Origin of the sequence: Paraburkholderia sp. J7 (genome assembly GCF_905220155.1) — a bacterium.
Taxonomy (GTDB): domain Bacteria; phylum Pseudomonadota; class Gammaproteobacteria; order Burkholderiales; family Burkholderiaceae; genus Paraburkholderia.
Genome location: NZ_CAJMYZ010000024.1, coordinates 55769 through 113439, shown reverse-complemented (window position 1 = coordinate 113439; position 57671 = coordinate 55769). Strand labels below are relative to the sequence as shown.

General features: G+C 64.0%; 51 protein-coding genes (2 of these 51 running past the window's edge). 19 read left to right on the top strand and 32 right to left on the bottom strand.

Annotation, left to right across the window (positions count from 1 at the left end; translation table 11 throughout):
• Positions 1-160: the 5' portion of a hypothetical protein gene (locus tag U5A58_RS32310; RefSeq protein WP_321964453.1), read on the bottom strand. 116 nt of this gene lie to the left of the window's left edge; only the first 160 of its 276 coding nucleotides appear in the window; its start codon is at positions 158-160; its stop codon lies beyond the left edge, outside the window.
• Between U5A58_RS32310 and U5A58_RS32305 the strand changes: the two genes are divergently transcribed.
• Entirely contained in the window at positions 141-1856 is a 1716-nt protein-coding gene (locus U5A58_RS32305; protein WP_321964452.1) for a glycoside hydrolase family 44 protein, read from the top strand. The two genes, U5A58_RS32310 and U5A58_RS32305, sit on opposite strands and share 20 nt — an antisense overlap.
• 101 nt (positions 1857-1957) lie before the next feature.
• Entirely contained in the window at positions 1958-3745 is a 1788-nt protein-coding gene (locus tag U5A58_RS32300; RefSeq protein WP_321964451.1) for an FAD-binding oxidoreductase, read from the top strand.
• 23 nt (positions 3746-3768) lie between these two features.
• On the opposite strand, the gene U5A58_RS32295 is transcribed toward U5A58_RS32300, so the two are convergent.
• The 3 genes from U5A58_RS32295 to U5A58_RS32285 all read right to left on the bottom strand — a co-directional run bounded on the left by U5A58_RS32295 (position 3769) and on the right by U5A58_RS32285 (position 4975).
• Entirely contained in the window at positions 3769-4023 is a 255-nt protein-coding gene (locus U5A58_RS32295; RefSeq protein WP_321964450.1) for a hypothetical protein, read from the bottom strand.
• A gap of 60 nt (positions 4024-4083) precedes the next feature.
• The gene (locus U5A58_RS32290) at positions 4084-4416 is read right to left on the bottom strand and encodes a PilZ domain-containing protein (RefSeq protein ID WP_321938571.1); all 333 of its coding nucleotides are present in this window, start codon (positions 4414-4416) and stop codon (positions 4084-4086) included.
• 208 nt (positions 4417-4624) lie between these two features.
• The gene (locus U5A58_RS32285) at positions 4625-4975 is read right to left on the bottom strand and encodes a DUF4148 domain-containing protein (protein WP_321964449.1); all 351 of its coding nucleotides are present in this window, start codon (positions 4973-4975) and stop codon (positions 4625-4627) included.
• 284 nt (positions 4976-5259) lie between these two features.
• On the opposite strand from U5A58_RS32285, the gene U5A58_RS32280 reads away from it, so the two are divergent.
• From U5A58_RS32280 to U5A58_RS32220, 13 genes are all read left to right on the top strand, one after another.
• Positions 5260-8469 carry an efflux RND transporter permease subunit gene (locus U5A58_RS32280; protein WP_321964448.1) on the top strand — a complete coding sequence of 1070 codons (3210 nt, stop codon included), beginning with the start codon at positions 5260-5262 and terminating at the stop codon, positions 8467-8469.
• Between the two features lie 10 nt (positions 8470-8479).
• Positions 8480-9703 carry an efflux RND transporter periplasmic adaptor subunit gene (locus tag U5A58_RS32275; protein ID WP_321964447.1) on the top strand — a complete coding sequence of 408 codons (1224 nt, stop codon included), beginning with the start codon at positions 8480-8482 and terminating at the stop codon, positions 9701-9703.
• A 12-nt stretch (positions 9704-9715) separates the two neighbouring features.
• Complete coding sequence (locus U5A58_RS32270; protein ID WP_321964446.1) at positions 9716-11206, top strand: efflux transporter outer membrane subunit; 1491 nt, start codon at positions 9716-9718, stop codon at positions 11204-11206.
• A 602-nt stretch (positions 11207-11808) separates the two neighbouring features.
• Positions 11809-14328 carry a type VI secretion system Vgr family protein gene (locus tag U5A58_RS32265; RefSeq protein WP_321964445.1) on the top strand — a complete coding sequence of 840 codons (2520 nt, stop codon included), beginning with the start codon at positions 11809-11811 and terminating at the stop codon, positions 14326-14328.
• A 30-nt stretch (positions 14329-14358) separates the two neighbouring features.
• Positions 14359-15003, top strand: coding sequence for a DUF3304 domain-containing protein (locus U5A58_RS32260; protein WP_321964444.1), 645 nt, complete (start codon positions 14359-14361; stop codon positions 15001-15003).
• 55 nt (positions 15004-15058) lie between these two features.
• Positions 15059-15679, top strand: a complete 621-nt coding sequence (locus U5A58_RS32255; RefSeq protein ID WP_321964443.1) for a DUF3304 domain-containing protein — start codon at positions 15059-15061, stop codon at positions 15677-15679.
• Positions 15676-16449, top strand: coding sequence for a DUF3304 domain-containing protein (locus U5A58_RS32250; protein ID WP_321964442.1), 774 nt, complete (start codon positions 15676-15678; stop codon positions 16447-16449). Before U5A58_RS32255 ends, U5A58_RS32250 begins: the two co-directional genes overlap by 4 nt.
• Positions 16446-16610, top strand: coding sequence for a hypothetical protein (locus U5A58_RS32245; RefSeq protein WP_321964441.1), 165 nt, complete (start codon positions 16446-16448; stop codon positions 16608-16610). The genes U5A58_RS32250 and U5A58_RS32245 overlap by 4 nt, the downstream gene beginning before the upstream one ends.
• Complete coding sequence (locus tag U5A58_RS32240; RefSeq protein WP_321964440.1) at positions 16607-17224, top strand: DUF3304 domain-containing protein; 618 nt, start codon at positions 16607-16609, stop codon at positions 17222-17224. The genes U5A58_RS32245 and U5A58_RS32240 overlap by 4 nt, the downstream gene beginning before the upstream one ends.
• Positions 17225-17239: 15 nt before the next feature.
• The gene (locus U5A58_RS32235; RefSeq protein ID WP_321964439.1) at positions 17240-18025 is read left to right on the top strand and encodes a DUF3304 domain-containing protein; all 786 of its coding nucleotides are present in this window, start codon (positions 17240-17242) and stop codon (positions 18023-18025) included.
• Complete coding sequence (locus U5A58_RS32230) at positions 18022-20226, top strand: DUF2235 domain-containing protein (RefSeq protein ID WP_321964438.1); 2205 nt, start codon at positions 18022-18024, stop codon at positions 20224-20226. The genes U5A58_RS32235 and U5A58_RS32230 overlap by 4 nt, the downstream gene beginning before the upstream one ends.
• Before the next feature lie 16 nt (positions 20227-20242).
• Positions 20243-21133, top strand: a complete 891-nt coding sequence (locus U5A58_RS32225; protein WP_321964437.1) for a DUF4123 domain-containing protein — start codon at positions 20243-20245, stop codon at positions 21131-21133.
• Between the two features lie 11 nt (positions 21134-21144).
• Positions 21145-21426, top strand: coding sequence for a PAAR domain-containing protein (locus U5A58_RS32220; protein WP_321964436.1), 282 nt, complete (start codon positions 21145-21147; stop codon positions 21424-21426).
• 38 nt (positions 21427-21464) lie between these two features.
• On the opposite strand, the gene U5A58_RS32215 is transcribed toward U5A58_RS32220, so the two are convergent.
• The 17 genes from U5A58_RS32215 to U5A58_RS32135 all read right to left on the bottom strand — a co-directional run bounded on the left by U5A58_RS32215 (position 21465) and on the right by U5A58_RS32135 (position 39833).
• A complete protein-coding gene (locus U5A58_RS32215) occupies positions 21465-22880 on the bottom strand; it encodes a heavy metal sensor histidine kinase (RefSeq protein WP_321964488.1) in 1416 nt (471 codons plus the stop codon).
• 8 nt (positions 22881-22888) lie between these two features.
• Positions 22889-23566: a heavy metal response regulator transcription factor gene (locus U5A58_RS32210; protein WP_321964435.1), complete on the bottom strand. Its 678-nt coding sequence runs from the start codon at positions 23564-23566 to the stop codon at positions 22889-22891.
• A 167-nt stretch (positions 23567-23733) separates the two neighbouring features.
• Positions 23734-24897, bottom strand: a complete 1164-nt coding sequence (locus U5A58_RS32205) for a porin (RefSeq protein WP_321964434.1) — start codon at positions 24895-24897, stop codon at positions 23734-23736.
• Positions 24898-24981: 84 nt separating this feature from the next.
• Complete coding sequence (locus U5A58_RS32200; protein WP_321915141.1) at positions 24982-26208, bottom strand: MFS transporter; 1227 nt, start codon at positions 26206-26208, stop codon at positions 24982-24984.
• A gap of 89 nt (positions 26209-26297) precedes the next feature.
• Positions 26298-27116, bottom strand: coding sequence for an amidohydrolase family protein (locus tag U5A58_RS32195; protein ID WP_321964433.1), 819 nt, complete (start codon positions 27114-27116; stop codon positions 26298-26300).
• 60 nt (positions 27117-27176) lie between these two features.
• Positions 27177-27893 (bottom strand): hypothetical protein, encoded by a 717-nt coding sequence (locus U5A58_RS32190; protein ID WP_321938558.1) that lies wholly within the window; start codon positions 27891-27893, stop codon positions 27177-27179.
• A gap of 122 nt (positions 27894-28015) precedes the next feature.
• Positions 28016-29464, bottom strand: coding sequence for an MFS transporter (locus tag U5A58_RS32185; RefSeq protein WP_321964432.1), 1449 nt, complete (start codon positions 29462-29464; stop codon positions 28016-28018).
• A gap of 150 nt (positions 29465-29614) precedes the next feature.
• On the bottom strand, positions 29615-30859 hold the full coding sequence (locus U5A58_RS32180) for an MFS transporter (RefSeq protein WP_321964431.1): 1245 nt from the start codon (positions 30857-30859) through the stop codon (positions 29615-29617).
• Positions 30860-30926: 67 nt separating this feature from the next.
• Positions 30927-32180, bottom strand: a complete 1254-nt coding sequence (locus U5A58_RS32175) for a LysR family transcriptional regulator (RefSeq protein WP_321945177.1) — start codon at positions 32178-32180, stop codon at positions 30927-30929.
• A gap of 96 nt (positions 32181-32276) precedes the next feature.
• Complete coding sequence (locus tag U5A58_RS32170) at positions 32277-33134, bottom strand: fumarylacetoacetate hydrolase family protein (protein ID WP_321964430.1); 858 nt, start codon at positions 33132-33134, stop codon at positions 32277-32279.
• Between the two features lie 37 nt (positions 33135-33171).
• Positions 33172-33951, bottom strand: coding sequence for an SDR family oxidoreductase (locus U5A58_RS32165; RefSeq protein WP_321938552.1), 780 nt, complete (start codon positions 33949-33951; stop codon positions 33172-33174).
• A 26-nt stretch (positions 33952-33977) separates the two neighbouring features.
• Positions 33978-34988: an amidohydrolase family protein gene (locus U5A58_RS32160; protein ID WP_321964429.1), complete on the bottom strand. Its 1011-nt coding sequence runs from the start codon at positions 34986-34988 to the stop codon at positions 33978-33980.
• A 37-nt stretch (positions 34989-35025) separates the two neighbouring features.
• Positions 35026-35958 carry a VOC family protein gene (locus U5A58_RS32155; RefSeq protein ID WP_321945180.1) on the bottom strand — a complete coding sequence of 311 codons (933 nt, stop codon included), beginning with the start codon at positions 35956-35958 and terminating at the stop codon, positions 35026-35028.
• A 49-nt stretch (positions 35959-36007) separates the two neighbouring features.
• Positions 36008-36904 carry a hypothetical protein gene (locus U5A58_RS32150; RefSeq protein WP_321964428.1) on the bottom strand — a complete coding sequence of 299 codons (897 nt, stop codon included), beginning with the start codon at positions 36902-36904 and terminating at the stop codon, positions 36008-36010.
• Positions 36905-36931: 27 nt separating this feature from the next.
• Positions 36932-37873: an ABC transporter substrate-binding protein gene (locus U5A58_RS32145; protein WP_321964427.1), complete on the bottom strand. Its 942-nt coding sequence runs from the start codon at positions 37871-37873 to the stop codon at positions 36932-36934.
• 39 nt (positions 37874-37912) lie between these two features.
• A complete protein-coding gene (locus tag U5A58_RS32140) occupies positions 37913-38773 on the bottom strand; it encodes an HpcH/HpaI aldolase family protein (protein ID WP_321964426.1) in 861 nt (286 codons plus the stop codon).
• Positions 38774-38792: 19 nt separating this feature from the next.
• Positions 38793-39833, bottom strand: coding sequence for a hypothetical protein (locus U5A58_RS32135; protein ID WP_321964425.1), 1041 nt, complete (start codon positions 39831-39833; stop codon positions 38793-38795).
• Positions 39834-40317: 484 nt separating this feature from the next.
• Between U5A58_RS32135 and U5A58_RS32130 the strand changes: the two genes are divergently transcribed.
• On the top strand, positions 40318-41904 hold the full coding sequence (locus tag U5A58_RS32130; RefSeq protein ID WP_321964424.1) for a methyl-accepting chemotaxis protein: 1587 nt from the start codon (positions 40318-40320) through the stop codon (positions 41902-41904).
• A 95-nt stretch (positions 41905-41999) separates the two neighbouring features.
• Here U5A58_RS32130 and U5A58_RS32125 read toward each other — a convergent pair whose 3' ends face one another.
• The 5 genes from U5A58_RS32125 to U5A58_RS32105 form a co-directional block, all read right to left on the bottom strand.
• Positions 42000-43349 (bottom strand): aromatic acid/H+ symport family MFS transporter, encoded by a 1350-nt coding sequence (locus U5A58_RS32125; RefSeq protein ID WP_321915159.1) that lies wholly within the window; start codon positions 43347-43349, stop codon positions 42000-42002.
• A 479-nt stretch (positions 43350-43828) separates the two neighbouring features.
• On the bottom strand, positions 43829-45604 hold the full coding sequence (locus U5A58_RS32120) for a tannase/feruloyl esterase family alpha/beta hydrolase (protein ID WP_321964423.1): 1776 nt from the start codon (positions 45602-45604) through the stop codon (positions 43829-43831).
• A gap of 190 nt (positions 45605-45794) precedes the next feature.
• Complete coding sequence (locus U5A58_RS32115; RefSeq protein WP_321964422.1) at positions 45795-46523, bottom strand: substrate-binding domain-containing protein; 729 nt, start codon at positions 46521-46523, stop codon at positions 45795-45797.
• Between the two features lie 88 nt (positions 46524-46611).
• Positions 46612-47637: an amidohydrolase family protein gene (locus U5A58_RS32110; protein ID WP_321964421.1), complete on the bottom strand. Its 1026-nt coding sequence runs from the start codon at positions 47635-47637 to the stop codon at positions 46612-46614.
• Positions 47638-47715: 78 nt separating this feature from the next.
• Positions 47716-47955: a hypothetical protein gene (locus U5A58_RS32105; RefSeq protein ID WP_321964420.1), complete on the bottom strand. Its 240-nt coding sequence runs from the start codon at positions 47953-47955 to the stop codon at positions 47716-47718.
• Between the two features lie 42 nt (positions 47956-47997).
• Between U5A58_RS32105 and U5A58_RS32100 the strand changes: the two genes are divergently transcribed.
• Positions 47998-49170 (top strand): epoxide hydrolase, encoded by a 1173-nt coding sequence (locus U5A58_RS32100; protein WP_321915165.1) that lies wholly within the window; start codon positions 47998-48000, stop codon positions 49168-49170.
• A 3-nt stretch (positions 49171-49173) separates the two neighbouring features.
• Here the strand turns inward: U5A58_RS32100 and U5A58_RS32095 are convergent, their stop codons facing one another.
• Positions 49174-50136 (bottom strand): fatty acid desaturase, encoded by a 963-nt coding sequence (locus U5A58_RS32095; protein ID WP_321964419.1) that lies wholly within the window; start codon positions 50134-50136, stop codon positions 49174-49176.
• A gap of 167 nt (positions 50137-50303) precedes the next feature.
• Between U5A58_RS32095 and U5A58_RS32090 the strand changes: the two genes are divergently transcribed.
• Positions 50304-51128, top strand: a complete 825-nt coding sequence (locus U5A58_RS32090) for a phosphate/phosphite/phosphonate ABC transporter substrate-binding protein (RefSeq protein ID WP_321964418.1) — start codon at positions 50304-50306, stop codon at positions 51126-51128.
• A 5-nt stretch (positions 51129-51133) separates the two neighbouring features.
• Here U5A58_RS32090 and U5A58_RS32085 read toward each other — a convergent pair whose 3' ends face one another.
• The 3 genes from U5A58_RS32085 to U5A58_RS32075 all read right to left on the bottom strand — a co-directional run bounded on the left by U5A58_RS32085 (position 51134) and on the right by U5A58_RS32075 (position 54424).
• Positions 51134-51349 carry a hypothetical protein gene (locus U5A58_RS32085; RefSeq protein WP_321964417.1) on the bottom strand — a complete coding sequence of 72 codons (216 nt, stop codon included), beginning with the start codon at positions 51347-51349 and terminating at the stop codon, positions 51134-51136.
• A gap of 2 nt (positions 51350-51351) precedes the next feature.
• Positions 51352-52770, bottom strand: a complete 1419-nt coding sequence (locus U5A58_RS32080) for a YeiH family protein (protein WP_321915169.1) — start codon at positions 52768-52770, stop codon at positions 51352-51354.
• Between the two features lie 163 nt (positions 52771-52933).
• Positions 52934-54424 carry an MFS transporter gene (locus U5A58_RS32075; protein WP_321964416.1) on the bottom strand — a complete coding sequence of 497 codons (1491 nt, stop codon included), beginning with the start codon at positions 54422-54424 and terminating at the stop codon, positions 52934-52936.
• A gap of 189 nt (positions 54425-54613) precedes the next feature.
• Between U5A58_RS32075 and U5A58_RS32070 the strand changes: the two genes are divergently transcribed.
• Positions 54614-55414, top strand: coding sequence for a MetQ/NlpA family lipoprotein (locus U5A58_RS32070; RefSeq protein ID WP_321938611.1), 801 nt, complete (start codon positions 54614-54616; stop codon positions 55412-55414).
• A gap of 73 nt (positions 55415-55487) precedes the next feature.
• Here the strand turns inward: U5A58_RS32070 and U5A58_RS32065 are convergent, their stop codons facing one another.
• Complete coding sequence (locus tag U5A58_RS32065) at positions 55488-56861, bottom strand: LLM class flavin-dependent oxidoreductase (protein ID WP_321964415.1); 1374 nt, start codon at positions 56859-56861, stop codon at positions 55488-55490.
• 117 nt (positions 56862-56978) lie between these two features.
• Positions 56979-57671, bottom strand: the 3' portion of a protein-coding gene (locus U5A58_RS32060; protein ID WP_321964414.1) for a DMT family transporter. 219 nt of this gene lie beyond the right edge of the window; the window shows 693 of its 912 coding nt (coding positions 220-912); its start codon lies beyond the right edge, outside the window; the stop codon is at positions 56979-56981.

The following is a 57671-nucleotide window of genomic DNA, read 5'->3' as shown; positions in this document are numbered from 1 at the left end:
CTAGCTCGTCTACCTCCTGCTCATTTCGTTCGTCTCTCCACCTACGCTCGCGCCGGGCAGAACCACAGCGGTTCACGCGATCTTCGCGTAGATCTGGCGCGCGGGCGAGGTGCACAGCGAACACGACGATCTTGCCGCCCATGCCGATTTGCCGGTTCACCACGTCTCTCCCCAAGCTCACTGAGCGCACTGAGCGCGCCAGGCACCCTCGCCTGCACACGCTGCTGGCGGGCGCACTGCTCATGTCGGGCGCTGCGGTCTGCACCGGCGCGACCTCCGGCACGCCCTTGCCAGTGGCCATCTCGGTGGATGCCGCGGCGGCCCGGCACCCCATCAGCCCGCTGATTTACGGTATCAACTTCGGCACGACCGCCGTCTTGCAAGACCTGCGCGCGCCGCTCAATCGCTCGGGCGGCAACAGCGCCTCGGCCTATAACTGGCGCATCGACGCGCGCAATGCGGGCAAGGACTGGTATTTCGAAAGCGTTGCGGCCAATCCCGCCGCGATCGACGAGCAGTTCGGCGAGCGCTTCGTCGCGTTCACCCAGGCGGCGGGCGCCACGCCCATCGTGACCATTCCGATGCTCGGCCGTGTGGCGAAACTCGGGCCGGCGCGCGAGACCCTCGCGAGCTTCTCGATCGCCAAATACGGCCCGCAGCCAAACCGCGATGTGTACGGCCACGCCGATGCCGGCAATGGCGTCACGGCAGGCGGCAAGCCGATCGACGGCAACGACGCGAACGACGCCTCGACACCGGACGACCCGCAAAACGAGCAGGCGCGCGTGGCGGATCTCGTCAAACGGTTCGGCGGCGCGAACGGGGGCGGCGTGCGCTACTACGCGCTCGACAACGAGCCGAGCCTTTGGCAGATCAACCACCGCGACGTGCACCCCACGGGCGCGCATGCGAGCGAGATCGCCAACAAGGTGATCGCCTATTCGCGCGCCGTGAAGTCGGCGGACCCGCACGCGCAGATCGTCGCGCCGGAAGAATGGGGCTGGCCCGGCTATTTCTACAGCGGCTTCGACCAGCAGTACGCAGCGGACCACGGCTTCGACCGCACGCCCGACCGCGCAGGCGAAACTCAGGGCATGCCCTACGTGCCCTGGTTGCTCACGCAATGGAAAGCGGCGGGCCATCCGGTGGACGTGTTCAGCCTGCACTTCTATCCGCAAGGCGGCGAATTTGCTGAAGCGGGCGTGACGAACGCGCAGGCTATGGCGCTCTTGCGTAACCGCTCCACGCGCGACCTGTGGGACCCGAACTACAAAGACCCCACGTGGATCAACAGCGTCGTGGCGCTGATCCCGCTGATGCGTCATTGGGCCGACACGTACTACTACCCAGGCACGCCCATCGCCATCACGGAATACAGCTGGGGCGGCGACACGCTGATGAACGGCGCGACGGCCCAGGCCGACGTGCTCGGCATTTTCGGCCGCGAAGGGCTGGATATCGCCACGCGCTGGGGCAAGCTCGATCCATCGATGCCGGTGTACAAGGCGTTCAAGCTCTACCGCAACTACGACGGCAACGGCTCGGCGTTCGGCGCGACCAGCATCGCCGCGAGCGCGAGCGACCCGGACACGGTATCCGCGTTCGCCGCCTTGCGCGAGCGCGACCACGCGCTCACGCTCGTGGTCATCAACAAGCAGTTGGACCGGTCCGCCGACGCCGCCGTCGCGCTCGACCATTTCGCCGCGAGCGGCGTGGCCCAAACCTGGCGGCTCGCGAACAACCAGCTTGCGCGCCTGCCCGACGCGCGCTATCAGGACGGCACGCTGCGCGCGAGCCTGCCCGCGCAGAGCGTGACGCTGTTCGTGCTGCGCGGGGCGGAGACGCGGCACGAATGACGCCGGCGCCCGGCGCGCCGAGTCGAGCAGCACGCGCTGGCAGCACTGCATCATCATTTGGAAAGCTAAACGTTTCACCCATCGTGAGGAGAAACGTCGTCATGAAACGACGAAGCCTGCTAAAGGGGATTATGGCGCTGCCGTGCTTCGCCACCGCCTCGACCTTCGCCGACGCGCTGCCCGCCTCGGCGCGCGCGGGGCGTGTGCGGCCAGGCGACCCTGGCTGGCCAAATGCGCAGCAATGGGACGCATTGAGCCACGCAGTCGGCGCAAACTTGCTGCAACCCACCACGATCTGGCAAACCTGCGCACAAGCGCCACACGCGCAAGCGTGCCTCGCGAGAGTCAAGGAAGCGCGCAACCCGTTCGCGCTCGGCGACGACGCCGGCGGCACCCAGATCTCCGGCTGGCTCGATGCCTGGACGGCGAAGGCAAGCGCCTACGCAGTGGCCGCGCGTTCCACCGCAGACGTCGTTGCGGGCGTCAATTTCGCGCGCCAGCACAATTTGCGCCTGGTGGTGAAAGGCGGAGGCCACAGTTACCTGGGCGGCTCGAACGCGCCCGATTCTCTTCTGATCTGGACGCGCGGCATGAAGCGTATCGAACTCCACGACGCGTTCGTTCCAGCCGGTTGCTCGACGACGCCGAAGCCCGCTGTGACGGTCGAGGCAGGCTGCATGTGGATCGACGTCTACACCGCCGTCACGACTCAGGCGGGGCGCTACGTCCAGGGCGGCGGATGCACGACCGTGGGCGTGGCCGGCCTCGTTCTGGGAGGCGGTTTCGGGTCCTGGTCCAAGCGCTATGGCCTCGCGGCCGCGAGCCTGCTGCAGGCCGAGATCGTCACCGCCGACGGCGTTGTCCGCACGGTGAACGCATGCCAGGAGCCCGATCTTTTCTGGGCGCTCAAGGGCGGCGGTGGCGGCAGTTTCGGCGTGGTGACCCGCCTCACGCTACAGACCCACGACCTGCCCGAACACTTCGGCTGGGCCAGGTTCAAGGTCAAGGCTTCATCGCGTGAAGCTTACCGGCGGCTGGCTGCGCGGCTCGTCGATCACTATGCAGACCAGCTGTTCAACCCTGCATGGGGCGAGCGATTCGTCTTTCACAGCGACGAAATCGAGGTGGCGATGGTGTGCCAGGGCCTCGACGACCACCAGGCGAAGTCGGTCTGGGCACCGATCATCGATTGGGTCCGCGCTTCGCCGGCGGACTTCACCTTGAACGAAGGACCTCGCCTCGGCGCTGGCCCGTCGCGCCGCTGGTGGGACGTCGATGCCAACCCGGGACTCGTGGCGGACCCCCGCGCCGAAGCCGCACACAACCACGGCTGGTGGCAAGGCGATGGCGAGCAGGCCTCCGCATTCCTGCACGCCTACGAGTCGCAATGGCTGCCCGCCGCCCTGCTCGAACCGGCGCAACGCGGCCGCCTTGTCGATGCCTTCGTCGCGGCGGCTCAATATCAAGCCGTAGAGTTGCATTTCAACAAAGGACTCGCCGGTGCACCGCCGGAGGTGAACGAAGCGGCGCGTCAGTGCGCCACGAATCCGAACGTGGCCGACGCCTTCGGCCTCGCGATCGTCGCCACCGGCGGCCCACCGCCATTTCCGGGCCTCCCCATCGCCCCGCCCGACATGTCGCAGGCGCATCGCAACGCTGCGAATGTGGCCAAGGCTGCAGCCATACTCAAGGCGCTATCGCCGCAAGGCGGCTCCTATGTTTCGGAGACCGATTTTTTTCGCGACGATTGGCGCGAGGCGTTTTGGGGCGTCAACTACGCGCGGCTCAAGGCGATCAAGGATCGCTACGATCCGCAAGGGTTCTTTTTCGTGCATCACGGCGTGGGCAGCGAGGACTGGAGCCCTGATGGCTTTACGCCCTTGGGTTGAACTTTACCTCGATGCGTCTTCACCTACCCGGTGGAACCCGCTCCGTTCACATCGCTGTCATCTTCCTTTTCGCGCTCGAGCATATCGAGCGCAAGCACACGCCCGACATCGCGCACGAATGCTTCCATGATCGCGAGGCATTCCGGGCTGCCCGGCGCACAGTCTTCGGGGTTCAACTTTCCCTGTGCATGCCTGATCGCGCGGACGCTGGCCTCCAGCGCCCGTGCTTCTGCCCAGATCGGATCGTTTGGAGGAGGTTTGGGTTGTTCGTGCGCCATGCATGGATTTTCGGCGGGCGGCTTACAAACTTTAGCGGCCACGCATGAAATGTCGAACGGCTAGGGCGCGGCCTTCGCAATCAAATCCTGCAAACGGGCCATCGAGCGCCGATCCAGCGGATGCATCTCGCAACCCACACGGCTCCATCCTCTTTCCTGATCCTCGGTGATCCAGCGCACATCGAGCGCGACGGCCAGGACGATTTCGTCTTCGTCGTCAATCGGCGCCGATTGCAGCCAGCCCGAGACTGTCTCTCCGCGGAAGAGCAGACCGTTGCGCGCGTGCAGGAGCGCCCCGCGCGAGCTGAGGTCAGCGACCTGCGCGAGGGCTCTGCCGTCCTTGTTCAGAAGCAGCGGGGCAAACAACAGCGGCGTTCGGACCTCCCGACGCATATCCAGTCCACTTCGCATACGCATGGCACCCGTTTGAACGTTCTTTTTTATTGAGGGTCGGGATTCTAACGTGACTGTGCCAGCAAGACGGGGATGGTGTGCGAATGACGTCCGCGCAAACGTTTGATTCAATCAACCGGAATACGCGGCGGTGCCCGGCTCTATCGCCGGACGCCGCCGCGCCGCGTTCGAGCGCTCAGTGGTCAACTCAATGGCCCGCATAAATCGACCGTCCGCCGGCAGCGCTGGCCACGATCGGCGCGCCCGAGTCCGAGTTGCCCGTCATCGCCACGCCGCCAACCGCCGTGTTGCCCGGCGCGGCCTGCTGTGCCGTTTGCGCCTGCTCCTGGGCCACGATCGCTTCCGCGTGCTGAATGTCATCGGGATAGTTGAGGTCGTTGGCCGTCGGACGGTACCCCGTCTGCTCCAGCCGCACGAGATCGGCGACGACCTGCGCACGCGTGACCGGCGTGTTGGCCGGGGTGGCGGTCTGTGCGAAAGCGGCAGCCGGAGCGGCCAGAGCGCAGGCAACGAGCAATGTGGAAACGAGTGCTTTCATGATGTTCACCTCTCAATGAATGGCCGCTGCATCGGGAAGCGATGCCGCCTCAGCCGCCCTCGGCAATGTCGCGAAGGTTGACTGCATTCTGGCTGCGCGGCGCTGACCCAATGCTGACCCGCCGATTACGAGTTCGTTATCTGGGCGCGACGCCCCTCGCGCGGCCGATGCGCGGCGAACACCCCTTCCCGTCAAAGATGACAAATCCGTAATGTCGAGGTCAGCGCCGGGTAAGCGCGCCCTCCCGATACTTGCGCCAATCCTGCCCCAACCCGGACACCGTCATGTGGATCGTCAAACTGGCTCTCAGGCGGCCTTACACGTTCATCGTGCTTGCCGTACTGCTTTTCATCCTCGGGCCGCTTGCCATCATGCGCACGCCCACGGACATTTTTCCGAACATCAATATCCCCGTGGTCAGCATTGTCTGGACCTACAACGGCTTCTCCGCCGAGGACATGGCGCACCGTATCACCTCGAACTACGAGCGCGCCCTCACCTCCGACGTGGACGACATCGAGCACATCGAATCGCAGTCGCTCAACGGCGTCTCGGTCGTGAAGGTGTTCTTCCACCCGGGCGCGGACATCAACCGCGCGATTGCCGAAGCCGCGTCGAACTCTGCTTCGATCCTGCGCATCCTGCCGCCGGGCACGTTGCCGCCGAACATCATCACGTACAACGCCTCCACGGTGCCGGTGCTGCAACTGGGGCTCTCCAGCGCGACGCTGCCCGAGCAGTCGCTCTACGACCTCGGCAACAGCTTCATCCGCACGCAGCTCGCCACCGTCCAGGGCGCGGCCGTGCCGCTGCCCTATGGCGGCAAGATCCGCCAGATCATGGTGCAGCTCGATCCGAAAGCGCTGCAGGCAAAAGGACTCGCCCCCGCCGATGTCGTGAACGCCGTGAACGCGCAGAACCTCATCCTGCCCGGCGGCACCGCCAAGATTGGTTCGCGCGAATACAACGTGGAGATGAACGGCAGCACGCAAACGGTTGCGGCACTCAACGACCTGCCGATCAAGACCGTAAACGGCAGCGTGGTGTATGTGCGCGACGTGGCGCACGTGATCGACGGCTACGCGCCGCAAACGAACATCGTGCGCGCGGACGGCAAACGCGCGGCGCTCCTCACCGTCGAAAAAACCGGCAGCGCCTCGACGCTTACGATCATCCAGCAAGTGAAGGCGATGCTGCCGAAGATCGCAGCAGGCCTGCCGCAAGCGCTCAAGATCACGCCGCTCTCCGATCAGTCCGTGTTCGTGAAATCGGCGATCTCGGGCGTGGTGCGTGAAGCGCTCATTGCGGCCTGCCTGACTGCCGCGATGATCCTGCTCTTTCTCGGCAGTTGGCGCGCCACGCTCATCATTGCCGTGACGATTCCGCTTGCCGTGCTCACGTCGCTCATCGCGCTCGCGGCGCTCGGCGAAACCATCAACATCATGACGCTCGGCGGCCTGGCGCTCGCTGTCGGCATACTCGTTGATGACGCAACCGTCGCTATCGAAAACATCACGCACCACCTGGAGCGCGGTGCGCCGCTGCACGACGCCATACTCAACGGCTCCGGCGAAATTGCCGTGCCGACCTTCGTTTCGACGCTCTCCATCTGTATCGTGTTCGTGCCGATGTTCCTGCTTTCGGGCGTCGCGCGCTACCTCTTCGTGCCGCTCGCCGAGGCGGTGGTATTCGCCATGTGCGCGTCGTACTTTTTCTCGCGCACGCTCATTCCCACGCTCGCCATGTACCTGCTGCGCGCACGCACGCCGGGCGGCGCGCCCTCGCGCGGCATTGCTGGCGCATTGACGCGCTTTCAGGCGGGCTTCGAACGTCGCTTCGAAGCGGTACGCAACCGTTATCGTGTGCTGCTTCAGGCGGCCATTGCGCAGCGCCGCCGTTTCGTCGTGCTGTGGGTCGCGCTCTGCCTCGGCTCGCTCGTACTCGTGCCGTTCACGGGCCGCGACTTCTTTCCTGCCGTCGATACCGGCGAGATCCGCCTGCATCTGCGCGCGCCCACCGGCACGCGCATCGAGGAAACGGCCCGCATTACCGACGAAGTCGAAGCGAAGATCCGCAGCGTGATTCCGCCCGCCGAACAGGCCGCGGTGCTCGACAACATCGGCGTGCCGGTGAGCGGCATCAACCTCACGTACGACTCGTCGGACCCCATCGGGCCCGAAGACGCGGACATCCTCATCACGCTCGCGCCGAAGCACCAGCCCACCGCGCAATATGTCGCGAAGCTGCGCAACGTGCTCAATACCGCGTTTCCGGGCGTGACCTTCGCGTTCCTGCCCGCCGACATCGTGAGCCAGATCCTGAACTTCGGCCTGCCTGCGCCCATCGACGTGCAGATCGTCGGCAACAAGCTCGCACAGAACCGCGTCGTCGCGAACCACCTGCTCGATGAAATGCGCGGCGTGCGCGGCCTCGTCGATGCGCGCATCCAGCAGCCCGGCGACGAACCCACCATCAACGTGAACGTGGACCGCACGAAGGCGTTGCAAGCGGGCCTCACGCAGCACGACGTCGCGCAGAATCTGCTCATTGCGCTCTCGGGCAGCTCGCAAACCACGCCTAACTTCTGGCTCGATCCAAAGAACGGCGTGAGCTATCCGCTCGTGACCGAAGTGCCGCAATACGACATTCATTCGCTGCAAACGCTCGCCAATATTCCAGTGACGACGTCGCAATCCGTCACGTTCACGCCGCAGAACCAGCTTGGCACGCTCGGCACTGTCTCGCGCAGCGAGCAGGAGGCCGTGGTCTCGCACTACAACGTGCAGCCCGTTCTCGATATCTTCGCCTCCACGCAGGGGCGCGACCTGGGCGGCGTCGCCTCCGACGTGAACCGGCTCGTCAACGCGGCGCGCGCGCAATTGCCGCCCGGTTCGTCGATCGTGATGCGCGGCCAGGTGCAGTCGATGAACGCCTCGTTCAGCGGCCTGGCAGCCGGGCTCGTGTTCGCCATCGCGCTCGTCTACCTGCTGATGGTCGTGAACTTCCAGTCGTGGCTCGACCCGCTCATCATCGTGAGCGGCCTGCCGGCCTCGCTCGCCGGCATCGCGTGGATGCTGTTCGTCACGCAAACCACGCTCAGCGTGCCGGCGCTCACGGGCACGATTCTCTGTATGGGCATTGCCACGGCGAACAGCATTCTCGTCATCAACACGGCGCGCGAGTCGCTCGCAGCGGGCATGGAGCCGCTCGCCGCCGCGCTCGACGCGGGCTTCAACCGCTTTCGCCCGGTGCTCATGACGGCGCTCGCCATGCTGATCGGCATGCTGCCGATGGCGCTCGGCCTCGGCGACGGCGGCGAGCAGAACGCGCCGCTAGGACGCGCCGTGATCGGCGGCCTCGCCATCGGCACGCTTTCCACGCTCGTGTTCGTGCCGGTCGTGTTCGGCATGGTGCACGGCTGGCTCGCGAAACGCCGCGCCGCCCGCGATGCAAGCAACGATGCGCAAGCCAGTGCAACCACTCACGTTGAATAAGGATTCCAAAATGAACCCGCTCACTCCGCACGAGCATCGTGACAGCCCGACGCTACCGGCCGCATCCGAAGGAGCCGCACGTAAGCGCACGGCCGTCGTCATCGGCCTTACGTGCCTCGCCATCGCCGCAGCGCTGCTCACCGCGGGCATCGTGCCGCGCCTCGAAGCGCACACGGCGCAGGCACAACAGGTCGCGGCGCAGCGCGAGCTGATCGTCTCCACCCTCACGCCCACGCGCGCGCCCGCCACGCAGGACCTGCTGCTGCCCGGCTCGATCATGTCGTGGGCCGACGCCTCGATCTATGCGCGCACGAGTGGCTACGTACAGCACTGGTCCACGGATATCGGCGCGCACGTCAAGGCCGGCCAGACGCTCGCGCAGATCGACACACCCGAACTCGACGCGCAACTCCAGCAGGCGCGCGCCGACGAAGCAACGGCGCAGGCCAACTATCGCTTTGCCAACAGCACGGCGCAGCGCTGGCAAACGATGTTGCAGACGCAATCGGTTTCCGAGCAGGACGCCCAGTCGAAGACGAGCGACGCCGCCGCGAAACTCGCCACGCTCCAGGCCGCGCAGGCGAACGTGGCGCGGCTCCAGGAACTGGTTTCGTACCAGAACGTGACGGCGCCCTTCGACGGCGTGATCACCGCGCGCAACGTGCAGGTGGGCGCGCTCGTTACGGCGGGCGGCACGCCTGGTCTCGCGACCATGCCCGGCGAACTGTTCCACATCGCACAGACCGACCGGCTGCGCGTATACGTGGACGTGCCGCAGGACGACGCGAGCCTCGTCACGCCCGGCACGACCGTCTGGTTGACGACGCAACAATATCCGGGCCGCCGTTTCGACGCGAGTGTCGCGCGCAGTTCGAACGTGATCGACCCCGTGAGCCGCACCTTGCGCGTGGAAGTCGATGTGGACAACCACGATGGCGCGCTGATGCCCGGCGCCTACGCACAGGTTCATCTTGCGCTCACGGCTGCCGCGCCCGCTCTCGAACTGCCCGTGAGCGCGCTGCTGTTCCGCCCGGATGGCGTGACAGTCGCGGTGGTCGATGCCAAAAACACCGTGCAATTGCGCAAGGTGACGATAGGCCGCGATTTCGGCACGTATGTGGAAATTGCAACGGGCCTCGCGCCCACCGAGCGCGTGATCAACAACCCCGGCGACGCCATTGCCAGCGGCCAGAGCGTGCGCGTGGCGGCGGCTTCGACGGCCGCGAAAGCGTAAGCGAGGCTCATCATGTTCGAACGCCCTCTGCCCGCGTTGCGCCGGATCGCCGTGGCCTGCACGGCAGCCTCACTCGCAGCGTGCACCACGTTGCCGCATTACAGCGTGCCCTCGGCCGATGTCCCCGCGCACTACGCCACACCCACCACACCACCCGCAGCGGCACCCGGCTGGAGCGTCGCTGCACCCGGCGACGCCAAACCGCGCGGCCCGTGGTGGACCCTCTTCGGCGACAACGACCTCGACCAGCTCGAAGCCCGCGTGGATGTGTCGAACCAGAACGTGCGCCAGGCCGTTGCCAGTCTCGAAGCGGCGCGCGCGATGATCGACTATCAACGCGCGGGTTATGCGCCAGTCGTCACAGCGGGCGTGGCCGCGCAGCGCTACCGGACCTCGCAAAATCTCGTGGACCGTTCGCTCGCGGGCAAGACGATTCCCGACTATTCGACGGGGCTCACGGCAAGCTGGGAACCCGACCTGTTCGGGCGCGTAAAGGATGCCACCACCGAGGCGCATGCCAACGCGCAGGCCACGGAAGCCGACCTCGAGTCGGTCCGCCTTTCGATGACGAGCCAGCTTGCTACGGACTACTTCGATTTGCGCTCGCTCGATCGCCAGAAGAAGCTGCTCGACGACACCGTGACCGCATACACCGCCGCGCTGCGCATCGTGCAGCAGCAGCTCGCCGATGGCGCGATCGACGCCTCCGCCGTCGCCCAGGCGCAAACGCAGCTCGAAAGCGCGCGCACGGCCGACAGCGATATCGACGTACAGCGCGCGCAACGCGAGCACGCCATTGCCACGTTGATCGGCGTACCCGCCTCGACGTTCAGCCTGCCGCCGCGCGTCGATCCTGTTATCGTGCCGTCGATTCCCGCAGGCGTGCCCTCGGCGCTGCTCGAACGGCGCCCGGATATTGCCGCAGCCGAACGGCGCGTGGCAGCGGCCAATGCAAGAATCGGCGAGGCGCATGCGGCCTTTTATCCCGACCTCACGCTTTCCGCCACGGCGGGCCTCGAAAGCACGTTTTTCGCGCCGTGGCTCAGCGCACCGAGCCTCTTCTGGTCGCTCGGCTCGCAGCTTGCTGGCACGCTCTTCGACGGCGGACGGCGCGACGCCACGCTCAAAGGCGCGAACGCGCAATACGACGCGGCCGTGGCCGGCTACCGGCAAACGGTGCTTACGGCATTCCAGCAAGTCGAGGACAACCTCAGCGCGCTCGACACGCTGGCCAGTGAGGCGCAAAGCCAGCAGCGCGCGACTGCCGCCGCGCAACTCTCGCTCAAACTGACCACCAACCGCTACCAGGCGGGCGCGGTGAACTATCTCGACGTGGTGACAGCGCAGACCATCGCGCTCTCGAATGAACGCAACGAGGAACAGATCGCGGGAAGAAGGCTCGACGCGAGCGTGCAACTGCTAGAGGCGCTCGGTGGCGGCTGGGACCGTGCAGCACTGAGCGACTTGAGCGCTAAGGGCGTGGTTGGGAATCGGCCGGCGTGAGGGTCAGGGGTTGACTCGCAGCGGCCTCGGTCGGCGGACGATGCGCCGTGCGCACGGGCAACGTCGGCAGACCGACACGATAACAAGCAAGCCAAAGAGGCCTTCATCACGCGGTCAGGCTGATAAGGCGTATTGCTGACCAGACGGCACTTTCAAGCGGCGCCGCTGCAAGCCTGGATGGTACAAACAAGGCCACCTTTCGCACGCCTGACAAAAAATGTCATAAATGTTGAGTGAAGCACTGCGAGTACCGAAAATTTTGTGATTTTCGGATTTATCGCAATGTGCCTGCTCGCCGTGTCCGCTAGATTCGCGTTAGCGCCAGACAGCAACCCACTGCCCAGTACCACTTCTGGTCTGAACAGGGCCTTTCGGCCTTGCGATTTATCGCTTTTCTGCCCCGTTCGGGCAAATGCCTATATGCCAGCGAAAATTCGGACAAGTCCGAAAGCGTCAGCTTTTCCAGTGCATTTGGCAGGCCACCCTGGAACGGCCATCGAATATAAATGATCGAGGAAAAAGAATGAGAGACAGCAAAGTCCACCTGATGTCCAGCACAAGCGCCCCATCCCGGTACAGCTGTATGCCCGCACGGTGCTGACATGGGTGTATCACCGTTCAAGCCCCTGCAAGCCCGTACGCTGTCGATCCGGTGCGACGCAATACCCACATGGGGTCGCGATGAAGTGCTCGCACCCGTACGCCTGCACGGCACCGAAGCGCTCGGCAAGCTGTACCGGTACGAACTGGACCTGATGACCGTCGACTCGCCAACACTGCGCGTCTACCAGGCCCGCGAGATGATCCAGCCGGAAGAACTGATCGACGCCGTCATCGACATCACGGTCGCATTCGAGGGAAACGGCACCTTCGTCCCCGGCATGCCCGGCAACACGGGTGCCGGCAATGTCGGAGCAGGCACACGCACGATTACCGGGCTGATCACCAGTGTCCAGATCACCGGCAGTGATGACCGTCACATGTACTACCGCTTCATCGTGCGGCCTAGCCTATGGCTCGCGAAAAAGACCGTTGAAAACCGCATTTTCCAGAACATGAATGTTGTGGAAATAAGCGAAGAAGTGCTCGGGGATCACGACGTCGTCGTCGAGCTGAGACTCGGCGCACCAGGCTTTGACAGTACCTATCCGCCGCGTGATTACGTCCGGCAGTTCTGGTGCTCGGATTTCGACTTCTTAACCATGCTATGGCGTGAGTGGGGTCTTTACTATTTTTATGAAGGCAGCACACTGGTCCTGTGCGATTCGCCTGGCTCGCATCATGAGCACAGCAATATGTATGACAAGATGCGCTACCACGCACCGGGTAGTGAACGCATCGACGAAGAGCACATTCACCGGCTGGAAGTGTCGCGCACCATCACCACCGGTCAGGTCGATGTGGTGGACTACGATTACACAGAACCCCGCGCGATGTTCACGGGCGAAAGCTACAACAACAGTGGACCGTCCGAGCAGGCCAGGCACTACTGGTGGGGCGACTATTCGCAACCGCTCGCGGGCGCTCAGGGTCTTTCATCCACACCGAACGATTACCAGAACGAAGCCGACAATCTCGCGAGTGTGCGGCTAGACGCGATGCGCTGTCGCCGCCAGCGCCTGAAGGGCACGGGCAACCTGCGCGGGCTCACAACAGGCAAGACCTTCTGGCTGGTCGACCATCCCGAGAAGTCCGTCAACGCAGAATATCTCGTCGTCTCCACGACAATCGATATCCGCAATAACGGGCTGGAGACGCAACGCACAGGTAACGTGGCCGCATACCACTGCGTGACGGATTTCGTGCTGCAACCGGCCAACACCTTTTTCAAAAACAAGCCGAAGAAGAAGCCGCGTGCGCACGCAGAAACGGCTGTCGTCACCGGCTACGATGACCGGAAAGTATGGCCCGATGCCTATGCGCGCGTGAAGGTTCATTTCGTATGGGATCGACGCAACGAGCCAGATCTGAACGCAAGCTGCTGGCTGCGCGTCTCTTCGCCGTGGCAAGGCAGTGGTTACGGTTTCATCGCGATTCCGCGTGTTGGCGACGAAGTGACGGTCAGCTACCACGAGGGCGACCCTGACAAACCATTCGTGAGCGGCCGCCAGGTTAACCAGTTCAATCTGCCGCCATGGAAACTGCCCGACAATCTTGCGTTGACGGGGCTGCGCAGCCGTAACCTCGAAGGCCAGGACAGCAATCATGTGCTGACCGACGACACGCCCGGAAAATTGCAGGTACAGGTCGCGAGCGATCACGCGCAGTCCAGGCTCGTGCTTGGTTACAACACGCGCATTGACGGGCGCAACGGCCGCGACACGGCGCGCGGGGAAGGCTTCGAACTCGCAACTGAAGCGGCTGGCGTGTTGCGGGCCAACCGGGGCATGCTGGTTACGACCGAAGCACGCGCAGGCGCATCTGCGCACGCAAAGGATCTTGCCGAGACAGTCGGGCGTCTCGACACCGCGCACACCATTCACCAGGCACTGGCACAAAGTGCGCAAGAGAGCGAAGCACAGGACGCAACCGGCCATCAGGCCGACATTGCCACGACCATCCAGACGCAAAACGACCAGATTCGCGGCGCCTCGGGCAACCCGTTTCCGCAACTTTCCGAGCCGCATCTCGTGATGGATGGCAAGGCGGGCGTCGAGATCGTCTCGCCAGCAACGGTCCACATAGCTGCCCAGCAAACCGCGGTGACCACCGAGGGGCATGTCGCGATCGCGAGCGGACGAAGCCTTTTTGCCAGCGTTCGCGACACGATCCGCCTGTACGCGCAGCGGTCCCACATCAAATTGTCTGCTGCCATGGGCGACATCATGCTCCACGCGCTCAACAGCGCCATCAGCCTTGAGTCGGCGAAGTCGATCAAGCTGCTGAGCAAGGTCGTTCAGATCACAGGCGTCGAGAGGCTCGAGCTTCAAGGGGGCAAAAGCCGGCTTGTTCTGGATGACGCCGGCGCGCAGATCTTCACGCCTGGCAAGTTTGCGGCATTTGCCTCGTCGCATGCGCTACCGGGACCGAGGAGCACGCCCGCCGATCTTTCCCCGAGGAAAATCTGCATCGACTGTCTTCTCAAGGCTGCAAAAAGCGGCTCGGCGTTTGTCATCAGGTGATCCTGATAAATCGGTGACGGGAATACGACGATGTTCTCGATCTGGAGGCGATTGGCCTTGATCTGCAAATATTTTTGCTGGTGGAGATGCGGCTGCTTTGGGAGCTTGCTGTTGGCGGCCTGCGTAACGATGGCCGCTTGCTCCGGTATCCACCCGGATGTTGAGACCGCTGGCGATGTTCCCCGCTACGTCGAACTGCTCGGCGGTGGGGTCTCGGCGCTGAACTATACGCCCTGGTACATCCACTCCTTCGCGATCACGGGGCCAAAGGGCAGCGGTATTGAGGGAGGGGGGCCGAACGTCTGGCCGATGGAAGAAGGGACTAGTAAGCCATCTGGCGGTGGCAAGGAAGTTTGCTGCATGTCTTTTCCGCTCGAATGGCAGCCCGACCTGAAGCTGACGGTGCGCTGGCTGGTGGACAAGAAGGGCGACGGCAAGACACCCGGCTACTGGTACAAGGCCGAGAACGTGCGGATCGCACTGTACAACGGAAGAAATGCGTTCAAGGTGTGGGGCATCTTTCTGCCCGGTGACCGGGTGCGCATCATGATCACTGATGGCAATCATGACGGCGGAAACAATGCCAACAACCGTCCGCCTGACGACGATCCGTATATCGCACAGGGTGTGCTTGATGATGAATGGAACAGGATGTATCCGCCAGCGCACGACTAGAACGGATTCCACAAAACGCCGCCACACCCACATCGCTAGATGGAGACAATCAGCCTTGACTCTTGAATTTATTTGCTCACGGACATTCAACCCGCTCCGGAGCTTGCTGCTGTCTTCGTGCGTAGTGCTGGCCGCATGCTCCAGCGTCCACTCCGATGCAGAGACTGCTGTCGATGTTCCCCGCTATGTCGAACTGCTCGGCGGTGGGGTCTCGGCGTTGAACTATACGCCATGGTACATCCACTCTTTCGCGATCACTGGACCGAAGGGCAGCGGTATAGGCGGCGGCGGACCGAATGTGTGGCCAATGGAAAAAGGGACTAGTGAGCCATCTGGCGGAGGCAAGGAAGTCTGCTGCATGACGTACCCGCGCGAATGGCAGCCCGACCTGAAACTGACGGTGCGCTGGCTGGCGGACAAGAAGGGCGACGGCAAGACACCCGGATACTGGTACAAGGCCGAGAACGTGCGGATCGCGCAGTACGACGGAAGTAAGAGTGGTGGAGTGTGGGGCATCTTTCTACCCGGTGACCGGGTGCGCATCATGATCACTGATGGCAACCATGACGGCGGGAACAACGCCAACAACCGTCCTCCCGACGACGATCCGTACGTCGCGCAGGGCGTACTCGATGATGAATGGAACCGGCTCTACCGTAAGAAGGAAGCGCAATGAGTATTCAGTGGCCTGAACCGATGCCCGACGGCGGTCGGGTGCAGATATCGGAAAGTGAAGACGCATTCCAGGACGGAGCGCTGCGCATGCACGACGAAACCCGCTCATGCCAGCAGACGGATATCAACCTCGTCCTGGTCGCTGGATCGAGGCGATCAGCCTTGCTCCGTAACTTCATTTGCTCGCGGACATTCGGCCCGCTCCGGAGCTTGCTGCTGTCTTCGTGCGTAGTGCTGGCCGCATGCTCCAGCGTCCACCCGGATGCAGAGCCTGCTGTCGATGTTCCTCGCTATGTCGAGCTGCTCGGCGGTGGGGTCTCGGCGTTGAACTATACGCCCTGGTACATCCACTCCTTCGCGATCACTGGACCGAAGGGCAGCGGTATTGGCGGGGGGGTCATGCCAATCAAACAGAACGGCAGGCCATCAGGTGGCGGAGCAGAAGTTTGCTGCATGTCTTTTCCGCGCGAATGGCAGCCGGACCTGAAGCTGACGGTACGCTGGCTGGTGGACAAGAAGGGCGACGGCAAGACACCCGGCTACTGGTACAAGGCCGAGAACGTGCGGATCGCGCAGTACGACGGAAGTAAGACTGGTGGAGTGTGGGGCATCTTTTTACCCGGTGACCGGGTGCGCATCATGATTACTGATGGCAATCATGACGGCGGGAACAACGCCAACAACCGACCGTCTGACGACGACCCGTATATCGCACAGGGCGTACTCGATGATGAATGGAACCGGCTCTACCGCGAGAAGGAAACGCAATGAGTATTCAGTGGCCCGAACCGATGCCCGACGGCGGTCGGGTGCAGATATCGGAAAGTGAAGACGCGTTCCAGGACGGGGCTCTGCGCATGCACGACGAAACCGGTGCATGCCAGCAGACGATTATCAGCCTCTTCTTTGTCGCTGGATGGAGACAATCTTGACTCTCAAATTTATTTGCTCGCGGACATTCAGCCCGCTCCGGAGCTTGCTGCTGTCTGCGTGCGTAGTGCTGGCCGCATGCTCCAGCGTCCACTCGGATGCTGAGCCTGCTGTCGATGTTCCCCGCTATGTCGAACTGCTCGGCGGTGGTGTCTCGGCGCTGAACTATACGCCCTGGTACATCCACTCCTTCGCGATCACGGGGCCAAAGGGCAGCGGTATTGGCGGCGGTGGACCGAATGTGTGGCCGATCAAGCAGAACGGCAGGCCGTCAGGTGGCGGAGCAGAAGTTTGCTGTATGACGTACCCGCGCGAATGGCAGCCGGACCTGAAACTGACGGTGCGCTGGCTGGTCGAGAAGAAAAAGTCGGACGGCAAGGTATTTGGTTACTGGTACAAGGCCGAGAACGTGCAGATCGCGCAGTACGACGGACGTAAGAGTGGTGGGGTATGGGGCATCTTTCTGCCTGGAGACCGGGTGCGCATCATGATCACTGATGGCAACCATGACGGCGGAAACAATGCCAACAACCGTCCTCCCGACGACGATCCCTACGTCGCACAGGGTGTGCTTGATGATGAATGGAACAAGCTGTATCCGCCAGCGCACGACTAGAACAGGAGATTCGTAGTGAGTATTCAGTGGCCTGAACCGATGCCCGACGGCGGTCGCGTGCAGATATCAGAAAGTGAAGACGCATTCCAGGACGGCGCGCTGCGCATGCACGACGAAACCCGCTCATGCCAGCAGACGGATATCAACCTCGTCCTGGTCGCTGGATCGAGGCGATCAGCCTTGCTCCGTAACTTCATTTGCTCACGGACATTCAACCCGCTCCGGAGCTTGCTGCTGTCTTCTTGCGTAGTGCTGGCCGCATGCTCCAGCGTCCACTCTGATGCAGAGACTGCTGTCGATGTTCCCCGCTATGTCGAACTGCTCGGCGGTGGGGTCTCGGCGCTGAACTATACGCCCTGGTACATCCACTCCTTCGCGATCACGGGGCCGAAGGGCAGCGGTATTGAGGGAGGGGGGCCGAATGTCTTACCAATGGAAAAAGGGACTAGTAAGCCATCTGGCGGGGGCAAGGAAGTTTGCTGCATGTCTTTTCCGCTCGAATGGCAGCCCGACCTGAAACTGACGGTGCGCTGGCTGGTGGACAAGAAGCGCGACGGCAAGACACCCGGTTACTGGTACAAGGCCGAGAACGTGCGGATCGCGCAGTACAACGGAAGAAATGCGTTCAAGGTGTGGGGCATCTTTCTACCCGGTGACCGGGTGCGCATCATGATCACTGATGGCAATCATAACGGCGGCAACAACGCCAATAACCGTCCGCCTGATGACGATCCGTACATCGCACAGGGCGTAATCGACGATGAATGGAACCGGCTCTACCGCGAGAAGGAAGCGCAATGAGTATTCAGTGGCCTGAACCGATGCCCGACGGCGGTCGCGTGCAGATATCGGAAAGTGAAGACGCGTTCCATGACGGCGCGCTGCGCATGCACGACGAAACCCGCTCATGCCAGCAAACGCTGCATATCAGCCTCTTCTTCGATGGCACGAACAACAATGATGCAAAGAGCAACCCGCTAAGGGACTCCATAAAACACTGCCATACCAACGTCGCCAGATTGTTTAATTCTGCGATAGACAAGAATGAAGATGGGCTCTTTGCGTACTACGTCCCGGGCGTTGGAACTCCCCTGCCAGAAATCGGTGAGAAAACCTATTTGCAGATGGGCAAGGCCATGGCGAAGGGCTTTAACGCCCGTTGCCTTTGGGGATACGTAAACCTCCTGAATTCGGTCTATTACGCGATCGCACCTGACAAGACCGTTGGCCTGATCTCACTAGACAAAGCCAAACGCCTATGCGACGCCGGCGCAAATGGCGACATGAGCGGCTTCGCCGAGGCCATTCAGACGCTCGGCGTGACCCACAAGGACGCCGTCGAAGACGGCGACAAGCCGCGCACCATCAGGAAAATCTGGATCAACGTCATCGGCTTCTCGCGAGGCGCAGCCGGTGCGCGCGCCTTCGTTCACAAACTGGTCAACGAATGGGCGCCGGGCGGCAACCTGGTGAAAATTGGTGGCCAGTACGCCCTGCCCTATCAGGTCAACTTCATGGGCCTGTTCGACACCGTTGCATCCGTGGGTCCGCCTGATTCCACCCGCGCGACCGTCGATATCGGCTCATTCGATGGCCACTTCGCCTTTGCCAGCGATGGTGCAATGCGTATTCCCGATACCGTCCGGTATTGCGTGCACGCTTTCTCGATTCACGAGCAGCGCATGAGCTTCCCGGTGGATTCGATACGTGATGTCGGGGGCTATCCGGGCGGTGTCCGCCTTGAAATTGCCTACCCTGGCGTACATTCGGACGTAGGTGGCGGGTATGCGCCGAACGAACAGGGCAAAGGACGCGATTCCGGTACGGGACGCGATGATAGCGGCAAGCTCAGCCAGATTCCGCTGCACGACATGTACATCCATGCGCTCAAATATGGCGTCCCCCTGATGAGCGGCCCCGAGATCCTGGAACTGAAGGATATCGCGTCCAACTTTGCCCTCTCGCCCGAGACCATTGCCGCATTCAACGCCTGGCTGAAAACGGCAGGTCCGATCGGCAGCATCGAAGACGCGATCAGGCACGGCATGGCGGAAATGCTTTCATGGCGAACCCTTCGCGCAAAAATCGACACGCCGGACTACGTAACCCAGCAAGCGTTCTTTCGCCTCGCGCACGAGGATCGCATGACGCCGCACAAGGTCGCCAGGGGATTGGATAAGGCCGCAGATGCGGATCCCGAGCTCCGGTCGCTCAACAACACGCTCGCGAAGCTGCAGGGCGAAAAGTCCAGCCTCTCAAACAATCAGCACTATCCCGCCAACATGGGTCGCATCAAGGAACTCGACGACCAGATCGGCCTAACGCGGCAGGCCATCGAACGTCGTACGGAAGCGGTCTGCGGCGCGGTGGCCCATCCTGACAAGGAAAACCCCTCGCCTGCCCGCCCTGGTGAAGGTCCGTGCGACGTGACCACCAACGACCAGAACGATCTGCGCCAGGGCGCCGAAGAGATGCGATTGCTGCTCGGCTATCTGCACCCTGACCAGCGCGACGCAACATGGAAAGTCACGGCGAGTGTATCGCAGAATAGCGTGCCTCACGACGCATTTCCCAACGCACCGCGAACCGTCACGATTCTCTCTGTGAAGCACGATCAACCGGGCAGCGATTCACCGAAAGTGACGCTCGCGGAAAGCGGAGTCCTGCTCGCCTCGACGTGGAGCACGATCCTGAACCAGTTCAGCCCCTCGGACGACGTGGTGGCTGCGCCGGCGCGCGGCGTCATGGGCTTTCTGAAAAAGCACGCGTCGCTGGAAGCCGCCGCGCAGCTTCGCCCCGAAATCATCCGGCTGCTCGACGACTATGTCCACGATAGCCGCATCTGGTTTCGCGTGCCGTGGTTTCATGAATATGCGCCAGGGGGTTATGGATGGCCCCGCGTCATCTTCGTCGGTGGAAAAAAGCGGATTGCCTATCTCGGTCTCACGTCCGAATCGGAACCGCTGATCGTGGGCAGCACCCAGCAGGCGGCATGGGCATGAAGGAGGCAATGAGTTGATGCAGAAAAATCTGGCAACCAGACCAGTGCGGATGTACGCATTGGTCGACGGCGCAGCGTCACCTGGAAAAATACAGCCGCTGCTGGAGCAGTCCGGCGCGCCGTTCGTCTCGCTCTATGAGGGCCTTCCCGAGCAACAGGCTGGGGCGGCCTCGCTGTTCCTCGGGCGGATCGACAATCCGCAAGCACCGTGGGCGAATGAACTGGATTTGATCGATCTGTACACGCCCAGCCTGGTTCTCGTATGGAGCCGTGTTGATCTGCCCGAGCTCGCAGCCCACCTGCGCGCGTTCCTGTTTGCAGATATTGGCGAGGGTGCAACCGCGATGGTGCGCTACTTCGATCCCAGAAATACGCGAGCGGTACTCCACGTCTGGGGCGAACAGCTCACCAACCTGTTCATGGCGCCACTTGAACAGGTCAGTTATCGGGGCCGTCATGAGCAGTGGACTACGTTCAGGAACAGTTCGAGAGAAGCGGGACGCACTAGCCGATCCGTCGTCATCGAGCTTTCCCAGCAGGATATCGACGCTCTTACGGCCCACACGGAACCGGATGAACTCATGGCGTCGCTGATCGAACTGGGCCGTATCGACGAAGCCCGCCCCTACAGAGAACGATTCCTCGACCTCGAACCCCGCTACAAACGGGCAATTGACTGGGGGTTGGTCGAGGCGAGAGACAGGTTAGGCTACTGCGACTACTCCTATCGCTTTGGTATTGACTTCGACACCGACACGGTGGTGCGTGAGGCGCTGGACGCGCGTCGCCGCAACGCCGGCACGTTTGAACATGCAATGACCAGCGTACCGGCCCGGATTTGGCGCGCGCTGAAACACAAACTTCCTTGGCCGCGTTCTATGCTTGCACAACAAACTCAAGGGTTATAAACGGATTTCCCATGCCCATGAAAATCATTGTTGTCGGCGATTCGACCTCCCATGGCGGACGCGTCATCACCGGCTCGGCCAGCCATACAATTGGCGACAAACCTGTCGCCCGCCTGCACGACCTGGTTGACTGTCCACAAACGTATCCTGATGGGCGTCCGCACGGCATCAACAAGATCATCGAGGCCCATCCGACATTTACGATCGGCGGGGAGCAAGTCGCACTACACGGGCACCATACCGAATGCGGTTGCACACTGATCGGAAGTGTCAACGCCAATGTTGGGGATTAGGCAAGGTCTCAGCCCGGCGAAGCGCGCGAACGCTGACGCTAAGAGCGCAAAAACGTCAGGATAAACCGCGTGCTGGCGGCGTCGCTTTCGGCGCGCGCCGAGCCGCCGTGCAGCGCCATGATCGTCCGCACGATCGCCAGCCCCAGCCCCGCCGAAGCCCCCGCGCGCGGCTCGCTGTGACGTGACGCATCGGCACGATAGAAACGGTCGAAAATGCGCTCCAGCAGCGCGGCGTCGATGGGCGTACCCGGATTGGCCACCGTCACCTCGACGGCCATTGGCGTCTCGTCGACGCTCATGGTGATTACCGCGCCGCGCGGCGTATAGCGCAGCGCATTGGCGAGCAGGTTGCCCACGGCGCGCCGGAACAGTTCCTTGTCCGCGCGCAGGCGGCCCGCGCCCTGCACGCGGATCTGCACGCCCGCCTCGTCGGCCAGTCCTTCGAAGTACTCGGCAATCTGGGCGAGCGCATCGTGCACGTCGAACTCCGCGAGCGTCGTCATGAATTGCGGGTGCTCCGCGCGCGCGAGAAAGATCACGCTTTCGATCATGCGCGAAAGCCGTTCGCATTCCTCCAGATTCGATTCGAGCAACGCTTCATATTCGGCCGTGCTGCGCTCGCGCGCGAGCGCCACTTCGTTTGCGCCGCGCAGGTTGCCGAGCGGCGTGCGCATGTCATGCGCGAGATCCGCCGTGTATTGCGACATGCGCTCGAAGCCGCCGTGCAGGCGTTCGAGCATGGCGTTGAGCGACTTCGTGAGCGCTTCCAGCTCGCTCGGCGCGCCCTCGACCTCGATGGACGTATCGAGCCGGTCCACCGTGACCGTGGCCGCGCGCGCCGCCATCTCGCGCAGCGGGCGCAGCGACTCGCGCACGAGCAGCCAGCTCATGAGAAACGCGAGCAGCATGCCCGCAAGTCCAAAGCCATAGAGCCGCTCGCGATAATGGTCGAGCAGGCGCCAGCGGTCGGTCATGTCGCGCGCGATGACGATGGTGACCGGCGTGCCGTCAGCGAGCGTGGCGTCCGTGGCGAGCCCGCGCACCGGCACGCCGCGCGCGTTGCGCCACTCCACCACGTCGCCTTCGGTAATGCGTTGCGCCGGGGGTAGGCGCCGCGCGAGCGCCGCATCTGGAAACGCGGCGTCCGCGATGCCCGCCGTGTTGTGCTCGACCAGTTGCGCCCCGCCGGTGCCGAGAATTTCCATGGAAAGCGCGGGGTTGCCGAGCACCTGGCTCGTGAGCCGCTCCGCATGTTCACGCACGTCGTCCTCGCTGCGCAGTTCCTGCGCAAGACGGCGCGTATGCCGCGAAATCAGCACGATATCGAGGTCGTCCTGCTGCTTCACTTCGCGGTCCAGCGTGAAATAAAGCGTGCTGCCCACGAGCGCGAATACCGCAAGCGTCGTGCCCGCGAAACTCAGCGCGAGGCCTGTCGCGAGCGAGCGCACCGCGATGCGCGGCATCAGGCTTGCCCTTTGATTTCGGCCACGTAGCCCACGCCGCGCACGGTGTGGATCAGCTTGACGTCGAACGCGTCGTCCACCTTCGCGCGCAGGCGGCGGATGGCGACTTCCACGACGTTGGTGTCGCTGTCGAAGTTCATGTCCCACACGTATGAGGCGATTTGCGTGCGTGTGAGCACTTCGCCCTGGCGGCGCACGAGCAGTTGCAGGAGCGAAAACTCCTTCGGCGTGAGGTCGATGCGCGCGGCCCCGCGTTTCACGCGACGGCGCGTCACGTCCACTTCGAGGTCGCCTAGCATGAGCACGTCGCTCTCGCGCGGGGGGCCGCGGCGGGCCAGCGTGCGCACGCGCGCAAGCAGTTCGACGAACGCGAACGGCTTGACGAGGTAGTCGTCCGCGCCTAGCTCGAGGCCCTTCACGCGGTCGCTGATATCGTCGCGCGCGGTGAGGAAGAGCACCGGCGTGGTGTGTGTCGCGCGCAGCGTCTTGAGCACCGTCCAGCCGTCCATGGCGGGCAGCATCACGTCGAGCACGATCACGTCGTACGAGGCCTCCTTCGCGAGGATCAGGCCTTCGGCGCCGTCCGCGGCAACGTCCACGGCGTAGCCGGATTCCTCGAAGCCCTTCTTCAGATACGCGCCGGTCTTCGGCTCGTCTTCGATCACAAGAATGCGCATCGCCGTTCAACTCTGAGTGTGTCCGGCTCAATTGTATGCGCTCCCAGGCTCGCTGCGCTTATCGCTGTGCGTCCCCCGGTACAGTCTCGGTTATTGCATGAACGGTAAGCGTATTGAAAAGACCCGGTGAAACGGGGCACCCAAAGGCTGCCCCGCCCGGGCGCCAATCAGAACTTGTGCATGATCCCCGTCTCGACGAGCGTTTGACTCTTTCCAGACGAAGGCGAAGCCGTATAGATCTGCGCATACGTGCCCGGCCCGCTTGCACGCTGGTAGATGCCGATGAGGTACAGCTCGGTGCGCTTCGAGAGCAGATAATGGCCCGCGAGATCGAGCTGGTTATAGTGCGTGGAGCGCCCGATCGAATAGTTGCCGAGCGTGTAGACATACGAGAGCCCGACCTCGACGAACGGCGTGACGAACTTGTACGCCGACGCCTCGAAGTTCTGCAGGCGCAATCCCGTCGAATCGGAATAGTTGAACAGCACGTTCGTGTAGTTGCCGAGCACGTGGAACGAACCGAAGTCGTAGCTGCCGCCCACGCCCATGATGCGCTGCTGATCCGTGCCCGCGCCCTTCGTGCTCGTCACGAACGGCGAACTGAAGCCCCAGCCCGTGCTGTCGACTGCGCCGCTCGCGGTGTTCGAAGGCACCGCGTTGCTGCGCCGGTTGAACTGCGTGAAAGCTGCGCCGACCTTGAGCGGCCCGCTCGTATAGGTCATCGCGCCGCTAAAGCCGTTGTTGTTCGAGAACTGGGTCGAGTTCGAGAACGCATAGCTGCCCGCGAACGAGAAGCCCGAGTAAGTGGGCGAGGCATAGCGAACCGCGTTGTTGAAGCGGTTCGTGAAGAACATGTTGTCGTTGTCGCCAATGTGCGCGCCGTAGCCGGCGAACACGTTCGAGGCGGTGGCGAACCACATGGTGTTCGTCATTTCCTCGTACTGGCGGCCCATGGTGACCGTGCCCGCCCGGTCGTTGCTCAAGCCCACATAGGCCTGCCGGCCGAACATGCCGCCGTTGAGCATCGCGCCATTCGTCACGTTGAAGCCGTTTTCCAGCGTGAAGATAGCCTTGGTGCCGCCACCGAGATCTTCTACCCCGCGCAGGCCGAAGCGCGGCGGCATCATGCCTGCGTTGGAAAGCGCGAAAAGATGATTGCCCTTCGAGTTGCTCACATATTCCAGCGATTCCGAAATCACGCCGTACAACGTCACGCTGCTCTGCGCGTGCGCCACGCCCATACCCCCTGCGCCCAGCAACAGCCCCGCAACCACGCCGGATATGAGGCTCGCTACGCGGTTACGTTTGACTGCAAAGTCTCCTTGTTTCAATTTCGTCTCCTTAGTCATACTGATTGTTATGTAGAGTACCTGGGTCACGCTGGCCTCCTTGCGCAGGAGGCCGAATCCTTTGCGTCAGTTGCCTCCCGCCGCGGCCTGTGCCGAACCGGTCGCCTGGGCGCCGGACTCTTCGCTGCGCGATGCGCTACGTCCCCAGATCGGCAACGGTGCGAGTTGCAGCAAGGTGGCAAGCACAACGAGTCCGATGCGCACAGTCCAGCCGCTCTCGTAGAAGCTCGCAAAAATCGCGGGCGGCCCGAGCAGCACGCCGAGATAGGTTGCCTGCGCAACGAGGCCGCTCGTCGCGCCCATGGTCGCGAGGCTCGGCGCGGCGGCCGGCACCATCGTCCAGATCAGGCCGTTCAGCAGGCCAATGCCGACCGAAAACACGCACACCGCGGCCACCGCGCCGCTCAAGCCCGTCAACGGCAGATAGAGGGCCACGCCGCCAGCGAGCGCGACCACGCCGCCTGCCGACGCGATGAGGCGCGCACTCGTGCCCCCCTTGAGCAGATGCCCGACCGAAAGGCAGCCGATGCACACGAACACTTCCGCCACCGTCCCCACGCCGGCCGCCGTGCGAATCGCCACGCCGAACGTCTTCGCGAGATACACGGTAAGCGCGGCCATGATGCCGGTCTGGATGAACGCCGAAGCGCCCGAAGCCAGCGCCACGCGATAAGGCCGCGGACTCTTCACCACGGTCCAGATGTCGGCGAGCCGGCGCGCGGCCATGTGCTGCGTCTTGCCCGGCAGCAGGAAGCCTGCGAGCGCGAGGGCCGCCATCAGAATGGCATGCCCGCCGAAGGCCCAGCGCCACATTTCGCCGCGTTGCGCGAGCGGTGCGACGACGCTCAGCGTGAGCCCGATGCCGACCGCGGTATGCGAGGTCCAGAGGCCGAGCGCGATGCCGCGGCGCGCGCCGCTCGTGGTGCGCATGATGAGCGTGACGGCGCCCACCGTGAGCGAGAGATAGCCCACGCCCTCGAGGAGGCGGCTCGCGAACAGCATGTTCAGGTCGTGCGCCACCACCACGCCAAGGTTGCCCGCGAGCGCGAACAGCGAACCGCCCACGATCACGCGCTTGTCGCCGATGCGATCGACGAGCCAGCCGCCAAACAGGGCGAGCACGGCCGTGATGAGCGAGGGAATGGAGATCACCCAGCCAGCCGCCGCGTGCGAAAGACCGAACTGGTGCGCGATGTCGCCGATCACGGGCACCGACTGCGTGACGAGCGAGGTCGCCACGGTTCCGTAAAGATAGAGCAGGATGATGCAAGGCCAGCCGCCAGGGGTCAGCATGTTGTGTCTCCGATATCGTTATGTGTGTTCTGTGTTACTGCTGCGCGCTTCGCGAACCGCACATTATGGGGCCGTGCCGCGCGCATCACTCATGCCCTGATTGCCTGGTTCCAGCCCAGCAACCGGCACAGGTTGCCGCCCATCACGGCCGCGCGATCGGCTGCGGAAAGCCAGGCGAGCGTTTCGCTGAAGTGCGTCACGCACTGGCGATACGGGTGGTGCAGGCGTGACAGGTCGCTGCCCCACACGACGCGCTCGGCGCCGAACGCATCGAACACTTGCCGCAACGGCGCCTCGATCGAGCGGAACGGCCAGGGATCGAGCGCATAGTCGCCCACGCCCGCGGCTTTCACATGCACGTTGGGATGTTGCGCGAGCGCGAGCAACTCGGGCAGATGGTCGAACGCCGCCGGGCCGCTTGCGCCGCGCGGCACGCCCAGGTGATCGACGATCAGGCGCAAGCGCGGAAAACGCCGTGCAATGGCGTGGGCCTCGCCGAGCGCGCCCGGCACATGCAATGCGACCACGAGCCCGCTTTCCTGGGCCATCGGCCACACACGTTCGTAGCGACCTTCAAGCAGCGGCGCAAGGCGCTCCGGCGTGTTGAACAGGAAGCGCACACCGAGCATGCCCGGCTCGTCGCGCCAGCGCTCGATGGCGGCGGCCGGGTCCGTCACGTCCGCGCCCAGGAGCCCCATGACCGCGAAACGTTCCGGCTCTGCCTGCGCGAGGGCGAGCGAATAGGCATTACCCTCGGGGTCCCACAGCGGCGGCACGAGCAGGACGCGGTTCACGCCCGCGCGCACCATCTCGTCCACGAGCACGTCGCGCGTGATCGGCGTGCGGCGGTGATGACCCGTCGAATCTCCGTTCACCCATGCGTGCACCTGGGCATCGACAATATGCATGCTATTTCTCATTTATTTCGTAGTGGATTACCTGATTGACGACTGTTGCGCGCGCATCCATTACGCGCCGAACAGGCTGCCCGCGCCCGCAATGCGGCCTTGCCAGCCTGCGAGCCGCAACACGGCCCACAACGTCGCCTGATTGCTCGTTACGACCGGCATGCCGAGCGAGGCCTCCAACGCGTGCGCCGTCTCGAAGGCGCGCACATTGGCGCACGAGAGCAGCACCGCGCCGATGTCCGCGTCGATCTGCTCACGCACGATCCCAGCAATGCGCTCCGGCGACATGAGCGCCGCCTCTTTCGCGTCGGTGAAGCCGAGCGATACCGTGCGCGCCACGGCATGCCCCGAGGCTTCGAGCGACTCGCGCTCGATGCGCGAGAACTCGTCGGCGAACGGGCACACGTGCAGCAGACGCTCGGCGTGCAGCGCAGTGAGCGCTTCCTTGATCGCGACCATCGTGTTCGTGGCAGGCAGGCCGAGACGCCCGGCAAGGCGCGCGGCGAGCAGCGCGTCGCCTTGCGCGCCGTTTGCGACGCTCGCGCCCGTGCAGTTGAACACCACGGCGTCGGGCGAAAGGTCCTTCAGGTATTCCGTCTCCTCGGCCGCTTCGAGCCAGGCCCGCTGCAGGCTTTCCATCGTCACGCGGCCACCCTCCTTCCTCAGGCGGATACGATGGACGTGATACGAAACGTCCTCGGGGCAGAACAGACGAAAATCATCTTCGGCAATCGTGTTCAGTGAAGGCACCACCATGCCCACGCGCAATCTCTTCATTTCAGTCCTCTGTTGCACGGCGCCAGAAAGGCGCCGCGAGTCTGAACCAGTGTATTTTTTGCGGCTTCGCGTCACCAATCGGAAAGCGGCCGCCGCAATCGGTTTTTGCTGAACCCAGGACGTCAGGTCCCGCTGCGGTCGTTGGCCGGCGGCATGGCGTGCGCCGCTTCGCGCTGTTGAGCGAAGCCTTCGTCGAGCGATTCGAGGGTTTTGCCGCGCGCCTCGATCCCCACGAAGAGATAGGTCACGCCGCACAGCAGGAGGCATAGCGCAAGGAACTGGAACGCCGGCACGATCACGCCGAGCGTGGCCGAAGGCATCACCATATTGTTCGACCCCGCGACCCACGCGAGTCCGACCGGGCCGATCATCTTGCCCACCGACCCCGCGAGGCCCGCGTAGCCCGAGCCACTGCCACGCAGCCGCGTGGGCCAGATTTCAGTGGAATAGACCGCGCACACGGAAAAGCTGCCGTCGGCGAACACGAATGCGAGCAGCAGCGGCAGCCAGAACCACGAAGGCGCGAGCAAGTCGCCGTGGCCCACGTAGCCCGCCAGCAGCGCGGCAATCGCGGCGGCAATGGCGAAGTACCCGCCGGTGCGCCGCCTGCCGATACGGTCGGCGAGACTCGCAGCCGCAAGACGCGAGACGATGCCGCACACGCTGAAGCCGATCATGAAGCGCGACGCACCCGCGGGCGTGACCGACTGCACCTGGGCGAGCAGCGTGGGCGCCCACAGCACGATGCCGTAGTAACCCGAAATCAGCCCGATGTTGATGAGCGTGGCCGTTACCACGCTGCGTGGGTACGAGAAGATCTCCGACCAGCGCGAGGCGGGCGGGCGGCGCACCGCACTCTCGACATTCGCGCTGCTCTCTTCGTCGCGCCATTCGGCGGCCGTGCCGAGCGCCCACTGCACGGCGCGGCGAGCTTCTTCGCGGCGGCCCTGCAGGCTCAGCCAGCGCGGCGACTCCGGTACATAAAACGCGCCGATCAACGCCACGAGCGCGGGCGCCGCGCCGAGCGCGAACGTGAAGCGCCAGCCGATCGCCGGAATCACGAAGGCGCCGCTGAACGCGCCGAGCAACAGACCGCAGGTCGTGATGGCGGAAACGACCCCCGTGAGCGCGGCGCGCCGACGCGGCGGAATGAATTCGTTGACGAGCGCGATCTGAATGAAATAGCCGCCGGTGCAAAAGCCGATCACCGTGCGCAGCACCGCCATGTAGATCCAGCCGCCCGTGGGCGTGAATGCGAGGCCGAGGCTCATGGCCGCGAGCAGCAGCAGCGAGATGACGAACACGGGCTTGCGGCCGAAGCGGTCGGCCATCATGCCCCAGACCACGCCGCCGACGATCGCGCCCGCGCCCGAAGCGAGCAGCACGGTGCCCATCATCCCGTATGTCATGCCCCACGGCTTGACGAGAAACGCCATGATGAAACCGATCAGATAGGCGTCCCAGAACTCCAGCATGCTGCCTATACCAATCAGCGCGAGCAGCGTGCGCTGGTTTTTGCTCAGGACACGCTGGTCCTGAAATGGGCTTTGCCCGCTCTGCATGAGTTGCATGAACCCTCCGTCTCCTTAGAGGCGCGCCGTCTTGTTCGGCGCCGATATCATTGTCAGGAGACCTGATTCTAGTGAGCCGCCGACTTTCAGCGGCATAGAAAAAGAGCGGGCCGTCATCAGTTATTGCTGTACGGCTTGCAAGCGCCGCGCTCAGCCATCGAGCGTCTTGCGCGCCGCGAGTTGCGGAAAGCGCCACGCCCACGTCAGCGCCACGAGGCAGGTCAGCGCGCCGCCCAGCACGACCGCGCCCACCGGCCCGATCACGCTGGCGAGCGAGCCCGATTCGAATTCGCCGAGCTGGTTGCTCGCGCCCACGAAAATCGCGTTCACAGCGCTGACGCGGCCGCGCATTTCGTCGGGTGTTTCAAGCTGCACGAGCGTTTGGCGAATCACCACGCTCACCATGTCCGCCGCGCCTGTCATGATCAGCGCGAGCAGCGAGAGCCAGAGGTTCGTCGAAACGCCGAACACCACCGTCGCGAGGCCGAATACGCCAATCGAGGCGAGCAGCGTCACACCCACGCGGCGTTTAGGCGGATAGCGCACGAGCCAGAGCGACATCGCGAACGCGCCTGCGGCGGGCGCCGCGCGCAGCCAGCCGAGCATGGCGGGGCCGCCGTGCAGGATCGTATCGGCGTAGATGGGGAGCAGCGCCACCGCACCGCCGAACAGCACGGCGAAGAGATCGAGGCTGATTGCCGCGAGAATGATCGGCTTGCGCCACACGAAGCGCAGGCCGCCCACCAGCGCGTCGAGCGTGGCGGCGCGGCGCTCGCGTTGAACTTCACGCACCTTGAGGCCGAGTGTGAGCAGCGCTGCCGCGAGAAAGAGCAGCGCCGCGACCGCATAGACCACGCCGATGCCGAAGCTCACGAGCGCCCCGCCTAGCGCGGGCCCGAGTATCACGCTCGATTGCGAGCCGGTGGAGACGGCCGCCATCGCGCGGCTCAGGAGCGGCGGCGGCACCGTGGAAGGCACGAGCGCCTGCAGCGCCGGCATCTGGAACGCGCGCGCTGCGCCGAGCAGCAGGGAGGCCAGCAGCAGTGCGTCGCGCGTGAGGCCGTTGCGGTGCGTGGCGAACGCCATCGCCGCGGCAACGACACCCTGCACCGCGAGGCAGCCGAGCACGATGCGCGCGCGCCGCCACGAGTCGGCCGCGTGTCCCGCGGGCAATGTGAGCAACAGCACCGGGAAGAACTGGTAGAGCCCGACCAGCGCGAGCGCCCACGCGTCGTGCGTGAGGGCGTACATCTGCCAGCCGATCGCGACGAACAGCATCTGAATGCCCACCGTCCACGCAATGCGCACGGCCAGCAGGCTGCGAAACGAGGAAAAGGACAACAGGGGGGCATGCGCGCGCGCAGGCGCGAACGCGACGGTAGGTTCGTTCGACATCTGAGTGGAAACCCGAGGAAACGCAAGCCTTTCTGGCCTGCAGGAAAGAAGGAAAAGCGCCGACGCCCTACGTGCCCTGTCCGCCCGTCATCGCCTGCGCGTTGCGGCGCACGCTGCGCAGAAACGTCTCCTGTACGTCGTTGGGCTTCCAGTCGCGCCGCGCCGTGATGCCGACGATCGGGCCGTCCCACGGCACGTCGATCGTCAGCGGCGCAAGCAGACCGAAACGCCGTTCGCTCAGCACTTCGGTCCAGCTCAGCACCGTCAGCATGTCGCTGTCGAAGAGCGTGATGCGGATGGTGGAAAGCGAATAGGTCTCGATGCTCGCGAGCGGCGGCGCGCCTTCGGAGAACACGTATTCGTAGGCCTCGCGGCGCGGCGAACTGCGCGGCGGCAAGATCCAGCGGTAGTTGCGCAAGGCGTCCACCGTCACGGCGGGCTCGCGCGTAAGCGGGTGATCGCGCCGCGCGACCACGCAATAGCGCTCGTGATACAGCGGCTCCTCGACGAAATCGAACGACTGGTCGGGGTTTTTCAGCACGCCCAGCATGAAATCGATCTCGCCGCGCAGCAGCTTGTTGAGCAACTGGTCGTAGGTGCCGTTGATGATCACCACGCGCGCATCGGGAAAATGCGCATTGAGCTCGCGAATCGCACTCACGATCAGGATCGACGGGTCGAGCAGCAGCACGCCCACCGTCACGCTGCGCTCCACGGGAAACTGATACGCGCGCAGTGCATCGGCCATCGCGGCAATCTGGTTCGAGATCGTCTGCAACTGGCGCGCGAAGGCTTGCCCGACCTCGGTGGTCGTGACGCCCGAGGCCGAGTGCCGATAGAGCGGCGCGCCCAGATTCTGTTCGAGCGTGCGCGCCGCGCGCTGCAGCGAAGCCTCGGTAATGCCCAGTTGCCGTGCGGCCGCGCGAAACGAACCGCACTCCGCAATGGCGATGAGGCAGCGCATTTGCGTGCGCGTGATGCCGCCCGCGAGCACGCCCGGCGACACGTTACGCGTGCTGCCCACCTGCGCCACCGCCTCCTGCATGGCCTGCAGGATCTTGCGCGTGCGCACCAGCGCCGCGACACCCGCCGGCGCCAGCCAGGTACCCGTGGTCGAACGCTCGAAAAGGCTCACGCCCATGAGCGTTTCGAACGCCGCGAGACACGACGTGGTGGCTGGTTGCGAGCGCAACAGCTCCTGCGAGGCCTGCGTGACGTTCTCGTGACGCGCCACCGTCTCGAACACGCGCAACTGCCAGAGACTGGGCAGCTCGGCGGGAGCTTCCGTTTGTTCGACGGGTGACGCGACGACCGAGGCCATAGTGCTGCGATCCCTGCGTGACTAGCGGAGTGAACGTGACAAGCGAGACGTACGATCGATATACCACAGCGCACCGGCGGCGCGCGACCAGGTTTGCTACCCGGTCACCTTGTTACGCAGCGTGCCGATGCGATCGATCGTGATCTCGCACTCGTCGCCGGGTTTCATGAAGACAGGCGGCGTGCGCGAGAAACCCACGCCGCTCGGCGTGCCCGTGGCGAGAATGTCGCCGGGGCACAGCGGCGCAATCGACGAAACGTATTCGATGAAGCGCGGGATCTTGTGCACCATGCTGGCCACGGTGTCGTCCTGCATGACCTGACCGTTGAGCTTCGTCTGGATGCGCAGCGCGTCCACGTCGCCCACTTCCCCGCGCGGCACGATCCAGGGACCGATCGCACCGCTTTGATAGAAGTTCTTGCCCGGCGTGATCTGGCGCGTGTGAAACTGCCAGTCGCGCACACTGCCCTCGTTCATGATCGTGTAGCCGGCCACGTGCTCGAAGGCGTTTTCGGCTTTCACGCGATAGCCGGGCTTGCCGATCACCACGACAAGTTCGCCTTCATAGTCGAACTGTTCGGAAACGCCCGGATGGCGCAGCGGCTGACCGTGCGCCGCCAGCGAATCGCTTGCGCGCGCAAACAGCGCCGGCTGCTTCGGCAGCTCCTGCACGCGGCCCGCGCTCTGCACTTCGCTGTGGTGCTCGACGTAGTTCAGCGCGAGACACCAGATATGCGTCGGGTCGGCAATGGGCGGCAAAAACGTAATGTCCTTCAGTGCGTAATCGGCCTGCCCTTGCACCGCCCGTGCAACTTCGTGCGGCAGGTCAGCCGCGCATAGCGCCTTGAGCGTTGGGTATTCGTTGCCGATGCGTTTGCCGAGATCGATCACGTTGTCGCCCTCGACGATGCCGTAGGTATCGCGTCCTTCTACCGAAAAGCTCGCGTATTTCATCGAAAATCTCCTCTGAATGCGTTACGTGTGCTGCGCGTTAGACGAGGCCGGCATAGGAGCCGCCGTCGAGCTGCAGGTTCTGTCCCGAGATAAAGCCCGCCTGTGCGCTGCACAGGAAGGCGCAGGCATCGCCGAACTCCATGGGGTCCCCCAGGCGCTTCGCGGCGATCGTCGCGGCAATGCGCTCCTTGGCTTGCGCGACGGTGATGCCGTCCTTTTTCGACATGCGGTCGGCCATATAGCGCTGACGGTCGGTGTCGAAGCGCTCGGGCAGCATGTTGTTGATCGTGACGTTGTCCACGACGCAATCGCGCTGCACCGATTTGCTGAGGGCGGTCAGACCGGCGCGCACGGCGGCGGAAAGGCCCATCGTCGCGCTCGGCGACTTCACCATCGCCGAGGTGATATTGACGATGCGGCCGAACTTGCGGCTGCGCATGCCGCTCACGTAGTGCTTGATGAGAAAGATCGGCGCGAGCATGTTGCCTTCCACTGCGGCCAGCCAGTCCTCGCGGGTCCAGTCGGCGATCTTGCCCGGCTCCGGGCCCGCGTTGTTGTTCACGAGAATGTCCGGCGCCGGGCACGCGGCGACGATCGCTTCGCGCCCCGCTTCCGTGTTCAGGTCCGCGACGATGAGGTGCGGACGGTTGCCCGTTGCCGCCTCGATTTGCTGCGCGGCGGTTTCGAGCGCGTCGGCGTGACGGCCGTTGAGATACACGCGGCAGCCTTCGCGCGCCAGCGCCGTCGCACATGCGAGGCCAAGACCGCGCGACGACGCGCAGACGAGCGCCGTCTTTCCTGCGATTCCAAGATCCATGAGTTATCTCTCGCTTCGTGATGGCTTCAGTCCTGGCAGCGGTACTTCAGGCCCGGATAGACATTGAGTGCGTTGCTGCAGAACACGTCGTGCCGATGCTCGCTGCACAGGTGCGGCGTGGCGCTGACGTAGCGTTTCGTGTCGTCGTAGTGGTGGCCGGTGCGCGGATCGATGCCCTTCACCGCGCCGATCATCTCCGAGCCGAACAGAATGTTCTTGTGCGGCACGACTTCAGTGAGGAGGTTCACGCCCGACTGGTGATATACGCAGGTGTCGAAGAAGAGATTGTTCATGAGGCCTTCTTCGAGCGCCTGGAAGCCCAGGTCCTGCGCAAGCCCGCGATAACGGCCCCAGTGATACGGCACCGCGCCGCCGCCATGCGGAATCACGAAGCGCAGCGTGGGGAAGTCCTTGAACAGCTGCGGCGCGAGCAGGAATTGCATGAACGCCGTGGTGTCGCCGTTCAGATAATGTGCGCCCACGTGGTGAAAACACGGGTTGCACGAACTGCTCACGTGGATCATGGCCGGTACGTCGAGTTCGACCATCTTCTCGTAGAGCGGATAGTAGTGACGGTCCGTGAGCGGCGGATCGGTCCAGTAACCGCCCGAAGGGTCGGGATTCAGATTGCAGCCGACGAAGCCCAGCTCCTTCACGCAGCGCTCCAGTTCGGCCACGCAGGCGCTCACGTCCTTGCCCGGCGACTGCGGGAGCTGGCACACGCCTGCGAAGTTCTCCGGATACAACTGCACCACGCGATGAATGAGGTCGTTGCACACCCGCGCCCATTCGATACCCTGCTCGAGCGTGCCGAGGTGGTGGCCCATCTGGCCCGCGATCGGCGAAAACAGCGTGAGATCGAGGCCGCGTTCGCGCTGGGCCTTGAGCTGGCCGCCCTCCAGCGCATCGCGCAATTCGTCGTCGCTGATAGCCAGCGGCGCGCCATACACGGGGCCTGCATGTTCGAGCTGCCTGCGCCGCCATTCGTGCAGCGTCTTGGGAACGGTCGTAAAGTGACCGTGACAATCGATGATCATGAAACGCTACCTGGTTCGTTGAAAAAGGGGCGAGCGGCTAGTCCTGCCACGCCACGAGCGGCGTGGCCTGCTTGACGAAACGCTCGGGCGGCTTTTCGCCGGTGTCGTAGCTCATGCCGTCGCCGATGCGGATAGGGTTGAAGCGGCTCTTCGCTGTCATGCGCTCCTGCGAGATCCAGTGCTCGTGCATCTGGCCGAAGGGGCTCATCCAGTAGTCGAAAATCTGGCTGCCCAACGCATGCCGCCCAATGCCGCGCACGTGATCGTATTCACGCTGATGCAGGTGGTCGTAGCCAAAGAAGATGTCGTCCACCCCCTCCACCTGGTACGACACATGGTGCAAACCGGCGCGCGGCCCGCGCAGCAGGAAAACGATGTGATGATCGACGGGTGTTTCGCCGAGATCGATGCGATTGAACTGGCCAATCACGTTGCCGGGTTCGCCCACGAACAATTCGTCGGTGGGAATTACGCCGAGCGTGCGCTGATACCACTCGATCGAGGCAGGCAGGTTCGGCGTGGCGAACGCCGTATGAGCAATGCGCTCCACGCGCGCCGGGCCGAGCACGCGGCTCTCGCCCTGTGCGCCTCGCACCAGTGCACGCGGTGCGAGGCGTGCCACCGGCTCGCGCTCCGTGACGAACTCCAGCCACAAGCCGTTGGGGTCCTGCACGCGCACGCGGCGGCCGCCGCCAGGTTCGTCGATATGCTCGATACCGCGCGCGCCGGGCAGTTTCGCGAGCTCCGCGAGCAGCGCGGCGTCGCGCAATTCATAGGCACAACTGACGACGCCGGGGTCGCCCAGTTCGGTCACGTGCAGAAAAGGCGCTTCGCCGATGCCGCGCATGTAAAGGCGCTTGTCGTCGCGATGGACTTTCACCATGCCGAAGTCATCGAGAAAGGCTTCCATGCGCCCAAGATCGGGGGCGCTCAGCCGGACGTGGGCCATGCCTGAAATAGTCGAAGCCAAGTTTGTCTCCGTATCGTGTTCTGTCTTGCTGTGTGACTCGTGTGCGCCCCTAGCCGAGAATATCGAGCACCGGGCCATACAACTCTTCAAGCGCATATCGGCGCGAAATGAGCCGTTGCTCGAACGCGTAGCGAACGGCCAGCTCAACGGCGGGGGCCAGGCTGTCGAATCCTGTGGGCTGCAAATCGATGGCGGCCTGCGGCTTCCCCTGCTGTGCAAGATCTTTCGCCTCGCCAAGCAGACGAAAGACCTCGCGCACGGCTTCCGGGTGGGTCTGTGCGAGCGAGCGCTTGACCGTCACCACGTGATTGATCGGCACCGCGTGGTGGCGCACCTGCCATGCGGCGGCGGCCTCGGCCGGCGCGGGAATCAACGGACGAATGCCCGGCTCGCCCGAAAGGCCGCCGCCCGCGATGATGGCGTCCACTTCACCCGCGCGCAGCATGGCTTCTAGGCTCGATGTCGATTCGAGTCGCGAAACCCATGCGGGTTCCTCGTAATCGGCCACGTGCGCGCCTTCCTGGCTCAACCACCGCACGTCGGCGAGCCGCACGCCGAAGTCGTCGGTAAGGATGCCGCGCACCCACGTCGGCGTGGTCTGCGTATATGCGCGCATCGCCACCTTGCGCCCGGCCAGCTCGCTCGCGGTGAACGTCGCGTCGTCGCGAACCACGATGCTCTTGTGATGAAAGCCTCCATTCATCACGAACGGCAGCATCACATAAGGCTTGCCCGCCTCGAACGCCTGCAGGAACGTAATGATCGCCAGCTCCGCCACGTCGTACTTCTCGTGGCGCACGACGTCCTTGAAGGCTTTTTGTGCCGTGTCCACCGCGGCGAAATCCAGATGCACGAGCGGCGAAGCGAGCGTGCCGTCCTTGAGAGGCTGGGTCTTGGGGTAGGTCCCAAGCATCGTCGGAATGGCGAGGGTTTGAAGAGTTGTCATCGTCTTCCTCCTGATTGATATGTCATCCTATGCATGGTCTGCCGGATCGAGGAACACTGAGGCGATGGGCGCTCGCTCCGGAATCAGCCGCTGCGTGTGGGCGTAGCGCACCAGCGCATCGAACGATTTTGCGTTCTGTGCACGGCCATAAGGCAGCGGATCGCCAACGAGTTCCGCGAGACGCCGATAGCGTTTGTCTTCCGCACCGTCCGCAGCACCGCTTCGCACGCGGGCGAGATAGTTCTCTTTCGCCGCGACGAAAGCCGCAAACAGACGACGCGGCAAATCCGCATAGCGCGCGAGCACGTCGTTGCGCACCACGATCACGCCATGCAGCGGGTAAATCCCCGTGCGGCGATACCAGTCGGCCTCTCGCGCCGCGGCGTCTTCGACCAGATCCACGAGGCGGTCGTCGAGATCCGCGCCCACACCGGCCAGGCCGCCGAATGCCGCTTCGATCTCGCCCGCCTCCATCATGGCGGCGAGCGACGCGTCGTTTGCCACGCGCCGCACATTGGCGGGCGGCACGAAGGTCTCGACGTTTTCGTCTTCTTCCGTGAGCCACGTCACCTTGCCGAAATCGACGCCGTATTCCTCGGCCAGGATGCCGCGCGTCCACACGGCCGCCGTGACCGAATAGGCGCGCACGCCTACGGCACGCCCCTCCAGATCCTTTGGATGGCGAATCGACGATTCGCGCAGCCGCTGCAGGCCCGCGTGGCGAAAACGCCGCGTCATGGGCAACGCGAGCGCCGTGATGGGCGCGCCGGCCGCCACCGCCATCAGGTACGACGTCGGCGCCATTTCGCAGATATCGTAGGGCTGGCTGCGGGCCATGTTGCGATAAGCGTCAGGCATGCGCTTGATTTCGATGAAATCGAGTTCGACGCCTTCCACGTGCACCGCGCCGCTGCGCAAATCCTCGACCTGGCCGTGACGGCCCAGCACGATCGACAGTTTTTCAGTCATGTTGACGTTCCCGTATTGCTTCGTCTTGTTGCGCAGGGCTCACACGCGGCCCGCGAGTTGACGGCCCTTGTCCAGCGCGCCGAAATCGCGCTTCGGGAACGTCATCAGAAAGCGGTAGCCCTCCTCGATCACGCGCGACACGTTGCCTTCGTTCACGTGCGGATGACCAACCGGAATGTTGTAGGCGCGGCCAATCTCGCGCACGTGAGCCATCAGGCGCAGCAACTCGGGATTGTCGTATTCGCGCGGGCAGCCAAGCTCCTGTGTGAGATCGCCCTCGCCGATCAGCAGAACCCCGATGCCCGGCACGCGCTTGACCATCTCCTCGAGGTTTTCAATGGCGGCCACGTCTTCGATCATCAGCGTGACGAGAATCTCGCCTTCGGGCGCGAGCGGCCATACGTCGGCCTTGCGGTAATACTCCTGCTGCGAAAGCCCCCAGTAGCGCGCAGCGGGCATGGGCGCGTCGCCGCGCAAGCCGGCTGGCTCGTAAAGCGGCTTGCCCGGCAGACGCGGATAGCGGCAGGCCGCCACCGCGTTGTATGCCTGCTCGGGCGTGCTGATGCGCGGCCAGACGACGCCGTAGGCGCCGAGGTCGAGTGCCTGCTTCGCGAACCACTGGTTCATCTCGCTGCCGCTAGGCGGAATGCGCACGATGGGCGTCATCTGGCAGGCAACCGTACCGGCTCGCGCAATACGCTCGCGCAGCAGCAAGAACTGCATGGCGTTGCGCAAAGCGGAAATGTCCCAGGGCGTGTGCTCCATTTCGAACACCACGCCGTCGTTCGACGACTGCGCAAAGCTGACCGCGTTTTCGATTTCGGCCTGAATAAAGGAAGTAAAAGCGATGCCGCGCCCGGTTTCCAGTGCGCGGATCACACCGTTGAGTCGTTCAGCCATGTCGATCGTTCCTCCGCGCTCAAAGCATTGCGCCGCAGAATGCGTCACCCGCATTCGCCGGCAATTGTTTTTCGGTCCACGTCTTGCTGCCGTCGGTCGTGAAGAACACCTGGCCGCCGCGCGTCACGGTAATCACGCCGTTGGGGTCGCTCACGTGCGTCCCGAAGCCCATCATCGTGCTGCGCGGTTCGACCTGCGCATCGGCGCGCGCCCACGTCGCGCCCAGGTCGTCGCTCGTGTAGAGCGCGCCCGCGGCGCTGCGCGAGGAGATGCTGAAACACGCATACATTTTCTTCGGCTGGCCGTGGACGAAGCGGCATTCGCGCGAATAGTTGAACGGGGCGTATTTGCGGACTTCCAGGTCGCGGAAGCTCTTGCCGCCATCGCCACTCTCGAAGATGCCCAGGCGGCAGATGTAGAAGATCGAGTCCGGCCGGGCCGGCGAGATCGACACCGCATGCGCGTCGAACATGCCCTCCGTATCATCGTCGGTCAGTTCGGTGTTCTTCAAATGCGGCATCGCTGCGAGCACGGACAGGCCCTGCGATTCGCCGCGCCAGCTGTCGCCGCCGTCCTCGCTGACGTACAGGCCGCTGATTTCGGCCACTGCGTAAAGCCGCTTCGGGTTGGTCGGATGGAAGGCCACGCGCATGGCGCGCGAACCGCCGAACGAGATCTTGTAGCGCTCCGGATGCTCGCCCCTGCATTTGCGCCAGGTCTCGCCGCCATCATCGCTGCGATAGAAGCCGACCGGGGCGGTGCCGGCGATCAGCACGTCCGGATCATGCGGGCTCACGGCCACGCTCCAGAACTGCACGTTTTCGTCCGTGACATTCAGCTTGTGCCACGAGGCGCCGCCGTCGGTGGAGCGGTACACGCCCTTGCGCGCGGCCACGTAGATCACGTTCTCGCGGCTGGGATGCGGCGTGATGGCCTGCACCGACGCATCCGCAGGAATATCGCTCACCTGTTGCCACTCGCCGCCGGGCTCCAGCTTGAAAAGCGATCCGATCGCCTCGGGCCGCGTCGTCGCCGTCCCGACCAACATCAACTTGCGCATAAAGCCTCCATCGTTATCGTGCCGGGACGCCGCCGCCGTGTTCGGCATGGGTTTCGCACCGGCCATATGTCGATTCATCCGGACTCGTGTCTCGTCTGTTCTCAACTGACCGGAGGCAGTGTAGGGCGGCCAGGCTACGCGTTGTCATTCGAAATGCGCCGCCGTCATAGATTTTTGCTGAACGCTTTTCGAACGGTCGTATCGAATCTGCTTTGCGGAACTTGCGAAGAAGTTATCGGGTGTCATGCATCCGAATACGTGCGCAAACTCGTTGCGTACTCCACTTTTCCGGCTACGAGCCTTATGCCTTGGGCGTTTGCGCTTCTGCCCCGCGGCGCACGCCACGGCGCTTCGCTTCGTTTATCGCCCTGTCGCGCGGCAGCGGCGGTTTTTGGCCGCGAACCGCCCCATTCATGATCGATATCTCCGGCCGATAAGCAGCGAACGTCCGAACCGGCCAATCAAAAAACATAGGAGACCACGAGTGCACACGGAACCATCGACCCAGCCGGACCATCATGGAGAAGCCGCTCTCCCACCCGGAAAATTGCTCGTTTCCACGACCGACACACGCGGCGTCATCACCTACTGCAACGACGCATTGATCGAAGCCAGCGGCTTTTCCCGCGAGGCGCTGGTCGGGCAGCCTCATAGCGTCATGCGCCATCCCGACATGCCGGCCGAGGTCTATCGCGACATGTGGGCCACGCTGAAAAAGCGCGAGCCTTGGATCGGCGTGCTGAAGAACCGCTTCAGTCATGCCCGGCATTGCTGGGTGCAGATCGGCGTGACACCCATCGTCGAAGGGCAGCATGTCGTTGCTTACCGGGCCGTCCACACCGCCGCTTCACGCGATCAGGTGCGCGCCGCCGAAGCGCTGTATGCGACCTTGCTCGCAGAGCAAAGAGCCAGCCGGCCTGTCCATCATTTGCAGGCAGGCGCAATTGTTCGCAAGGACATGGCGGGACGGCTTTCGCGCTTCGTGCATCCCACCATGAAGACGCAGACCTATTTGCTCACGAGCGGTCTTGCGGCGGCCGGCATGGTCACGGGCGTCGTCATCGACGGCGGCGCATCGTCGATCACGCCCGTGCGCACGGCGATCGGCCTTGCCGCCTGCGTGGCGTTCGGCGTGCTGGCCGAATACCGCATGCGCTTCATGTTCATCTACCCGTTGCGCCGCCTGCTCGGCGCAGCCACACGGCTCGCCATGGGCGACCTCACGCAGAAGGTCGAGAACACCTGGAAACCCACCGGCGTGGTCGGCAAGCTCGAACAATCGGTCAACCAGGTCAGCCTGAACATGCGCGCCATCGTCGGCGACGCGCGCGACCAGATGGCGCGCATGAGCGCGGCCACGGTGACGGTATCCGAAGGCAGCCAGAAGCTCTCGGCGCGGGCCGAATCGCAGGCGGCGAGCCTCGAACAATCCGCAGCGTCGATGCAGCATATTGCGGCCAATGTGCGGCAAACCGCCGATGCGGCGCGCCAGGCCGCCACCAGCGCGGGCCACGCGCGCGCCATCACCGAAGAGAGCGGCCGCGCCGTGGAAGCCATGACGGTGACGATGCAGGGCATTACCGAGGCCTCGCGCAAGATCGGCGAGATCATTCAGGTAATCGAAGGAATATCTTTCCAGACCAATATTCTCGCGCTCAACGCGGCTGTGGAAGCAGCGCGCGCGGGCGAGCACGGGCGCGGCTTCGCCGTGGTGGCGAGCGAGGTGCGCAATCTCGCGGGCCGCGCGGCCACGGCGGCCAAAGAGATCGCCGGTCTCATCGTCGACTCGACGCAGAAGGTTCAGGAAGGTTGCCAACTCACGGAAACGGCCCGCGAAAAGATGCAGCAGGCGGTTCAGGCCGTGCGCGACGTGAATTTGCTCATCGACGAAATCAATACCGCGACAGGCGAGCAAAGCACTGGCATTGCCGAGATCAAGCAGGCATTGGATCATATCGAAGCGCTCACGCAACAGGACAGCGCGCTCGTGAATCACTTTTCGATTTCGGCCAATACGCTCGGCAGGAATGCGGAAACCGTGATCGAAACGGTGGGGGCATTCAGGATTTAACCCGGCCGCGTTCTTGCGGCAAACAAAAAAACGGCGCGGCAGTGCAAATCGCACCACCGCGCCGTTCAATCCAGCGCTATTGCCTACCCAAAAACTCAGTGTGCCGCGCTAACCTGCGTAGCCGGTTCCGAATGACGCGCACGCTGCGAAACCAGGATCGCAATCGCCGCGAGCACGGCCGGTACGGCGAGCATCGCGAGAATCGCGGCGAATTCCCAGCCAAGACCCAGCAGCGCGCCGCCAATGGCCGAGCCGAAAATGCTGCCGAAGCGGCCCATGCCCAGCATCCAGCTCACACCCGTTGCACGCGCAACCGTCGGGTAGCGACCCGGCGCGTAGGCGTTGAGGCCCGTTTGCGCGCCGCTCATGCAGAAGCCCGCGGCGAACACCAGCAGCGCGAGCGACGAGGAAAGCGCGCCCACGCCGGCCAGCGCCAGCACGCAGATGCCGCCGCCGACATACGCCGCGCTGATCACGCGCGCCGGACGCACCTTGTCCATGACCCAGCCCACCAGCACCGCGCCGATCGTGCCGCCGATCTGGAACATGGCCGTGACGTTCGCCGCCACCGTGATGGAGAGGCCCGCGTCCTTGATCAGCGTGGGCAGCCAGCCTGTGAGCAGATAGATCACGAGCAGGCCCATGAAATACGTCACCCACAGCGCGAGGGTCATCACGCCATAGCCTTGCGAGAACAGCACGCCAATCGGCTTGCGCGTGGGCAGCGGCGGTTCCGTCGAGACGAAATTCTCGTCGCCCGCGAAGTTGGCGCCGGTCACGCGGTTGAGCGTCGCGGCAATGCGCTTGCTCGTGGCGCCCCGCACGGCGAGCAGACGCGCCGATTCCGGCAGCAGCCAGGCCTGCAGCGGCACGAGTACGAGCGGAATGGCGCCGCCGAAGATCAGCACCGCGCGCCAGCCGTGCGTCGGCACGAGCCAGCCCGCCGCAAAGCCGATCAATGCCGAGCCGAGGTTAAAGCCCGTGAACATGATCGTGATGAGAAGCGCGCGGCGGCGTTGCGGCGAGTACTCCGAGAGCAGCGTCGTGGAGTTCGGCATGGCCGCGCCAAGACCGATGCCGGTCAGCACGCGCAGCACGGCCATGGAAACCGGCGACTGCGTGAACGCCGTGAGGATCGTGAACACGCCGAAGAGGAACACGGAGGTAATGAGCACCCACTTGCGGCCCACGCGGTCGGAGGCGGGACCGGCGGCCAGCGCGCCGATCACGAGGCCGATGGGCGCCGCGCTCATGACAAGCCCGAACTCAGGACGTGAAATGCCCCACTCGTGAATGATGGAGGGCGCCACGAACCCCATGATGGCCACATCCATGCCGTCGGCGGTCACCGCAAGAAAGCACAGCGCCACCAGTAGCCACTGGTACGCCGAAATGTGGCGTTCGTCGATGAACGCCTTGATATCAATTGTTTTGCTGCCAGACATCTGTCGTCTCCTGTCCGTTCTGTGGTCTGCCGCTCGCTCGTGCCCGAGTCGAATTTCTACGAACTGCTATCCGTCGGGGGCACGATAGGTGGCCAACCCCTCGCCTGAAAGTGCGGGTTAACCACATATTGGGTACGCGTGTGCCCGTTCGCATGGGCCATTCCGGCACGCCCGCTCCTACGTTATCGGCCTGAAAGCCGCGCCGCATAAAGGTTGGGCCCAATCAGCCCGCGCTTTGCCTGTCGCGGCCCGAGGCTGGATTCGAATCCAGCGCAATAAACAAAATCGATGCTCTCCGAAAGGATTCGCAAACGTGACGGACGATCGTGCGGAATTCAGTCGCCGCTACATCGCGGGGCGGCGCGATACGGCTTACTTTCACTGCCCCGCATTTGCCATGCGATTCAGTTATCGCCGTCCAAACAAAACCAGCCCCGAAGGGCTGGCCGGTTCAACTGCGAATCATGCGGCTTTTCCTGTCAAGGCGCGGCCACCCCCTGCGTGGTCGGCGTGTACGATGTATAGAAGCTCGAGCCCGCCCAGGTATGCGTGGGCTGGTTGTATAACGGTGCGCCCTGCGTCCAGTTGGCGCCGAGGTGCCAGTCGCCGGTGCCCGTGAACTGAGCGACGGCCGGATACGGATAAACCGGGCGGCTCGCCGTCACGTTGTTCGACGAATCGGTCTGGTACGTCATGACCGCGTTGGGCGCCGTGCCCTGCTCGGCCCACGCCGTGATCTGCGAGACGAGGTCGATGTTCGGGAAGCCTTCGCCGCCACCGCAGTGCGCCACGCCAGGCACGAGGTACAGGCGCGCGAAATTGCTCACGCTCGAGGCGCCCATCGTGTTCTGCATGGCCTCGTAGTACTGGATCGTGAAGAGCGGCGAAATATGTTGATCCGCCCAGCCGTGCCACAGGATCAGCTTGCCGCCTGCCTTGTTGAACGCCGTGAGGTCGGGGTTGGTCGCGTCCATCAGCGGATGGTTGGCCTGCAGGTAGGTCGAGTAGAAACTCGCATCCGTGTAGCCGAACGTGTCGATGGTCGGCATGGTGGGCGAGCCCGTGAAGATCAGGTTATAGGCACCCGTCACGATCATGTAGCTGAACAGGTTCTTCACCGAAACCGGCGCGGCCGTCGAGTTCGTCGTCGGCACTTCCACGCCTACCCAGTTCTCTTCCGAGCCCATCTGTGGCGAGCCCGCCAGCATGCGCTCGCCGGTCGTCGCGTCCACGGGTCCGCCATAGATCTTGCTCGCGGTGGCGACTTCGGCCGCGCTCAGGCAGTTGCTCGTGTTCGTGGCGCCCTGCGCGCACTGGATCGATGCGGGATCGAAATTGCAGGTGCGCGGATCGGCGATCAGGCCGTCGGGCACGCCCGCCTGGCCGCCGCATGCCGCCACGACCGCCTTGTGCAGCACGAGCGCCTTGTCGGCGTAGAGCGTGGCGTTGCCGGTGCTGTCGCCGGTCGTGCTTTGCGACTCCACGCTCCAGCCGTGATACAGCGAGTTCTGGATCTGGAAGTGTGCCGCCGGAGCGCCCGCAACGATGCCGTTATAGTCGTTCGGGTAGCGTTGCGCCGCCATGAGCGCTTCGCGGCCGCCGTCCGAACAGCCGATGAAGTACGCGTACTTTTGCGCCTGCCCGTAGTAGGCCTTGATGAGCTTTTCCGCCGTGAGCGTCGTGATGTGCTGCCCGCGATACGCGAAATCGGCCTGTTTTTGCGGGTCGGTAGTCCAGGAGGCGTCGTTGCCCGCGTGCCCCATGTCCGTCGCCGCCGTCACGAAGCCGCCTTCCTGCACGAGCGGACACGTGTAGCTGAAGCTGAACGACGACTGCTGGGTCGGGTCGCTCACGTTGCCGCACAAGCCCCCGCAACCCAGCGCCGCGAAGCGCTGCGTCCACGTGCTCACCGGCAGCGCCACTTCGAACGTATTCGAAGGCACGAGCGTGCCCTTCACGGTACAGAAGCTGACCGAAGCTCCATTGATGGTCGCCGTGGTCACGGCAGCCGATGTAATCGAGCTGCCCGTACCGCCAATATCGCTGATATCGACCGTAGCCAGCTTCGAGCAATCCACTACGGGCGCCACGACTGCGAGCGGCGCTTTCGCATCGCCGCTGCTGTTGCTGCCACTGCCGCCGCTGCCGCACGCGGCGACGAGCGTGGCCGCCGCAAAGACGGCGAACAGCGAAAGTAGCGAGGCTGCACGAGTGCGCGCGCTCGTGAAAAACCGCCGGGTATGCGGGATTCTCATGCTTGCCTCCTGGTGTTGTACGTATGGGTGTTCTTCCGATTCACTTCACGCCTCCAGTTCTGTTTATTCTGATCAGGATATCTAATTAACGTAAACGCGTAGACCGTTCGACATGAAATGCCCGATCTAATCGCCTTATTGCTCCTTCGGTTTCTCTTATTGCCGTCCTGCTCGTGCCCTGCCGCTCTGCTTATTGTCCGTATTCGGTACCGCCCGCCGGCTCCATGCCGAACGTCCGCTTGGCCGCTTCGGCGCGCTCCGAGCCCAGGAACGCAAGGAAATCCGCCGCCGCCCGCTGCTGCCGGGACACCGCGCAGATCGCCGCGGAAAAGACCGTGACGAGCTGAGCCCCGGCGGGAAGCGGTCCGACCACGTCCACGCCCTGCACGTCCTTCAGCTCGCTCAATTGCTGGAACCCGATCTCGACCTCGCCATTCGCGATCAGGCTCGCCACCGGCACACCCGGCTGCGCCAACACGAGGCGCGGCGCGAGCACTTCGGCCACGCCCCAGCGTGCGAGCAGACCCAGCAAATGTTTGCCGCTAGGCCCCGTTGAATAGCCGATGCGCGCCGCGCGCAGCATCGTCTCGCGCAGTGCGGCTTGCGTGCCGATGTCCGGGTGCGCCACGCCTATGGCGACGGCCGCCGCCATACCGGAGCGCACGACGTCCGTGCGCGCGCCAATGAGATGACCGCCAGCCGCCAGGCGATCGATCGCCGCCGAGGCCAGCACGGCGAAATCGAACGCCTCGCCCGCCTGCACGCGCCGTGCGGCGTCCACGCCGCCTATCGCGGCAACCGTCAACTGCTGCCCCGTTTCGCGCGCGTATTGCTCGGCGAGATTCGCAAGCAGCAGGCGCGTCGCCATCGACCCGACACCCGCCAGCGCGGCGTTGCTGTGTACGTCTTCCTTTGTCATTGACTTCCGTTTCAGTCGAAGGAGAGCGAGGCCGCCTGAGAGTGCGCCTCACCGATAATGCATGGAATGCAGGCCGCCGCGTACGCGCTCACAAGCCCTTTGCCTTGAGCCGCGCGTCCAGACGCCGATACACACGCCGCGCGTTGCCTTCGTAGATCTTGTAGCGGTCCGCCGCATCGACATGCGCGGCTTCGATATAGCGCTTTGTGTCGTCGAAATAGTGGCCAGTCTCAGGGTCGATGCCGCGCACCGCGCCGATCATCTCGCTCGCGAACAGTATGTTGTCCACGGGAATCACACGCGTGAGCAGGTCGATGCCGGGCTGGTGATACACACAGGTGTCGAAGAACACGTTGTTCAGCAAATGCTCCTGGAGCGGCGGCTTCTTCAGCTCCTGAGCGAGGCCCCGAAAGCGTCCCCAGTGGTACGGCACCGCGCCGCCGCCGTGAGGAATCACAAAGCGCAGCGTGGGGAAATCGCGGAACAGGTCTGAGGTCAGGCACTGCATGAAGGCGGTCGTATCCGCGTTCAGGTAGTGCGCGCCCGTGGTGTGGAAGCACGCGTTGCAGCTCGTGCTCACGTGGATCATCGCGGGAACGTCGTATTCGACGAGCTTCTCGTAGATCGGGTACCAGTGACGGTCCGAAAGCGGTGGGCTTGTCCAGTGGCCGCCCGAGGGATCGGGATTCAGGTTGACTGCCACGTTGCCGTACTGCTCCACGCATTTGACGAGTTCCTCAACGCATGTTGCTGGATCGACGCCCGGACTTTGCGGCAGCATGGCGGCCGGCACGAAATGCTCGGGAAACAGCTCGCTCACGCGGTAGCACAGCTCGTTGCAGATCGCCGCCCACGTACTCGACACCTGGAAGTCGCCAATATGGTGGGCCATGAAACTCGCGCGCGGACTGAAAATCGTGAGATCGAGACCGCGCTCGCGCATCAGCTTCAGCTGATTGAGTTCGATCGATTCGCGCAACTCGTCGTCGCCGATCTTCAGCTCCGATGCCTTCGGCATTTCGGACGGATTGGCGATGCCCGCTATCTGGCGTTTGCGCCACGCCTCCAGCGCTTTGGGCGCCGTGGTGTAGTGGCCATGAATGTCGATGATCATTGAGACCTCTGCTGCTGATTCGAATCGTTGCGCTACGGTACGAATTGGCCCCACCGCGCTAGTAGCCAGGGCAATTACCTAGATTGCGCGAAAAACCGCCCTCACGCCAATAAACGCGTGCGGCAGCGGGCGGCTGGGAATGCCGGAAACCATGGACGCCTTGGGGTTTGCGCCGCGCCCCATGGCCCCTGAAATACCCGACCGTGTTTTCGAAGCGCCGATAAATAAAACGAATGCCTCGATAAACATCTGGTAAGCGATGGAGCGAATTCGACGGGCCCCAAGGGGCGGCCGGTGCGCGGTGGCGAATTCGCTCATAATGGTCCGCTCATTGGCCTGAAGTCGTGCGGATGAACCACCATGCATATCGAGCCGTTCGAAATTCGCGTTCCGGAGGAGGCAATCGACGACCTGCGCCAGCGTTTGCGCACCACGCGCTGGGCCAACGCTACGCCCGCCCCGGCGTGGCAACAAGGGGCCGACCATGCATGGCTGCGCGAACTCGTCGCGTATTGGGCAGACGAATACGACTGGCGGGCCGCCGAACGCACGCTGAACCGCCTGCCGCAGTTCATGGCCGAAGTGGGTGACGAGGGCGGCGCGGTTCGCCAACGCGTGCACTACGTGCATAGGCGCGGCAAAGGCCCAAAGCCCTACCCGCTCGTGATCACGCACGGCTGGCCGGGCTCGTTCTTTGAATTCCACGCGCTGCTCGACCGGCTATGCGACCCGGCCGCATTCGGCGCGGACCCGGCCGATGCGTTCGATGTCGTCGCCCCCTCGCTGCCGGGCTTCGCCTTTTCGCCCGCTCCGGCTGCGCCCGGTGCCTCCGCGTTCCAGGCGGCGGACCTGTGGGCCGCGCTCATGCGCGGGCTCGGTTACGAGCGCTTCGGCGCGCAAGGCGGCGACCTCGGCGCGGGTGTGTCTATCGCGCTGGCCGCGCGGCACAGCCAGGCCGTGGAGGGCATTCACCTGAACTTCCTGCCCTCTTCGTACGAACCCACCGTCGATGCGGCGCAAGCCCCGCTCACTCAGGCGGAGCAGGATTATCTGCGTGAAAAGGCCGACTGGGCGGCGCTTGAGGGCGGATATGCGCATATGCACGCCACGAAGCCGCAAACCGCGGCGGCGGCGCTCAACGACTCACCCGCGGGACTTGCGGCATGGATCGGCGAAAAGTTTCGCGCATGGAGCGACTGCGACGGCGTGATCGAGCGCCGGTTTTCGAAAGACACCTTGCTGACGGACCTGTCGCTGTACTGGTTCACCGGCAGCATTGGCACGTCCATGCAGATGTATTGGGAAAACCGTCTCCAGCCGTTTCGCTTCGCGGCCGGGCAACGCGTGGCGCCGCCCGTCGCGTTCGCGCGCTTTCCCAAGGAAATCAATCACCCGCCTCGGTCGTGGGTCGAGCGAGTGTTCGACGTCGTGCAATGGACCGACATGCCGCGCGGCGGACATTTCGCCGCCATGGAGGAACCCGACCTTCTCGCCGCCGACATTCGGCGCTTTTTCAAACGCTTGCGCCAGTGACTGTTACTGTGCCGCGTTATCGCCGAACGGATGCGCGGGCGCATCCGTCGCGCGCCAAGCATAGCGCCTGAAGAGCGCGGCGTAGCCTTCGATCACGAAACCGCCGCACTTGTGGCGATAGGCGTCGCGCCGCATGCGGTAGGCGCGCGGCAGTTGAAACCACGGCAGGCGCGGCAGATCGTGGTGCACGAGATGGTAGTTGTTGTTCAGATACAGAAAGCGCATGACGAGCCCGGCCTCATTGATGGCGATGCGCGCCTTGGGATGCGACGCCGCGCGATGCTCGTAAAGCGAGCGAACCATCGCGAGTCCAAGCGCGGGCCAGGTAACAACTGCGAGATACCACCACCACGGCACGCCCGCGTAACGCTGCACACACGCGAGCAGCAGCAAGACGGCGGCGAGGTGCGCGAGCCACATCGGCACGTGTCGCCAGTCGCCGCTGCGCAGCGTTTGCGCCGCGCCGGCGAGCATCGCGGCCACGCTCATGGGCGGCCCGATCACCACACGCCCCACGAAGCTCTTGCGTGCGCGCCATAACACGCGATGCCAGCGCGGCAGGCGAGCCCATTGCTCGTGCTCCACGTAGTTCGTTTCGGGGTCGATGCCGGGCACGGTCAACGCTTCGTCGCGGTGATGCGCCATATGGCTTTCGCGGTACACCGCATAGGGAAACCACACCGCAAGCGGTGGCCAGCCCAGTGCCATGTTCAGCCACGCGAACCGGGTGGGATGGCCGTGCAGCAATTCATGCTGCAGCGACATATGCCATGCGCACAGCACGATGAGGCATGGCGTGGCGGCCGCAAGCGTAAGCGCACTTGAACGCAAAAGCGCCAGCACCGCAAACCAGCCGCCGTAGATCACCGCGATCAATAGCCAGGTGGGCCACTCCGTGCGCGCGGTGAAGCCTGTGCCGAGCGCGGCGACTTCCCGCGCGTGGTCTGCGTCGAAGTATTCGGCCATGTGCGCCAGCTCCCGCGATGAAGGATGGTGCCACTCCATACGGAGAGCAAAGCAATTCAGGCCCTCACCATACCGAACGCGAGGTGCTTCACCAACCAACGAATTGCCATTTGCTTATTTCACCGCACCGCGCGACGCGCCAGGGTTGTGCAGCGTAGAATGCGCCGATGACCCGCTGGATCGCCTCCCTGCCGATGTACAACGTGACGCCGCACCACGCGGCGTTGTGGCGCTCGCTCTTGAGCGAGAGCGTGGCGGTCTTTGCGCGCTCGTTCGCCCCTGGCGAGGTCACGATCATGAACTCGCCCGAGGGCGAACTCATGCCGCACTGGCGCCGCAACGATTTACTGCTCTCACAGACCTGCGGGTTTCCGTACCGGATGCTCGGCCTCGCCGACGAAGTCCATCTGATCTCGACGCCGATATTCGACGCCCCCGGTTGCGAGGGCCCGCGCTATCGAAGCGTGCTCGTCGTTTCAGCGCAGGCGTGGGAACAAGGCGCGAACACGCTCGAAGCATGTCGCGGCCTGCGCGCCGCCTGCAACGGTGTGGATTCGCATAGCGGCATGAACGCGTTTCGCCACGCGGTCGCACCGCTCGCACGCGGTGGCAGCTTCTTCGCCTCGGTACTCCGGACAGGCTCGCACGCAGGCACGTTACAAGCACTGGCGAGCGGCAAGGCCGACGTAGGCGCCATCGACTGCGTCACGCTCGCGTTGCTGCGCGATTCGCACCCCGAATCGTTCGACGGCGTGCGGACCATCGGCATGACAGCCTCCGCGCCCGGCCTTCCGCTGATCGCCTCGCGGGCGCTCGACGAGGGTCAGGCTCAAGCGCTACGCGACGCGCTGGACACTGCGCTCGCGACCGACCCCGAACGCGCACGCACGCTGCGTCTGCGCGGATTCGCGAGACTCAGCGGCGAGGCCTACGCTGAAATCGAGGACATGGCCAACGCAGCCGCGCAGCAGGGCTATACCGAGCTTCGATGAACACCTCACGTTGTGCGCGCAACGAATGCGGCACAGCGGTCTTCCGGCTGGGTCAGGCGGTCGTGCCGCAGACATAACCGGCTCTCTCCGACACTCGCGCCATACGCCGACCCGAACGAAGCCAACCCCGCGATGCGCGCCTCCAGCACCGCGCGGTCTTCGGCCCAGTGCGTACACTGCGCGCACTGCGGCCGCTTTGCGGAGTCGGCTGCGTCGTTCATGCTCATTGGCCAAGCGCCAGCCAGTACGGCGCGAACACGTGCGCCGAGAGCAGATAGCCGATCACCACATTCACGGCCACGCCGGCGGTGAACGCGGCAAGCGGCCTCACGCCCGTCGACGAAAGCGCGGCGAATCGCGTGGTGAGGCCAATGCTCAGAAAGCAGAACGTGAACGCCCACGTGCGCAACGCGACGATCGGCGCAACGAAGGCCGGCGTGACGACACTGCGGTATTCGGCCAGCGTGTAATGCGACGCGACCCATGTGACCAACGCCGATGCTATGACGAAGCCGATCACGAACTTCGGAAAGCGGGTCCAGATTTCGCGGGCGCGCGTGGTCGTTTGCACCTCGTCGCCGGCCTCGCGGTCCCAGCGCGTGGTCGCCACGATCGCCAGCACGAAGGCCCAGATGCCGATCCAGATATCGCGCCCCACCACCTTCATCAACACGAATGCCTGCAGCGCCGCGTCGGGCGCGCCCGCTACCGCGCCGCTCGCATGTCGCGCGAGGTCGCCATAGGCCTGGGCGGCGGCGATGCCCGCCGCGTCCGCGAATTCCGAGGTGCCGATCCATGCGCCGGCAATGCCCGTCGGCAGGCCGAACGCACGCGAAAGCGCGGGCAGCGCGAACACCATGACGATCGCCCACCCCACGACGAGCGTGATCGCCACCGACGCTTGCTCACGCCGCGCGCGCACTGCGCCCGCAATCGCGATTGCCGCCGAAACGCCGCACACCGCGCCGCCCACGCCCAGCACTGCGGCGAAACGCTGCTCGATCTTCAGCGCCCGCGCGGTGCCATAGATCACGAAGAAGGTGACGAGCGAAACGATGGTGGCCTGCCCTACGGCAACCGGACCGGCCCACGCAATCAACGTGAGCGGCAGCGTCGCGCCGAGCAACACGATCCCAACCTTGATGTAGAACTCCACGCGCAGCGCCGGTGCGAGCCAGGCCGGCACCGTGAACACGTTCGAGACAATCAGCCCGAGCGCCAGCGCAATGAGCGGCGGTTCGAGGTTGTAGCGAGTAGCCTGCGCCCACGCTCCCACAATGAAAATGAGCGCCGACACCACGAAGAGGACGAAGAATCCTCTGACGAATTGCGCAACCGGCAAGCCGAGCGCCGCAATCGCCACGGAGAATACGGCCGCGAATCCGACGAACAGCGCCGCGTATCCACCCGCGTGCGCGGCGAGATCGCGCGCGAGTCCGCCGAAGTCGTTCCAGCGCGCCGGCGCCACCGCAAGGCTCTTGATGCTGCCGCCGGAAGCGAAAAGCGCATAGGCGATCGCAATGACGAAAAGCCCGATCGCAACCGCCCACCAGTCTTCCGTACCGAATGGCTTGCGTTGAACCGACACGGCCTGGCCGCCCGCGTGCTTGCCACCCTCTGCTGCAAGAGTCGAATTGCTCATAGTTGGTTTCCCCTGTTCAAACCCCGTTTGCGGCGATCGCTATGTCGCCGTTATGTCACGCTTATGTCACCGGTAAGCGGGCGCGACGCGTCCCGAAGCACGCGCCCCGCCAATCAGTATGGAATGCTGATCTTCGAAACCAAAATGACTTATTGTTCAAAGCTTATGCCGTGGCTGCGTCGCGCGCATCGGCATAATCTTCGCTGTCGATGTCGTAGCCCGACGGCTCCCAGCGGATAGCCAGTAACACGAGCAGCGAAGTGAGCGGCGCGATGGCGATCACCCAGAAGACCTTCGTGCCGAGCGCCGCGGCGAGCACGGGAAACAGGAACAGCGACACCGTGGAAGCGGAGCGCACGAGCGTCTGATTGAAGCCCACGCCAATACCGCGCAGCGAGGTCGGATAGCTGAGCGACGCATACGTCATGCTGTGCGACCCGGGACCGAACCCCTGCCCGAACAGATAGCCGCCAAGCAGCAAAATGGCTAGTGCGACAAGGAAGCCGCTGCCCGGATGGCCGATCAACGCGAGGCCGATGAGCGAGACGAACTGCAGCGTGTGGCCGAGCGCGGTCATTTTCCACGCGCCAACCGTGGGCGCGGTACGCACGCCAATCAAGCCGCCAACGAATGCGAACAACAGGTTCAACGTGAGCGATGCAACGATCGTGGTGAGCGGTCCCTGCTGGAAAAAGCTCGCAATGATCACGGGCAGGCCGAAGATGATCGCGTTGTAGCCGAACGAAGACGCCGCGCCGATCGTTGCGGCGAGAATCGTACGGCGGCGATACGTGGCGTTGAAAAGCACGCCGTAATTGCGCCATGATGCGGCGCGCGGCGCTTGCGCAGGCGTCTCGCCGCGTTCGACCACGGCGTCCACGCCATACGTGCGCTTGAGTATGCGCGCCGCGCCCTCCAGATCGCCTTGATTCGCGGCCCACACCGGCGACTCGCTGATATAGCGGCTGCGCACGGCGATGATGACGAGCGCCGGCACCGCGCCGAACGCGAGCGTGATGCGCCAGAGCCAGCCATGCTGGTGCTCGGGCAGGACGGCATAGAGGCCGAGAATGAGCAGATAGCAGGTGCTCGTGGCCGCGTACCACGCGGGGCACCACGCCGCCACGCTGGCCGCCTTGTTGCCCTTGCCCGCCACGCGCGAAAACTCCGCGAGAAACGCCATGGCGACCGGCAGATCGAGCCCGACGCCAAAGCCCATGAGAAAGCGCGCGCCGCCGAGCACCCAGGCGTTGGGCGCGAGCCCCGCCGCGATCGCGGCCACTACGAAGAACAGCATGTCGGCCATGAATACGCGGTAGCGTCCGATGCGATCGGTGAGATAGCCGCCGAACAGGGCACCGAGAATCGCACCGAACGTAATGGCCGCCGAAACGAAGCCGACCTGCACAGGCGACAGCGAGAATTCGCGCGCGATGTCCTTGATGCCATAGGCGAGCGAGGTGAGGTCGTAGGCATCGAGAAACACGCCGCCCAGCGCGATGGCGATCACGATGCGCGCGTTGCTGCCTTGCGCGGCGCCGGCATTGACGATACGTGCAACGTCCTGCGCCGAGCGGATCACGGCATGTTGCGGGCCAGGCGCTTGCCCGGTGGCTTCGATAGCTTCAGAAGCGGGAACGGCGAGAGTAGACATGGAAAGGAACTCGCGTGAAAAATGCAATCGCTGCATCCTAGCCATACCGTTGCGCGCCGCAAAACGACGAATCTAGCTAAGCAATGCTCCCAAAATTGGTTGTCCGCTTGCAGCGCGCTCCTTAGCATCGCCCTATCCACAACTCTTCGAATAATGGATCCTATGAAGAAAAGAACCTTGTTGGGCGCGATGCTGGCAACGCTTGCGCTGGGCGTGAGTTTCGGGGGCGTGACGCTCGCGCACGCGGCGGACCAGACGTTGCGCGTGGGCATCATGTCGGGTGAAGACGAGGACGTGTGGCGCGTGGTTGCCGCCAACGCTGCAAAGCGTGGCCTCACGATCAAGGTGACCACGTTCTCCGAATACACGCAGCCCAACGAAGCGCTCTCCAGCCACGACCTCGACGCGAACTCGTTCCAGCACAAACCTTATCTGGATGCGCAGATCAAGGCGCGCGGCTACAAGATCGTGCCGGTGGGCTTTACCTACGTGCAGCCGATCGGGCTGTATTCGCGCAAGGTGAAGTCGGTGGCGGACCTGCCGCAGGGCGCAACCATTGGCGTGCCGAACGATCCCAGCAACGAAGGCCGCTCGCTCCTGCTGCTGCAGGCACAAGGGCTCATTACGCTGCGCGATGATGTCGGCCTCTTGCCGACCGCACGCGATATCGCGAAGAATCCGAAGAATATTCATATCAAGGAACTCGACTCGGGCATAGTCGGGCGCGCGATTGGCGATCTGGACGCAGCCGTGGTCAACACGGACTGGGCGGTGAAGTCGGGCATCAAGATTCCGCAGGAGCGGATTGCTCAGGAGAAGGTGACCGGCAATCCGTATCGCAACTTCATTGCCGTGAACGAAAAGGACGCCAACGCGCCTTGGGTGCATGCGCTCGTGGAGAGCTATCAGCAGCCTAATGTGGCTTCCGAGATCGTTGCCGTGTATCACGGCGCGACGCTTCCCGCGTGGAAGGACGCGCCTCAGCAGTAACGTCACCTGATTCACAATCCATCGCCGGTGATTCGTTATCCGAATCACTGGCGATCTTTCATTACATCGTCATTCAGGCCGATTCCGTCACGCGCCTGAACCCCGCCCCCGCATGCCGCTCCGGCAACGTAGGCGCATCGCCAAACAATTTCTCCCGCAACGTGCCAGGTGCATACGCCGTCTTGTAGCGCCCACGCGCCTGCAACTCCGGCACGACGAGATCCACGAAATCCTCATAGCTCTCGGGCACCACGGTCCGGCTCAGATTGAAGCCATCCACATCGGCCTCGTCAATCCATGCCTGCAGTTCGTCCGCCACCTGCGAAGCGCTGCCGACGATCGCCGGATAGCGGCCGCCCAGCTCGAACATCTCGAGCAGCTTGCGCCTCGTCCAGCCATGTTGCTTCGCCGTGCGCGTGGCGGATTCGATCGCGTTGCCAGGCGCGTAGTCCACGGGGGCGTCGAGATCGTATTGCGCGTAATCGATACCCGTGCTCGACGCGAAATGCGCCAAGCCCGCTTCGCGGCTCGCATACTGGCGGTAATCGGCATACTTCTCGCGCGCCTCGCTCTCGGTCGCACCCGGCACCACCGCCGCGCCAACAAAAACCTTCACATCGTCGGGGCGGCGCCCCGCTTGCACCAGCTGTTCGCGCAGCGCGCGCACGGTCTCGCGCGCTGCGGCGCGGTTGGGCGGCGAAATGAACACGCATTCGGCATGGCGCGCCGCAAAGCGTTGCCCTCGCCCCGAACTGCCCGCCTGGAACAGCACCGGCGTGCGCTGCGGGGAAGGCTCCGCCAGGTGATAGCCGTCCACGCGGTAGTAGCGTCCGGCATGCTCCACGCGATGCAGCTTCGCAGGGTCCGCGAAAATACGCGCGGCCTTGTCGCGCCGCACGGCATCCGGCTCCCAGCTACCCTCCCAGAGTTTGTAGAGGACTTCCAGGTATTCGTCCGCGCGGTCGTAACGTTCGTCGTGCGGAAGTTGCTGCTCGAGCCCCATGGCGCGCGCCGCGCTGTCCAGATAGCCGGTCACGATGTTCCAGCCAATGCGGCCTTGCGTCAGGTGATCGAGCGTGGAAAAGCGCCGCGCCAGCAAATACGGCTGCTCGTACGTGAGGTTGACCGTCACGCCAAAGCCGAGATGCTCGGTTACGGCGGCCATGGCCGGCACCACGAGCGTGGGGTCGTTGACCGGCAACTGGATCGACTCGCGCAACGTCACGTCCACGTTGCGCTGATAGACGTCGTATACGCCCACGATATCGGCGAGAAACAGCCCGTCGAAAAGCCCGCGCTCCAGCGTGCGCGCGAGATTCGTCCAGTATACGAGTGTGCGGTAGTCGGTCGAGCGGTCGCGCGGATGCGTCCACAGCCCGTGATTGATGTGCCCCACGCAATTCATGTTGAACGCGTTGAGCAATATGGGTTTGTTGGCTTTTGCCATTGTAGGGCTTCTCCTGCGGCGTCGAACGGGTCCAATCGTCCATTGGAACAGCCCGCGTCTCGATCCCCTACCAGTTAATTCGCAATTGCATATCAGCTTTGCGGATGTGCGCGCGCCCTACGCTTTCACGGCTTCCTGCATTTCGGCCTGGGGCTCCCGCTTGAGCGCGAAAAGCGAGGCCGCAACGATCAGCATGCCGCCGATCCACGCAGGCACAGAAAGCCGCTCGCCCAGCCACACGCATGCAAAGAGGGCGCCGAACACGGGCTCGCTGCCCATGAGCAACGCCACGCGCGTGGGGCTGCTGCGGCTCACGGCGTAGTTCTGCACGAAGAACGCGAACAGCGTGCAACCCGCCACGAGATAGATCACGCTGCCCCAAAACACGCCGTGCCCCTGCCAGTGCGGCAGCGGCTGCCATTGTTCCGGCGCGACGGTGAGCGCGAGCACGGCGCAGCCGATCGAAACGACGGCGGACTGCACCGCTGTGACCGTGAGCGCCGGCACGGCACCCGACTTCATCACGCGCTTGACCGCGCACGTGGTCAATGCACGCAGCAGCGCGGCGAGCACGACCAGCAGGTCGCCGGGGCTCGCCGCAACATGTCCGCCCGTCAGGAGCAGCGCACCGAACAGCGACACGCCGGCCGCCGCCCATTCCACCGGGCGCGGCGCGCGCTTGAGCCACGCCCACTCCACGAGCGGCGTGAGCACCACGCACAGGCTGATAAGAAACGCCGCGTTCGAGGCGTTCGTGAGCGAAACGCCGAACGTCTCGGCCAGAAAGATGCCGAGCAGCAGCAGGCCCGC

Bases quoted from the DNA above. Each gene is read 5' to 3' on its own strand.
- U5A58_RS32305 (WP_321964452.1), top strand. From the start codon at position 141: ATGCCGATTTGCCGGTTCACCACGTCTCTCCCCAAGCTCACTGAGCGC.
- U5A58_RS32300 (WP_321964451.1), top strand. From the start codon at position 1,958: ATGAAACGACGAAGCCTGCTAAAGGGGATTATGGCGCTGCCGTGCTTC.
- U5A58_RS32295 (WP_321964450.1), bottom strand. From the start codon at position 4,023: ATGGCGCACGAACAACCCAAACCTCCTCCAAACGATCCGATCTGGGCA.
- U5A58_RS32290 (WP_321938571.1), bottom strand. From the start codon at position 4,416: ATGCGTCGGGAGGTCCGAACGCCGCTGTTGTTTGCCCCGCTGCTTCTG.
- U5A58_RS32285 (WP_321964449.1), bottom strand. From the start codon at position 4,975: ATGAAAGCACTCGTTTCCACATTGCTCGTTGCCTGCGCTCTGGCCGCT.
- U5A58_RS32280 (WP_321964448.1), top strand. From the start codon at position 5,260: ATGTGGATCGTCAAACTGGCTCTCAGGCGGCCTTACACGTTCATCGTG.
- U5A58_RS32275 (WP_321964447.1), top strand. From the start codon at position 8,480: ATGAACCCGCTCACTCCGCACGAGCATCGTGACAGCCCGACGCTACCG.
- U5A58_RS32270 (WP_321964446.1), top strand. From the start codon at position 9,716: ATGTTCGAACGCCCTCTGCCCGCGTTGCGCCGGATCGCCGTGGCCTGC.
- U5A58_RS32265 (WP_321964445.1), top strand. From the start codon at position 11,809: ATGGGTGTATCACCGTTCAAGCCCCTGCAAGCCCGTACGCTGTCGATC.
- U5A58_RS32260 (WP_321964444.1), top strand. From the start codon at position 14,359: ATGTTCTCGATCTGGAGGCGATTGGCCTTGATCTGCAAATATTTTTGC.
- U5A58_RS32250 (WP_321964442.1), top strand. From the start codon at position 15,676: ATGAGTATTCAGTGGCCTGAACCGATGCCCGACGGCGGTCGGGTGCAG.
- U5A58_RS32245 (WP_321964441.1), top strand. From the start codon at position 16,446: ATGAGTATTCAGTGGCCCGAACCGATGCCCGACGGCGGTCGGGTGCAG.
- U5A58_RS32230 (WP_321964438.1), top strand. From the start codon at position 18,022: ATGAGTATTCAGTGGCCTGAACCGATGCCCGACGGCGGTCGCGTGCAG.
- U5A58_RS32225 (WP_321964437.1), top strand. From the start codon at position 20,243: ATGCAGAAAAATCTGGCAACCAGACCAGTGCGGATGTACGCATTGGTC.
- U5A58_RS32220 (WP_321964436.1), top strand. From the start codon at position 21,145: ATGCCCATGAAAATCATTGTTGTCGGCGATTCGACCTCCCATGGCGGA.
- U5A58_RS32210 (WP_321964435.1), bottom strand. From the start codon at position 23,566: ATGCGCATTCTTGTGATCGAAGACGAGCCGAAGACCGGCGCGTATCTG.
- U5A58_RS32200 (WP_321915141.1), bottom strand. From the start codon at position 26,208: ATGCTGACCCCTGGCGGCTGGCCTTGCATCATCCTGCTCTATCTTTAC.
- U5A58_RS32195 (WP_321964433.1), bottom strand. From the start codon at position 27,116: ATGCATATTGTCGATGCCCAGGTGCACGCATGGGTGAACGGAGATTCG.
- U5A58_RS32190 (WP_321938558.1), bottom strand. From the start codon at position 27,893: ATGAAGAGATTGCGCGTGGGCATGGTGGTGCCTTCACTGAACACGATT.
- U5A58_RS32185 (WP_321964432.1), bottom strand. From the start codon at position 29,464: ATGCAACTCATGCAGAGCGGGCAAAGCCCATTTCAGGACCAGCGTGTC.
- U5A58_RS32180 (WP_321964431.1), bottom strand. From the start codon at position 30,859: ATGTCGAACGAACCTACCGTCGCGTTCGCGCCTGCGCGCGCGCATGCC.
- U5A58_RS32175 (WP_321945177.1), bottom strand. From the start codon at position 32,180: ATGGCCTCGGTCGTCGCGTCACCCGTCGAACAAACGGAAGCTCCCGCC.
- U5A58_RS32170 (WP_321964430.1), bottom strand. From the start codon at position 33,134: ATGAAATACGCGAGCTTTTCGGTAGAAGGACGCGATACCTACGGCATC.
- U5A58_RS32165 (WP_321938552.1), bottom strand. From the start codon at position 33,951: ATGGATCTTGGAATCGCAGGAAAGACGGCGCTCGTCTGCGCGTCGTCG.
- U5A58_RS32160 (WP_321964429.1), bottom strand. From the start codon at position 34,988: ATGATCATCGATTGTCACGGTCACTTTACGACCGTTCCCAAGACGCTG.
- U5A58_RS32150 (WP_321964428.1), bottom strand. From the start codon at position 36,904: ATGACAACTCTTCAAACCCTCGCCATTCCGACGATGCTTGGGACCTAC.
- U5A58_RS32145 (WP_321964427.1), bottom strand. From the start codon at position 37,873: ATGACTGAAAAACTGTCGATCGTGCTGGGCCGTCACGGCCAGGTCGAG.
- U5A58_RS32140 (WP_321964426.1), bottom strand. From the start codon at position 38,773: ATGGCTGAACGACTCAACGGTGTGATCCGCGCACTGGAAACCGGGCGC.
- U5A58_RS32135 (WP_321964425.1), bottom strand. From the start codon at position 39,833: ATGCGCAAGTTGATGTTGGTCGGGACGGCGACGACGCGGCCCGAGGCG.
- U5A58_RS32125 (WP_321915159.1), bottom strand. From the start codon at position 43,349: ATGTCTGGCAGCAAAACAATTGATATCAAGGCGTTCATCGACGAACGC.
- U5A58_RS32120 (WP_321964423.1), bottom strand. From the start codon at position 45,604: ATGAGAATCCCGCATACCCGGCGGTTTTTCACGAGCGCGCGCACTCGT.
- U5A58_RS32115 (WP_321964422.1), bottom strand. From the start codon at position 46,523: ATGACAAAGGAAGACGTACACAGCAACGCCGCGCTGGCGGGTGTCGGG.
- U5A58_RS32110 (WP_321964421.1), bottom strand. From the start codon at position 47,637: ATGATCATCGACATTCATGGCCACTACACCACGGCGCCCAAAGCGCTG.
- U5A58_RS32105 (WP_321964420.1), bottom strand. From the start codon at position 47,955: ATGAGCGAATTCGCCACCGCGCACCGGCCGCCCCTTGGGGCCCGTCGA.
- U5A58_RS32100 (WP_321915165.1), top strand. From the start codon at position 47,998: ATGCATATCGAGCCGTTCGAAATTCGCGTTCCGGAGGAGGCAATCGAC.
- U5A58_RS32095 (WP_321964419.1), bottom strand. From the start codon at position 50,136: ATGGCCGAATACTTCGACGCAGACCACGCGCGGGAAGTCGCCGCGCTC.
- U5A58_RS32090 (WP_321964418.1), top strand. From the start codon at position 50,304: ATGACCCGCTGGATCGCCTCCCTGCCGATGTACAACGTGACGCCGCAC.
- U5A58_RS32085 (WP_321964417.1), bottom strand. From the start codon at position 51,349: ATGAACGACGCAGCCGACTCCGCAAAGCGGCCGCAGTGCGCGCAGTGT.
- U5A58_RS32080 (WP_321915169.1), bottom strand. From the start codon at position 52,770: ATGAGCAATTCGACTCTTGCAGCAGAGGGTGGCAAGCACGCGGGCGGC.
- U5A58_RS32075 (WP_321964416.1), bottom strand. From the start codon at position 54,424: ATGTCTACTCTCGCCGTTCCCGCTTCTGAAGCTATCGAAGCCACCGGG.
- U5A58_RS32070 (WP_321938611.1), top strand. From the start codon at position 54,614: ATGCTGGCAACGCTTGCGCTGGGCGTGAGTTTCGGGGGCGTGACGCTC.
- U5A58_RS32065 (WP_321964415.1), bottom strand. From the start codon at position 56,861: ATGGCAAAAGCCAACAAACCCATATTGCTCAACGCGTTCAACATGAAT.